Source organism: Acidobacteriota bacterium (assembly GCA_020845575.1).
Taxonomy (GTDB): Bacteria; Acidobacteriota; Vicinamibacteria; order Vicinamibacterales; family Vicinamibacteraceae; genus Luteitalea.
The window spans coordinates 1-57,671 of the sequence record JADLFL010000035.1 but is presented as its reverse complement, the minus strand read 5'-3'; the positions used below and the strand labels follow the sequence as shown (position 1 = coordinate 57,671).

Below are 57,671 nucleotides of genomic sequence, written 5' to 3'. Positions count from 1 at the left end.
GCACAGCGGTCCGGAAGCCGGCCGGCACACGTTCGATGCGAGAGTGAGCCGGCGCGATCTCGCGGAAACGTACCTGCCGCACTTCGAGCGGGCGGTTCGCGACGGCGGCGTGCTGTCCGTGATGACCGCCTACAACGCGGTCGACGGGGTGCCCGTCAGCGGCAGCCGCGCGCTGCTCGACGACCTGTTGCGCGCACGCTGGGGATTCGACGGATACGTGGTCACCGACTGTGGTGCCATCAACGACATGTGGAAACGGCACCGGTATTCAGCCGATGCGGCGGTGGCGTCCGCGCAGGCCGTCAGGGCCGGCACCGATCTCGAATGCGGAAGCGACTTCCGTCACCTCGCCGCAGCCGTGCAGCGCGGCCTGCTCACCGAGGCTGACATCGATCGCGCGCTCACGCGACTGTTCACGGCGCGGATGCGGCTCGGCCTGTTCGACCCCCCCGAGCGCGTGGCATACGCGCGGACCCCGTATGCACTGAACGATTCGACGGCGCACCGCGCGCTCAATCGCGACGTCGCGCGCAAGTCGCTCGTGCTCCTCGAGAACGACGGCGTGCTGCCCTTCGCGCCGACGCTGACGCGCCTGGCCGTCATCGGTCCCACCGCCGACGATCTCGACGCCCTGATCGGCAACTACAACGGCACGCCGTCGGCTCCGGTCACGATCCTCGCCGGGCTTCGGCAGGCCGCCGCGTCGCGCGGCATGACTGTCACGAGCGCGCGTGGGAGCGACATCACGCGCGGCACGTCCGAAGCCCGGCGCAAAGCGGTTGACGTAGCCGGGTCCAGCGATGCCGTGGTGATGGTCCTGGGCCTCACGGCCAGGCAGGAAGGCGAAGAGGGCGAGGACAAGAGCAATCCCGGCGGCGATCGCCGGGCGATCGAACTCCCCTCACCGCAGGTCCAGCTTTTCGACGAGGTCGCGGCACTCGGCAAGCCGATGATCGTGGTGATCACGGGAGGCAGTGCGCAGGCGATTCCCACGATCAAGGCGCGCGCCAACGCCATCCTCGTCGCGTGGTATCCGGGTGGTGAAGGCGGAGCCGCGGTGGCAGACGTCCTGTTCGGCGACGCCGACCCGGGAGGTCGCCTGCCCGTGACGTTCTACGCATCGACGGCCGACCTGCCGCCGTTCAGCGAGTACTCCATGCGCGAGCGGACGTACCGCTACTTCTCGGGCCAGCCGCTGTGGCCGTTCGGACACGGACGCAGCTACACGACATTCCGATACGACGATCTGCGCGTGGAGTCGACCCGCGAGGTGGGCGCGACACCCGTGCTCTCGGTCACTGTCACCAATACCGGCGCGCGTGCCGGTGACGATGTGGTGCTCGCCTTCGTGACACACGAGGGTGCAGGCGGGTCCGCGCCGCGCAGGGCGCTGGCGGCGTTCCGTCGCGTGACGCTCGAGGCCGGAGCATCCACTCGCGTGAACCTCCCACTGGACGCCGAACCGCTGACGCTCGTCGACGAGCAGGGAACGAGACGCCCGGCCGCAGGTCCGATCACCGTGACCCTCGGCGCGCTGTCGACCACCTTTCGTGGCACGGACGCGAGCGCGATGGAACGACGCAGGGGACTGAAGACGCCGTGAAGGCAGGGCAACGCATGCGTCACCCTGCGCGCGCGGGGACGGGTGCGGTGCGACGACAGACCGATCGTTTGCGCTGCCGCAAGGTATGGGCGCGGCAGACGCGTCATGCTCGGCGGCATGGCTACGCACCTGCACCTTCAGGCCGACCAGCTCTACCCCTTCGACGCACGTGGCATCGCCAAGCGATTTCGCCACGCTGCCATCTTCGGCGCGCTCGACGCACTCGTGCCAGGCGAGACGATGCGGTTCTGCAACGACCACGATCCGCTGCCGCTCCTGGCGCAGATCGAAGCCCGTTACGGTGACGCGGTCGGAATCGCGTACGTCCAGCGCGAGCCAGGTATGATCGTCATCGACTTCGAGAAGCTGGGCGCCTGATCGTCACCACCTGACATGACACTGCGCGCTGGAGACGAGATCCCCCTGTGGGAGCCGCTGTCTGCCGAGTCCCTGGCCGACCAGCGCGCCACGTACGATCGCGGGCGGGCGACATGCCCTGTCGCGCGTTCGCCGCGCGGCGTCACGCTCTTCCGGCATGCGGACGTCGCGGCAGCCGCCCTGGACCCGGGCACGTTCTCATCGGCTGTGTCCGGGTATCGTCAGGTGCCCAACAGTCTCGATCCGCCCGAGCATGCGGCGTTCCGCGCCGTCATCGACCCGTTCTTCACGTCGGAACGCATGCGCGAACTGGAACCGCGCGTGCGTGCGTGCGCCGAACGGATCGTGTCTGCCGTGCCGCGCGATGCCGTCGTGGACGCCGTGGTCGACATCGGCTATCCGTTCGCCGTCCACGCGCAGGTCGAGTGGCTCGGGTGGCACGGCGTCGAGGAGCGGCTGGTTGCGTGGATGGTGGAGAACCATGCGGCCACGCGGTCTGCCGACCGTTCGCAGACAGCCGCCGTCGCCGCCGCGTTCGACGAGATCGTCGCGGAGCAGGTGCGCGGTCGTCGCGCCCGTGGTGATGCGGCACCGGCGGACCCGACGACCGAACTGCTTCGCGTTCGTGTCGAGGACCGTCCGCTGAGCGACGCCGACGTCGTGTCGATCCTCCGGAACTGGACGGCTGGCGATCTCGGCTCCATCGCGGCCGCTCTTGGTGTCGTGATCCACTTCCTGGCGACGCATCCGGACGTCCAGGCGGAACTGCGCGCCGACGCCAGCGGCCTGGCGCCGGCGATCGACGAGATGCTCCGCATCGACGACCCGTTCCTCGTCAACCGTCGCCTCGTCACGCGTGACACCGATGTGGCGGGATTCCGGCTCGACGCGGGGACGCGCGTGTACCTGAACTGGACGTCGGCCAATCGTGACGAAGCGGTCTTCGACGATCCGGACGCGTATCGTCCTGCCGAGAATGCCGCGCACAACCTGGTGTACGGCGCTGGTGTACACGTGTGCCCTGGCCGTCCGCTCGCCACGCTCGAACTCGTGGCGGCGACAGACGCCCTGCTGCAGCACACGACGTCGATCGGGCTGGCCGACGATGTCGCCGCGGAGCGTGAGACGTATCCCGTCGGCGGATGGCGCCGACTGCCGATCCGACTCGTGTGAGGACTCGATACGTCGAGACTGCCGAAGGGAGAGGAAGCGGTCCCTACGGGCGCGGAGCGCGGTCGACGCGACGGATGCGCGTGATGGCGATCGGCGGGGTCAGCGTCTGTGTACCGGGTGCAACGGGCGCTGCCTGGATGCGGCGGACCACGTCCAGCCCACGCGTGACGCGGCCGAATGCGGCGAAGCCCTGGCCATCGGCGTTGCGGAGACCGCCGAAGTCGAGCGTCGGCTGGCTGCCGATCACGATGAAGAACTCGTCGGTCGCGGTGTCGGGCCCGCTGCGAGCCATCGACAACACACCATCGGTATGCGTGATGCCCGTGACGCGCGTCGGTTCCAGCATGATGGCGGGAAACGACTCGTCGCGCCGCGCGCGGTTCATCCGACCCTGCACCACTTCGATGGGGTAGTCCTTCCGCGATTCGGTGTCGGGACGCACGGTGCGGTGGAAGTCGCCCTGGTCGAACAGACCCGCATCGACATAGCGCAGGAAGTTGGCGGCCGTGATCGGCGCACGCACGAGATCGACCTCCGCGTCGATCGATCCCAGTGCCGTCTCGATGACGATGGGAACGGTGCCCGGCGTCGTGGATGACGGTGCCTGTGTCGACAGCGATAGCGCCGCCAGCGCGAAGACGAGGAGTGCGATCACCGCCGTAACCGTACCGCAGGTGAAGACACGTTGGCGAGCGTGCGGCCGGCACCATCCACGAGCCGTGGGCCTGCCGCATCGCGCCGCTGCAGGATGTCCGCCGAGCAGGGCCGCGTCCATGGCCCGTCCGGCGTGGGATGATTCTGGGGGCGAAGGGGGAGGCATGGCGTGATGACGGTGACGCATCCGGATATCGTGGCGCTCGAGCGCGCGCTCGAGGCGAACGAGGAGGAGGCGCGCGTCCTCGTCAGCGGCCTGACCGGGGAGCAGGGAACGTGGAATCCGGCGCCCGGGTCATGGAGCGTGGCCGAGTGTCTCGACCACATGGCCGCCGGCAACACCGCATACCTGACGGCGATGGAAGGCCCGGCGACGCGTGCACTGGCGAAGGGACGCCTCCGCCGTGGCCCGGCGGTCCCCGGCCTGTTCGGTGGCTGGGTCGTGCGGTCGATGGAGCCCGCGGCGAAATCGCCCATCACGGTTGGCGCGCCGCGCGCGATTCGCCCTCGGCCGGCCGTCTCGTTGCGCGATGGGTCGGATCGCTTCCTGACGTCCAACAGCGCCGTCCTCGCGTTCCTGCGCACGTATGCCGACCTCGATCTTGCCGGCGTGATGTACTGGAACCCGCTCTTCACGGGCCTGCGCTTCAGCCTGGCCACGGGCCTGCACGTCCTCGCCGCGCACGGCCGTCGTCACCTGCAGCAGGCCTGGCGCGTCAGGCGCGCCGGCGAGCAGTCGGGCGATCGCGCCTGGGTGTCGTAACGGAACTTCGCACGCGATCGCGCAACAGCGGATGCCATCATCGCGGGCGCGCCGCGTGCAGGCGCGCCAGCGCCTCGACGGCATCCTGCTCGGCCAGCGGCCACGCGCTGTAGCGCGGCAGGCACGCAGCCAGGCGCGCCCACTCCACATCCGTCGACTGGCGGGCGAGACGCGCGCGTGCGAGCTCGCACTCGGCTTCCGCGCGTCGCGGGTGCGACGCGTCGAGCCCGGTCATGCCTGTGAGCGCGTCGACGATGAGGGCTTCGGCGTCCGTGGTGCGGTCGGCATTCACGAGGAGATGGCCCAGCGTCACACGCGCCGTTCCCAGCGCCGCTCGCGCGCTGACGCGTGCGGTGTTGTCGGCGCCTGGCGCGGCGGCCATGCGTGACAGCGCGCCGACAGCACGCGAGGCTTCGCTGACGGCGTCTCCGGGGCGATCGAGTGCCGACAGGACACGCGCGCGCTGTGCGCGCATGCCCCACACGCCGGCGCGCAATTCCTCGTCGTCTCCGAGTGGATCGGCGATGGCGCGATCGAACCAGTTCAGGGCTTCGGCGTGACGGCGTTGCATGGTCAGCGCGCGGCCGATGCCTCGCGCGACATTGCGCGTGCGGAGATGACCATCGCCGAGCAGTCCACGATGGATCTCGAACGATTCCCGATAGTGCGCCTCCGCCTCGCGGTGCCGGCCGAGCCACTGCAGCGTCACGCCGGAGTTGTTGAGGAGATTCGCGACAACGAGGCTCTCGCGTCCGACGATCGATCGACCCAACTCCAGCGCCTCGGCCTGCAGCGCTGCCGCCTCGTCGTGCGCCCCGAGGCTGTCGAGCAACGTGGCATGATCGCCACGCAGACTGATCGCCGTCGGATGCCTCCGGAGGGCCGGTGTCCGGAAGACCGCCAGCGCGTCCGTGTAGTAGCGCCGCGCCTGGTCGGCCTCGCCACGCCTGTGATGGTGCGCGGCGAGTGACGCGAGTGCCTCGCCGACGAGTCGATCCGTTGCCGGCAGGAGCGCGCGCCGTATCTCCAGCGACTCGACGAGCAACGCACGGGACCGGACGAAATCGGTGGTCGCCACGGCTGGCGCCAGTGCCTGCAGTGCGGCAGCCGTCCGCAGATCGCGATCGCCGTATGCGGTGCGATGACGCGTCAGTGCCTCTTCGAGCAGCGCCGTGGCGCGCGCGGAATCGCCGGCGTGATGCCATGTCTCGCCGAGCGCGACGAGGACGTCGAGCGTCTCCGGCGAATCGGTGCCGCCGGCCGCGCGCAGCGACGTACCGGCGTCCTCCAGGGAACGCCGCGCGTCGGCGTACGCGCCGCGCGTCAGGTGGATCCGTCCGAACACGTACTGAAGGCGCGCCCTCACCTCAGGCGCGTCGCGCAGCGAGTCGAGGGCACGCACCTGGGCGCCGGCCAGGAACTCTCCCAGGGCCATGCGATGGCCGTCGGGCCGCACGGACGGGTTGGTGGTCTGGAACAGATCGACGAGGACGCCGACGACGTGATTGGCCGTGTCGCGTTCGTGTTGCGCCACGCGCCGTTGTTCGGCGAGCACGCGCGCCTGCCAGGCGGAGATGGCCGCGAACACGGCAAGGCTCACGACGATGGTGGTGGCAAGACCCACTGCCACGGGATTGCGCCGCACGAACGTCCTGACGCGATACCCGAGGGTGTCTGGCTGCGCGAGCACCGGCCGTCCCTCGAGATAGCGCGCGATCTCTTCGCCGAGTTGTCCGGCGGAGGCGTAGCGACGATCCGGGTCGTCCGCGATGGCTTTGCCGATGATGCGATCGAGATCGCGAGCCAGCGTCGTCGCCGGTGTGTGTCCCGGGCGCACGCCGGTCAACAACTCGTGCAGCAGGACGCCGAGCGCGTAGACGTCGGTGGCCGTCGTGACGGGATCGCCGCGGACCTGCTCAGGCGCCGCGTACGCGGGCGTCAGCGCGCGCATCTCCACGCGCGTGTCCGTTTCGCGCAATCCCCACGTCGACGGTTCCAGCAGCTTCGCGATGCCGAAGTCCATCAGTTTCACGTCGCCGTCGCGCGTGACGAGGATGTTGGACGGCTTGATGTCGCGATGCACGACGAGGGCGCGATGCGCGTGCTGCACGGCGTCGCACACGCGTCGGAACAACCGCAGGCGATCCGCTGCCGGTGCGCCGGAGTCCGTTGCCCAGCGCACGATCGGCACGCCGTCCACCAGTTCCATGACCAGGTACGGCGTGCCGTCCGGTGCGAAGCCACCATCGACCAGACCCGCGATGCACGGATGCTTCAGCGCCGCCAGCACCTGTCGTTCGATGCGGAAGCGCTCGACGGCAGATGGATTCCGAGCGCCGGACTGCAACAGCTTGACCGCGACTTCGAGATCGAACGCGCCGTCGCATCGGGCCGCGGCGTACACCACGCCCATGCCGCCTCGACCGATCGCACGTGCGACCCGCCACGGGCCAAGCCTCTGGCCCAGCCACGAGTCGGTGTCGCGCTCCTCACTCGACACCTCGTCTTGCACGAGCCGTTCGATCGACAGACGGGTGTCGTCAGTCGACGCGCGCAAGAGCGTCTCGACCTCCGCTCGCAGCGATGCATCCACCCCGGCGGCGTCGAGCGCCGCGGTGCGCGCGGAGTCCGGCAGGTCGCGCAACTGCGTGGACAGCTCTTCCAGTCGATCCCAGGACTCCGTGCTCACGACGTGGCAACCGCGATCAGGACCGCGTGTCGACGGCGGGGACGCCGATGACGTTGCGCAACCAGGCCAGCCCTGTCGTCCAACTGCGCTGTACGGTTTTCGGCGACAGGTTCAGTGCGTGTGCGGTTTCCTCGAGCGTGAGGCCGCCGAAGATCCGGCATTCGATGACCTGCCTGGCACGTGCGTTCCGGGCGTCGAGTGCGTCGAGCGCCGCGTCGATTGCGAGCACCTCCTCCATCTCGAGTGCGCTCAGGATCGGCACCTCCACATCGTCGAGCGACGCCACGTGTTGCGCGGCGCCTCGCTTGAGGCGCCGGTGGGCACGCGCGTGGTCGACGAGCACGCGCCGCATCGCCGCGCCCGCCACGAGCAGGAACGCCTGACGGTCGTGCGCCGCGATCTGCCGCTGCCGCAGGAGGCGAAGGTAGACCTCGTGGACGAGTGCTGTTGCCGACAGCGTGTGCGCCGCCGACTCACGGGCGAGCTGGCGTCGCGCCAGCGATCGCAGCTCGCCATACACGAGCGGCACGAGCCGATCCCTCGCACTCGTATCGCCCTCGCGCCATTCCGACAGACACCGTGTGACAGGGCCTTCCATGGGCGTGACCAGGTTCACGCGCGGTCGACGCGATCCCCAGTTGTGGAGGAAACGATGACAAGACGACCAACCGCACGCCTGCTGATGGTCATGGCTCTGCCGTGGCTCCTGGCGACGCCCGCCGCGGCAGAGCCGTTCGACCTGATCGGAGTGTCGTACGAGGTGAACACCGGCGTGCGTCTCATCTTCGGGTCGTCGGATCTCCGGGATGGCCTGCCGATCGCGTTTCCGATTCGCGAGTATCTCGCGGTCAGGCCCTATACCGCCCAGCCTGTCGTTCCCGGCTCCGGCGACAGGAACGAGAGCTACGTGGCGTACGCGGCGGGTAACCCCGACAGCGGATTCGGGTCGGCGTTGGCCGATGCCAGCACGCTCGAAGTGGGCATCGACAAGAACGTCGGCGCGCCCGGCGGATCCGTCGCACTCGCGCGGATGAGCATGACGATCAAGAACAGCCATGACGACCGCAGCCTCGATCTCATGCAGTTCTCGTTCGGGATCCCAGCCGGACACATCGAGATCACCGACTTCTCCGAGACCTTCGACGCGGTCTTCGGACGCGTGATTGCGTCGATCGACTACGTACTCAAGAGTCCGGCGGGCGGGTTCGGGGGCACGTGGGACGAGACGACGGGCTCGCTCCTCGACTACTACGTCCGTATGGACGGCGACTCAGGACTACCGCCGCCGCATCAGGTCCAGACGACGAGCAGCGGCCACGCGGATCTGACGACCACATTGGACGGCAACACTTTCCGGATGGACATCGGCGCGTACGCAGCAACGCTCGCGCTGCCGTCGATCCCGCCGTATGGCGAACTGACCGTCTACTACGACATGTACGCGTATGTCGGCGCGGCGCGCGCCGAGGTCCTGGCCGAGGCGTTCCTCGGCGACCCGATGACCCTCTCGTCGGACGGCTGGTTCAGGCTCACGTCGCTCGACGACGCCGGCTCGGACGACCAGACCACCGTTCCCGAACCGGGCGGGCTGTTGCTCGTCGCCTGCGGCATGCTCGGCGCCGCGCTTCTGCGTGCTACTGGCCGTCCGGCAGGACGGTCAACTGGATCGCGTTGCTCGCGTCAGCAGACCACGTGCGAGCAGTCGGCGACGTCCTTGCGGGGATGAAGTCGGCCGGTGACGCCAACTCGACGTCCAGGTCGAGCCGCTCCCTGGTTGCCGGGATCGCCTGCAGAACGGCATCCGCGTCATCGCTCTCCAGCCGGTGTTCCCCGCCCCGAGCGAGCCGACGCCGGTGATCCGAGTGGGCGCACGGCTGACCAACGGGCTGGAAGAGCCCGTGAAGCAATCGCGAGCGGGCGTGAAGGCGCGGGTCCTGTCGCCGGCCCGCGCCCGACGTCTGAGTTCCGGTGCCCGGTGCCCGGTCAGGACACGTCTGCTGGCACTGACACGCCGCGGCGCTCGGCCATCTCCTGACCGATCTGTTGCAGTGTCCGTTCGTCGAGGACGCGGGCGGCAACGGGAAACACTTCATCGTCCTCAACGGCGATGTGGGCTCGGTACAGTGCCTGCAACGCCGCCAGATGCTGACGCAGCGCTGCCGCTTCCGGCGCGGCGAGTCCGTCATCCTGCAGCCAGCGATGCACGAGCCCGTTCACGACGTCGTGGTGCGCGTCGGCCGTGTCGTGGTCGCGTTCGAGCCGCTGCACGAGTGACAGTGCCCTCCGGACGTCGGCATCACCGTTGGCGCGCAGACGCGGGAACAGGCTGTCCTCCTCGTCGGCCGTATGGTGCGGCGCTGCCTGCTCGAAGTACTTCACGGCCGCTTCGAGTGCGTGCCGGTGCTCGGCGTCGAGCCGACCACCGGACAGGCGCTGGTCGACGGTGACGAGCACCTGCAGGAAGTGCTCGATCCGCCGATGGCAGTCGCTCAGCAGCCCGAGCGGCTCGTCGAACCCGTGATGCGTCTGTCCCCCGATCTGGATGCGCACGTCCCGATTATGACGCACCGAGGGTGCGCCATTCAGGACCGCGACGATCGCCAATGGCTCACTGGCGTCGCCGATTGTGCCTGGAGTTCTTGCTTGATGCGCGTCATGGTGGTGGGCCCGTCCACGACTCGTCCAGTCCGAGCGTCGAGGCACCGGGCACCGGATTCCCGCGCGCCCCGGCGGGTTCTACCGGAGGGGCTTGAAGGACACGGTTTCCTGGACGGTGCCCTGGAGGTCGTGCACCTGCAGCGTGAGCTGTTGCGCGTCGGCGGCGCCGCCGATCCATGTGGCGCCCTCGAGCCTCGGACCGCCGCCGACGAGTTGGCCGTACGGGAATTCGGTGGTGGGAGGCAGCCACGCGCGGCGGTGCGTGTGGCCGGAGACGATGACCTGTGTCTTCCACGCCACGAGCGAGTCGTGCCACGCGGCGCGGCTGCGGCCGCTGTGGCGATCGAACCCCGTGGCGGCGTAGTCCTGCGGACCTTCATCGAGCCACCGCAGCGGGATGTGGCAGAACACCACGCGATACGGCGCGTCGCTGATGCCCGGCTGCCGAATCGTGTCGGCCAGCCAGGCCGCCTGTTCCCTGCGCAGCGCATCGAACGCGACGCGGCCGCCGAAACTGGGATGGTCGTCGGGCTTGTCTTCGCCCGTGTGCAGGCAGATCACCGCGACGGGTCCAGACCTGAAGGCGTAGAAGGGGCGCGCCGACGGCGTGGCGACGATGTCGGGCATCTCGAATGCGCGAGGTCCCCGCACGTCGTGATTGCCGAACGTGAGGAGCAGGGGCCGGCCTTCCGTGATGTCGCACTCTCCGGGGTGCAGCAGCGTCGGCACGAGGATGTCCGACGTCTTCCAGTCGTTGCACGTGTCGCCGTTCCAGACGAGGAAGTCGGCGGCGGGCGTCACCTCGTGAAGGCGCTTGATGGTCTCGTCGTGGATGTGGGTGTCGTTCCAGACGACGAACGACGTACGAGCCGCTGACGGATCCAGCGTCCGGAACGACTTCCACGCACTCGGGATCTCGGCCGTCTCTCCGGCGGCCCGCGTCACGGTGCGAAGCCGATACGTCGCGCCTGGCGTGAAGCCCTGCAGACGCACGCGCAGGACGTGTTCGCCCTGCGGGACGAAGCCGAACGACGTGGTGGCCGTGTTCCCGCGCGTGCCGTCGGCGGCCTCCCACTCGACGCGGCCCGTGCAGAGGCGGTTCACCGCCCAGATCGCCTCGACACCATCGGGACGCGGTGCCATCAGCACGAGCGGCGTACGAACGGGCGATGGCCCCTGCGTCGCGACCGCCGTAGCCTCGCGGCTGGTGCCCAGCACACCGACGAGCCCGGACGTGAGCGAATTGACGAAATGGCGGCGCTTCATCAGGGAGGGCTCCTCGGCAGTCAGCCTACCACCCCTGCACCGAGGCCTCCGTCAATGCGCGTTGACGTGGTACTGCATGGTCATGGCGATCTGCTCGGCTCGCCGCTTGGCTTCGGTGGCCATCGGCCCGGCGAACTCCTGGTCGACGGTCTGGTGGAAGAGCGTGATCCATCTGCCGAACTCGCGTTCGGCGAGCGGCGTCTTGCGCGAGAGCATGACGTGCGTCGCGAGCGGGTTGCCCTTGAACCCCGGCGTGCCGAAGAGCACCGCGTCCCAGAAGGCGTACATCTTGGGCAGGTGTTCGGCCCAGTCGACGTGCGCGACGTCATCGAAGATCGGGCCCAGCAGGTCGTCTCCCCGCACGAGTCCGTAGAACGTGTCGACGAGGCGTTCGATGTCCGGACGCGAAGTGATGTCTGTCATGCCGATTTCCTCCGGACGTGCAGCCGATGCACGCGCGCGGCCCACTGCGGCTCGCCGATCGCGTCGGCCACGGTCCACCTGTCGAGCACCTCGAAGAACGCGCTGGACGCGTTGCTCAATGCACGTTTGATGCCGCACGCCCGCGTGAGCGGGCATGCGCTCCCTGTCTCGAAGCACTCGACGAGCGCGAGCGTGCCTTCGGTGCGCCTGACGACGTCGCCGAGGCGAATGCGGTCCGGCGCCGCCGCGAGGCGGAACCCGCCGCGTCTGCCGCGCACCGTCCGCACGTACCCGAACCGCTGCAGCGCGTGGACGACCTTGACCATATGGTTGCGAGACACGCCGAACGCCGCGGCGACATCGGCCGTCACGCACTGCTGCTCGGGTTGCGATGCCGCATACACGAGGACGCGCAGGCTGTAGTCGGTGAACGCGTTAAGCTGCATACGCCATGCAAGTTTAAATCGGCAACCGGCAACCGGCAACCGGCAACCGGCAACCGGGAGGCCCAGGGGCCCGAGGTCGAAGGACGAAGAGGGAAGAGAGACAGAATGGGCGCGGGAGTCCCTGCCATGACGCGAACGGACACGCACGACCACCAACGACTCGAAGCCGTGAGGCAGGCCTGTCTCGAGGCAGCCATGGCTGCGTACGAAGACGCAGGGATTCGCGGACTGTGCGTCGAGGGGCGCTGGGAGTGCGCGCTCGACGCCATCCGCTCGGTGGACCTCGCGTCTGTCGTCACCGAACTCCCCTTGGCGATGAATGACGGGCCGGGACTAGCCTAGTGCATACCAGCTAATCTCTCGCCGCTTTGAAGCTAACCCCACCGGAATCGCCCGGCCGCTGTCACGGTTCGTGCCTGAGTGCCGTACATTCGATCGCTTGATTCGCTCGATCTTCCGCCCTGTCCTCAGGCCGTGGGGCCTGCTGCTCGTGACTATTGCCGTGTGCATCGGCCTCCACGTCCGCGCGAGTGCGGCGATGCAGGATGCCGGGCAAGGACCCGTGGTGCTGCGGATCCTCATCGTGGCGTCGGAGAGCGAGGCGCAGCGCGTGCTTGCACGGGCGAAGGCGGGCGAGGACTTCGCGACGCTGGCGCGCGAGCATTCTGTCGATCCGTCGGCCCCGGACGGCGGGCTGCTGGGTTCGATCGACCCGGCGCAGCTCCGCCCCGAATTGCGTGACGCGCTGCGCGGTGTCCGACCGGGACAGGTCACGTCGGTGGTGGCGGTGCCCGCCGGCTTCGCGCTCGTGCAGGTCGTGTCGCACGGCGCGGCAGTCGGCGCCAGACCCGACCCCACCAACCCCGGGCTGACGGCGTCGGGAAGCGTGAAGTACGTGCTGAACATCTCGGGCTTCGGCGAGGTGTTGACCGGGCAGGATGCCCTGCCGAAACCCGACGGGTGGAACACGCTCCCGGGCAGCATCTGCCAGGCGCGCCGCGACGCCGTTGACAGCCTCACACGCCGGTACGAACAACTGCTGGGGCCTGGTGGCGCGGCAGTGACCATGCCGCCGCCGCGCGTGCTGCAACTGCACTTCGGGCTCGGACAGACGTATGCGTACAGCGGGCGGATGGACGCGGTCATCGATCAGTTCTCGAAGGCGCTCGCGCTGGTGGTCACGCATGCGTCACCGTCGGATCCCACGGCCGTCCAGCTCGAAGAGGCGCTCGGCATCGCGTGGTTGCGGAAGGCGGAGATGGACAACAGCGTGCAGGAGCACGCCGACGATCGCTGCCTGCTGACGCCGCTGGGTCTCGCGCCGTATGCCGACACCACGGCCTCCCGCAAGGCGATCGAGCACTTCCTCCGCTACCTGTCGCACAGGCCCGACGAGCTCGAAGTGAAGTGGATGCTCAACATCGCCTACATGACGGTGGGGGGCTATCCGAAGGAAGTGCCGCCCGCGCACCTCATCCCGCCGTCCACGTTCGAATCCGCAGAAGACCTCGGTCGCTTCACCGACGTGGCGAGGGACGTGGGGCTGCACTCCGTGGCGACGTCAGGGTCGTCGCTCGTCGACGACTTCGACAACGATGGCCTGCTCGACTTCATCACCTCGAGCTCGGACCCCTGCGCGCAGATGAAGTCGTTCCGTCGGCTGCCCGACGGCACGTTCGCGGACGTCACCGCCGCGTCGGGGCTCACGGGGCAGCTCGGCGGCCTCAATGCGGTGCACGCCGACTACGACAACGACGGGTGCGTGGACATCCTGGTGTTGCGCGGAGGTTGGGACCGTCCGCAGCGCAAGTCGCTGCTGCGCAACGACTGCAAGGGCGGCTTCGCGGACGTCACGGTGGCCGCCGGCCTCGACGGGCCGATCACCGCGACGCAGGCGGCCGTGTGGACCGACATCGACAACGACGGGCTGCTCGACATCTTCGTCGGCCAGGAGGGCGGCGAGGCGCAGCTCCATCTGAACCAGGGCGACGGCACGTTCCGCGAGATCGGGAAGGCGGCGGGCCTGACGCACGTCGCGTTCACCAAGGGCGTGGTGGCGTTCGACTACGACAACGACGGCTGGCAGGACCTGTATGCGTCCAACCTCACCGGCGAGAGCTTCCTCTATCGCAACAACCGCGACCGCACGTTTACCGAAGTGGCGTTGGCCGCCGGTGTGCCCGGCTCGCTGAAGGCGTTCGCGTCGTGGGCGTTCGACTACGACAACGATGGCTGGCAGGACCTGTTCGTCACCAGCTACTACACGTCAGTCGTCGAGTCGGCGCGCACCTACCTCGGCCTGCCGCCGAACGGCACCACGCTGAAGCTCTATCGCAACAAGGGCGACGGCACCTTCGCCGACGTGTCGATGGCGGTCGGCCTCGGCAAGGTGTTCATGCCGATGGGCGCCAACTTCGGCGACATCGACAACGACGGCTGGCTCGACATCTATCTCGGGACCGGCAACCCGTCCTACGGCGCGCTCACGCCGAGCTCGCTGTTGCGCAACAAGGACGGCACGCGCTTCGTGGACGTGACGTTCTCGTCGGGGACCGGTGAACTGCACAAGGGTCACGGGGTGTCGTTCGCCGATCTCGACAACGATGGTGACCAGGACATCGTCTTCGAGGTGGGCGGCGCGGTGCCGGGCGACTCCCACGCCGTGCGCCTCTTCCGCAACCCCGGCCACGGCAACGACTGGCTGGCGTTGAAACTGGTGGGCGTCAAGAGCAACCGCAGCGCGATCGGCGCGCGGATCGCCGTGACGGCCGAGGGGCCCGCCGGCCAGCGCGTCATGCATCGCACGGTGACGACGGGCGGATCGTTCGGGGGCTCCCCGCTCCTGCAGCACATCGGACTCGGCAAGGCCGATCGCGTCGTGCGGGTGGACGTGTGGTGGCCGTCGACCAACACGCGTCAGCGCTTCACGAACCTGACCGCGAACCAGACGTTCGAGATCACGGAGTTCGAGCCCGTCGCCAAGCCGCTCGCGCGCGCTGTACTCCCACTCGGAAAGGTGACGTCCCGTGCCGCCACGCACGCGCACTAGAACGCTCGGCCTCCTCGCCGCCGCGTCCATCGCCTGGAGCGCCCCGGTTGTCGCACAGGACGAGGCAACCACGCGTCACCAGGTCGCCGGCATGGTGATCGAGGTCCACCCGACCCGTGAGCAGATGACTGTCTCGCACGAGGACATCGAGGGCGTGATGCCGGCGATGACGATGCCGTTCGAGGTGCGCGACAGCAAGGAACTCGATGGCGTGCACCCGGGCGCGCGCATCACGTTCACGCTCGTGATGGGGCCAGATTCCTCGCACGCCGAAGGCGTCCGCGTGCTCCAGTACCGCACGGCGGAGCAGGATCCGTTCACGGCCAACAGGCTCTCGGTGCTCTCCGAGATGGTCACCGGTCAGGCGCGCGGCGGCATCGCCGTCGGGACAGCGGTTCCGGACTTCCGGTTGATCGATCACACGCGGCGCGTGGTGAGGCTGTCCGATCTGCGGGGCCGCGTCGTGGCGGTCAACTTCATCTACACGAGCTGCACCCAGCCGCAGTTCTGCTTCCGAGTGGCCAATCAGTTCGGCGCCCAGCAGCGACGGTTCAGCACAGAGCTCGAGGACGACCTCGTCTTCCTGACGATCACGTTCGATCCCGTGCGCGACACGCCGGAAGTCCTGGCGGCGTACGCCAGGACGGCGCTGCGTGCGGCGACGGATGGCTGGCGCTTTCTCACGGGCGATCCCGCCGAGGTCCGCCGCGTGTGCGACACGTTCGGTGTCGACTACTTCCTCGACGAGGGATTCATGAACCACACCTCGCGAACCGCGGTGATCGATCGGCAGGGCGTACTCGTGGCCAACATCGAGGGAAACCAGTTCACGTCGCGCCAGCTCGGAGACCTGCTCCAGAGCGTGCTGCGCCGCTGACGCGTCAGGCGGCGTCGCGCGTGCCGCGGATCACGTGGCGACGGACCAGGCGGAGCGGGCGCCGCCACGTCAGCGACAGCGCCGACGGCGGCCACTCGCCGGGGCTGGCATCATCCGCGGCCGGCACACGCCACAACGCCCACGCGTGCCGGGCGACATCGATCCAGCCATCCCTGCTGCGGAAGTGATCGCCGAGCCAGTCGGCGAAGGGCGGCTTGAATCGTCCGCGTTCGATCCGCGTCACGACGGCACGCGCCGCGCGATCGGCACGCGCGCCGGGACGCCACGGCAACGGCGTGTCGAACAGGGCGTGACTGATCCCGAGTGCCGCTTCCACGGCCGTGACGCACCGCAACTCGCCGGCCAGCGTACGCGTGCGATCCCAGTCGACGTCGGCGCGCGTCGCGATGGCGGCGATGTCGGCGATCCACGACAGCCGTTCCCATCCATGGCAGAAGCCGTGGACCGCAAGGTGCGGAACGCTGTCTTCCCACGACGGCATGGCCACGTGGCAACTGCCGAGCCGCACCTCTCGACGGTCGTGCCACAACGCCTCGAAGGGGCGGCTGCGTCCCATCAAGGGACCAGTGAGTCGCGCGTGCAGTTCGACGACCCGGCCGCGTGCGTCGGTGAACGCGAACTCATGGTGCAGCCGGGCCCATCGCGTGAACTCGTCCGACCCGCCGTCCTGCCATGGGTGGCCCGGTACGAAACCGAGACCGCGCAGCACTCCGGCGATGGTGCCCGCGTGGACGGGTGAGACGAGCACGTCGAGATCGACGGAGTGGCGGCGCGCAAGGTCGCCGTACAGGGCCGTCGAGAGGGCGATGCCCTTGAGCACCATCAGCGGGATGCCGGCGTGCTCGGCCTCCTGCCGCAGGGTCGTCAGCAACGCCGCTTGTGCCAGTGCCCTGCTCACGGCGTCGGCCCGCAGGCGCGCGATCCGTTCGCGTACATCTGCTGGCCACCCGTCGGCGACTGCCACGTCGTGTCCCCACGACAACAACCCTTGCGTGTACAGCGTCCGCACGACGTGATCGTCTGCGGGGGCCGGGCCTCCACCTTCGCCCGACGTCGCGCCCCGCTCGTCGTCGGGGCTACGGCGGACAGGTGGCCGGCTCGCCACGTCGCCTGTTGCGAGCGCGACCAGCCGCCTGGCCATGCGATCAGCCACGCGGCACTCCCGCCGGGTGCAACGGCCGGTAGTCGCTCGACAACGCATCGAGCGACCGTCCGTCGATCTCGACCCACGCATGCGCGGCGAACCCCGCGGCGTCGTGACGGGCGCCGTAGCGAACCGTGGACGCCTGTCCCTGCCACGCCAACAGGATCTGCGTGGCAAGCGCGCGTGTGAGACAGGAGGCCGAAGGAATGAAGCGCGCGATGCGGTGGACGCGCCCGGCGACGTGCGTGGGCATCTCCCGTACGGCGCCGAACCGCCATGTGCGCCCACGCGTGACGAGGCGCTCGACGCGCGCGAAGGGCAGCGTCCACAGGCACACGCGAACCACGGCGACGACGGTCGCGGCGATCGCGAGGCGCCAGAGACGCGACAGCATGGTCAGTCCGCGTCGTGCTCGTCCAGGACGCGGACGAGTCCGAGGTCGATCAGGCGCGTCACGAGATCGCGCATGTCGCGTTCGCAGGTGGCATCGTCCACGTCGAACTCCGCCGTGACGCGCGCGCACAGCGCATCGAACGTCACGGGGACGGCGAGTGCCGCCCACGCGCTCGTGCCCGCCCCCTCGATGGTGAAGTACCGGCCCGCCACGGGATCCAGCAGAATGCTGGCCTCGTCGCCGACACTACTACCGAGCACGTCGGCGCGAGCCACCAATCGCGAGCCGGGGGTGAGCACGAGGTCCATCATGCCACGAGAGCCATCGACGCGCTTCCGTTTGCCATGCACGCGCGGCGTGGCCCACACTGCGACGTCATGACGATGATCGAACGCCGATACCGGCTCGGCGGAATGGTCGTGCGATCGCCATTCGAGTTGCCCGGCGTCCCCGCCGCCGATCCCGCTGCCGCCGCCGATCTCACCATCGTCGACCGCCGAGGTATGCCGCCGCCTGATGGCGACACCCACGAGGCCAGTTCCGATGGCCGGCGCGTCAGGGTCGTGGCTGCCGGCGCCGGGCGTTTCATCGTCGAGGACGGTGCATACGTGCTCGCCTGGCCTCAGGCCGACGTCGAGCCAGGGACATTGGCGCAGTGGCTGACAGGCCCCCTGCTGGCTGTTGCGGCGATGCAGCGCGGGCGTCTGGTCCTGCATGGGGCTGTCATCCGGATCGGTTCGGCAGCCGTCGTCGTGCTCGCCCACTCCGGCGTTGGCAAGTCCACCATGGCGACGGCGTGTGCCGGCCGCGGGCACGCCCTGCTCGCCGATGACATCGCCGTCGTGGACGCCGGGGACGGAGACCACCCGCGCGTGCATCCCCACGCGCCATTCGTGCGTCTGCACGAGCCGCCGGCGGGCGTCGAGGTCCGGGCGTCGTGGATGGCCGCAGACAAGCGTACCTATGCCTTGCCGGCTCTCGCGTCGGACCCGGCTCCGATAGCGGCGCTGGTGACGCTCGACGATGGGGACTTCGCGTGCGAGCGTCTCGACCCCGGTGCTGCCGCAATCGAGCTGGTGCGGTACTCGTTCTGCCGGCCGCTGCTCGTCGACATCCAGCGTGCCCGGCACCTGCGGCAGTGTGCGCACCTCGCGGCGCGTGTGCCCGTGTGGTCGCTTCGACGACCGCGTGAGTTGACCGTCATCCCCGCCGTCGTCGACGCGCTGGAGGGGATAGTCGCCGCGCCATGGCGTGCTACACTTGCGTCGGCATTACCTCAACAGGAGATTCGTCGTTGACTTCATGCACGCTCAAAACGACCGTTCCCGGGACGGAGAAGACGCCACGCAAGCCGTACCAGACGCCTCGTGTCGTCGATCACGGCGACCTGGCGCGGATGACGCAGCAGAGGCCCTCTGCCGCGTCCGAGTTCTAGTCAGCGCTCGTGCGTTTGCGTCACGCACACCCTCTCAGGCGTGACTCCCACTCCCTTCACCGTGCGAGGCGAAGTTCGTCGAGGCGAGTCGCGATGACCGTCATCGCATCGGCGACGGTCGCGTCGTTCGGGCCTCCACGCAGCGCGGCACCGACCTTGGCGGCGTCCTCCAGTGCCGTGATGGCGGCCGTTCGCCGTCCGATCCGGGCCAGCGCGTAGCCCTTGTCTCTCAGCACCACGAATCGCAGGTAGCGGTACGTGAGGACCTCCGGATCCTCGGCGAGGAGGCTGTCGACGTTCGAGGTGGCCCGCTCGAGGGCCGACAAGGCGTCGTCCATCCGTGCCGGCTGCGCGTTCGCGTACACGCGTCCGAGCCGCACGTGGACGTTCGCGAGGTCGTACAGCGCACGCCGATCCTTCGGATCCTCGGCGCGCGCCTGCTCGATGAGTGCGGCGGCTTTCGTGAACGCGGTGACGGCGCCATCGGTATCCCCGAGATTGTCGGGCCTGTATCCGAGCACGTCACCGAGCGTGCCGTAGCCGATGGCGAGCGCGCGACGGTATGCGGCGTTGTCGGGGTGCTCGTGCACCAACGCCTCACGGATCGTCGTGGATTCCCTGTAGTGCGTCGCGGCGTCGGTGAGCCTCCCCGCCCCGAGCTGCGCGGTACCGACGGCCAGGTGTGCCGCCGCGAGCGAGTTCCTGTGGAGGGAGTTCTGCGGCGCGGCCGCGACGAGGCGCTCCGCGAGCGCCATCGCATCGGTCCCGTCTCGTTCGGCGGCGCCGAAATCACGCCGTTCGAATGCGGCGCGGCCTCTGTTGGCCACGATGCTGCCCAGGACATCCATCGTGGCGATGTCGTCCGGACGGGCTGCCAGCAGCCGGCGCCCGATGGCGACGCCCTCGTCGAGATCGGCGATCGCGCCATCGACATCCCCACGTGCGCGTCTCACGACGCCGCGGAGATTCAGCAGCGACACCGTCTGTCTCGCCGCGTTTTCCTGTGACGCGAACGGCTGCAGCAGCGCGATGCCCGTGTCGTAACTTGCCAGCGCGCCTTCCGTGTTCCCGAGGTTCGGCCCTGTCGGCAGCCCCTGCGCGGAGCCGACCTTTTCGTACGCGCTCGCGAGCTCGACGGCCAGGGCCGCGTCGGTCCCGACGTCGGCGCGCAGGCTCTCGAGGTACGTGAGGGCCGTCTGCACGATCGCGTGGCGTGCTTCCGTGGATCCCGGCAGCATGGCGATACGGTCGTGGACGTCGGTGACGAACGTGTTGGCGAGCGCCCGCACCTGCTGGAAGCGACGATCGGCCTTGCGCCCTTCGTTCAGCGCCGATACGAGTCCGGCGACGGCGAGCGTCGCGGCGATGGCGACGGCCGTCACGGCAACGGCGTGGCGTGCCACGAACTTGCGCGCACGGTGCAGCGGACTCGCCATGCGTGCGCGAATCGGGCGGTTCGTGAGCACGCGCGTGATGTCGTCGCGCAACTCCGCCACGGAGCGGTAGCGCTCGTCGGGTGCATGACTCACGGCCGTGAGCGTGATGGTGTCGATGTCGCCTGCCACGCGCCTGGCCAGATCGCGCCGGCCGGCCGCGCGCAGACGTGCGCTCGGCGCGTCGAGTGCGGCCTCGGAGAGTGCGGCGACGAGGCTCGCGTCGGCTGTCGTCTCCGTACTCCGGGCACGCGACTCGCACACCAGTTCGTAGAGCACGAGGCCAAGCGAATAGACGTCGGTGCGGACCGTGATCGGCCATCCGCGCACTTGTTCGGGACTCACGTACGCCGGCGTCCACGCGGTGACCGCCGTGAGCGTGGCGTCTGCGGCGCGTCCGCCGAGCACCTTGGCGATGCCGAAGTCGAGGAGCTTGGGCACGCCGCCTGCCGTGACGAGGATGTTGGCCGGCTTGATGTCGCGATGCACCACGAGATGGTCGTGCGCGTATTCGACCGCGAGACACACGTCGATGAAGAGGCGCAGGCGCGCGTCGAGGTCGAGGCCGTGCCTGTTGCAATACGCAGTGATGGGCTCGCCGTCAACGAGCTCCATCGCGAAGTACGGCACGCCGTCTTCCGTGCCGCCGTCGAGCAGCCGCGCGATGTTGGGGTGTTCGAGACCGGCGAGGATCTGGCGCTCCGCGCGGAAGCGGGCGGCCGAGTCGTCGCCCCCGCGCCAGTCGGGAGCGACCTTGAGCGCCACGCGCTTGTCGAACGCCGCGTCGGCGCGTGCGGCCTCGAACACGAGACCCATGCCCCCGCGTCCGATCTCGCGCAGGACGACGTATGAGCCGACACGGCGTCCGATCCACGAACCGGGTGCGATGGCCGCGACGGCGTCGGCGGCACGCGCGATGGCGTCTCCGATGCGCGCGGGTGCGTGTTCGGCCGCGCCCAGCATGCGCCGCAGGATGCGCGCGAGGCTGGCATCGCCGGCCGCATGGCTTGCGATCGCGGCGTCCCGCTCGTCTGCCGGGACGTGTTCGAGAGCGAGGAACGCGCGCTCGACGCGTTCCCACAGCACCGGATCGAGCGGCGCGCCGGTATCAGTCCTGTTCGCCGTCATCGGCCATCGCCTGGCCGAGCCACGCTTCGGCCACCTTCTGATCCCGGCTCACAGTGGCCGGTGAGACGCCGAGCACGTCGGCGGCTTCCTCCACGTTCAGGCCGCCGAAGTAGCGCAGCTCGATGACCTGCGCCTGCCGTGCGTTGGCTGTCGCCAGCCGTGCGAGGGCGGCGTCGAGCGACAGCAGGTCCTCGAACGCCGGTGCATCCGTGCCGACGTCGGACGCACACGCCACGCGCATGTGGTCGCCCCCGCGTTTGTCGGCGCGGGTGGCGCGCGCATGGTCGATCAGGATCCGCCGCATCACCTGCGCCGCGAGCGCGTAGAACTGGCGCCGATGTTCGAATGAGGGGTTGCCCTGGCGCACCAGTCGCAGCCACGTCTCGTGGACGAGTGCCGTCGGCTGGAGCGTGTGGTCGTCGCGTTCCCGGCGCAGATATGCGCCTGCGTTGTGGCGCAACTCGCCGTAGACCAGCGGCATCAACTCGTCGAGAGCGTCGCGATCGCCGTCGCTCCAGCGCGCCAGCAGCGTCGTGACGTCTCCCGCCATGGCGGGAGTATAGCCCCGGCCTCACGAGCACCAGGCGCTCCAGTTGTCGTGACTACGGTTCGATCGGCAGATTCACGCGCAGGTCCCACGTCCAGGGCTTGCCCGGGCCGGTCCCCTTCAGTTGCGCCGTGACGGTCCCGCCAGGCTTCGCCGTGCCGCTCAACACCGCGAGGCCGCAGCCCCGCGCGTCTGCGTTGTTGCCGATCGCACCATCGACGGGGAAGTCGGCGCCGACGAAACAGAACGTGACGGACGCAATGGTCAGCGGTGCGCCGCGCTTCAGGTGCAGTACCAGCCTGCCGGGCGCCTCATCGGCCGCGTCTCGGCTCTTGCGCATCGCGGGCGTCGGCGTGCGATCGAAGAACGCGATCGTGATCCGATCGTCGCTGTCGTCGTACCTGTCGAACCAGGCGACGCCGGCCGTGTACGTGAGGCGCTCGGATCCCAGCGTCGCGGTGCCCCCCGTGACGTTCCTCTCCGCCGCCGCTGTTGCCGCCGCCTTCTGCGCGAAGGCCGCCCCTGAGTGCAGGGCAAGGATCGCCACCGCCAGCAGTCCCGCCGTCAGGATTCGTCGTGTGCGCATGTTGTCTCCATTCCCCTCATTCGCGGCATTCCGGCATCGCGGCATTCTCTCTACCCCACCAAGCGCGATCCTCCGGATTTCCTTTCACAGCCCGGCCCACACGAAACGCGTTTCAAGAAATGGTCCCGAATTCCGATTGTGCGGAGGCAGGAGTTCTGCGCGCCAATGACTGGCGTGTTCGGAAGACCCCAGCCTTTCGGAGTGGTTATGCGGAAATCGGTTGCCTTGCGCTGGCGTGTCGGACTGGTCCTGTCCGCCATCGTCGCATCGGGCGTTGGAAGTCTCGCCCTGTTCACCAATGGTGGGTTCGAGAACGGAAACCTGTCGAGTTGGACTGTCACCACGTTCCTGAACCCCAGTTTGACTGGCTCCGCACCGTATGGGGCCAGCAGCATCGTCAGGAACACGGGCGGTGCCAACAACACATTCGTGGTCGGGACGCTGGGAAGTGGTCCCTTCTCGGTTTCGGTCACCGAGACGAACAACCAGTTGAAGGTACCGCGGTTCGGCGACTTCGCCGCCGTCGTGAACTACGCGGGCAGCAGCAACAATGCGAACGCGTTGAAGCAATCGACGACGGTCCAGTCGTCTGACGTGGACAGCCTCGACGGCAAGGTCCACATCCGGCTCGCGTACGCGCCGGTGTTGGCCGACGGCTCACATGCCGGCCACCAGCAGGCATGGTTCTTCATCATCGTGCGCAACAAGTCGCGCGGGAACGCGGTGCTCTACGAGCGAATGTCGTATGCCGCCGAACCAGGCGTGCCGTGGAAGACCCACAGTGGTTACACCTTCACCGACTGGCAGATCGTGGACATCGCGCCGGGCAATGCGTCTCTCGCCGTGGGCGACGAGATCGAGCTCGAAGCCATCGCCTCGCGCTGCTCGCCGGGTGGCCACGCGGGATGGGTGTACGTCGACGCGTTCGGATCGCAAATTCCAGGTCCGAGCGTCATCGCGACCGCCCCAGCGCAGGTCAATCCCGGCGGCCAGATGACGTACCACCTGACGGCGCGCAACCAGGGGACCGGCGACCTGCAGAACGGCGTCGTGAAGTTCACGGTACCGCCGCAGACGACCTTCGTCTCCGTGAGCGATTCTCTCAACAGCTGCACGCAGTCGGCCGGCGTCGTCACGTGCAACATCGGGACGCTGCCCGTCGACCAGCTCCATCCGATCGACATCGTCGTCAACGTCAACGGCGGCGCCTCGGGCACCATCGCGGCAGGCAACTACAGCATCGAGGGTACCAACGAGCCCGCACTGCTCGGACCCGTGGTCAACACGAGCGTCACCAACAACACGCTCGTCGACCTGAAGGTCGACGTCGACAATGGTCAGACGGGTGTCATCTCCGGTCAGACCACGACCTACACGATCACGGCCAGCAACCTGAGCAACGTCGCCGTCAATGGGTCCACCGTGACGGCCACGCCGCCTGCCGGCCTCAGCAACGTCACATGGACGTGTGCCCTGTCAGGTGGCGGGGCGTGCCCTGTCGCCAGCGGAAACGGCGCGATCAGCCAGGTTGTCGATCTGGCGGCCAACAGCAGCGCCATCTACACGGTCACGGGGACCGTGACGGGCGCGTCAGGCACGCTCTCGATGCCCGCCAGCATCGCCGTCGGGGTGGGCGTCACGGACCTCGACCCATCCAACAACGCGGCGGCCGACAACGACGTGATCACGCCCAACAGCGCGCCTGTCGGCGTCACCGACACCTACACGGTGGCCGAGGACGGCGTACTCACCGTCAATGCGGGGCTTGGCGTACTCGCCAACGACACCGATGCTGACGTCAACCCCCTCACGGCCGTACAGGTGAGCGGGCCCACGCACGGCACGCTGTCATTCAACGCCGACGGCAGCTTCGTCTACACGCCGCCCGCGAACTACTTCGGCCCCGACTCGTTCACCTATCGCGCCAATGACGGCCTCGCGACCAGCGCCGTCACGACGGTGGACCTCACGGTGACGCCGGTGAACGACGCGCCCACTGTCGATCAGCCCACGAATCTGACGATGCACTGGAGCGATGGTCCGCAGACGATCACGCTGACGAGCCTGTCTCCAGGTCCAGGCGAATCGGAGCCGATCAGCATCACCGTCACGAGCAGCGTGCCTGGTACGGCGCAGACGAGCACCGTCACCTACGGTGGCGGCTCGACGGGCACGTTCACCATCACGCCGGTGCCCTACAAGCAGGGCCCGGTCACGGTGACGGTCGAGGTCTTCGATGGTCAGGTGACGACCACGCGGACGTTCGTGGTGAACGTCGTTCCGCCGCCGTTCTACGTGACGCACATCTATCCCGCGTCAGGCCCCGCAGAGGGTGGGACGCTCGTGAGCATCCACGGCGCCGGCTTCACGCTGCCGGGTACGCCTGGCGTGACGCCCACGGTGTTGGTGGGCGGCGTGCCGGCTCCGAAGGTCGTCGTGGAGTCCGACTCCATCGTCAGGTTCGTGACGCCGCCGCTGCCGGCCGGTCATCCGCTCGACGTGCAACTGGTCCTGCCCGGTGGCAACGGCACGCTCGTGAAGGCCTACACGCCGTACGAGCGTCCCGAGCCGACGCCGACCGAACCCACGGAGCCGACGCAGCCCGGTCAGCCGGAGCCGCCGGCACCCGATCCGACCAATCCGATGGATCCCTCGGCGCCGACCGTCGACTCCGACGGTGACGGCATCCCCGACGTGTGGGAGGAGTTCTACGGACTCGATCCGCACGATCCGAACGACGCCGCGAGTGACCCCGACGGCGACGGCAAGAGCAACTTCGAGGAGTTCGAAGCCAACACGCATCCGAATGGCCAGCACGGGATCTTCTTTGCCGAAGGTACCGCGCAGGATCCGTTCACGACGTGGCTGAACTTCTACAACCCCGCGCCGTTCGAGTCGGCCGTCCAGCTCACCTTCTATCTGGACGACGCGACCGTCGTGAAGCACCTGGTGAGGAGCCGCCCGCAGGGTCGCCTTACGGTGGATACGTCGATGATTGCCGGTCTGCAGAACCACGCGTTCGGCATCCGCGTGGAAGCCGACGAGGCCGTCGTGAGCAACCGCACGATGACGTGGAACCGCCGCGGCGAAGGCGCGACGGCGGAACGCGCGATGCCCCTCTCGCCCACGTGGTACTTCGCGGAAGGCACCACGCACGAAGGACTGCACACGTTCCTCCTGCTCACCAACCCGACCGAGGAGGACATCACGGCCGACGTCGAGTACCTCGTATCGGGGAACGGCTACTCCGTGATGCGCAGCTACTTCGTGCCGAAGCACTCGCGCCAGACGGTGTGGGTCAATCAGGAAGGACCTGAACTGCAGGATCAGGGCTTCGGAACGGTGGTGCGTGCGTCGGCGCCCCTCGTCGCCGAGCGCGCGACCTACATCATTCGCGACGGCAGGTTCGAAGCCGGCGAGACGTCCTTCGGATCGCCCGGGATCGGCACGGAGTGGTTCTTCGCCGAGGGCTCGGCAGGTCCGTTCTTCGACTCGTTCCTCCTCCTGGTCAACCCCTCGGACACGACGGCGGAGGTCGACGTACGGTATCTCCCCGACCATGGTGAAGGGGTGACGCGCACACACATCGTCGGGCCCAGGAGTCGTGTGACGGTCCCGCTCGACAAGGAGCACGACTGGGAGAGCTGGACGGGTCTCGGCATGCACGTGACGTCGAAGAACGATGTGCCGATCATCGCCGAGCGCGCGATGTGGTGGTCCACCAACGGGCAGCCCGGGTGGGAAGAGGGCCACGGCGGTACCGGTCTGCTCGCGCCAGCGCTCTCGTTCGCCATGGGCGACGGCGTGGCAGGCGGACCGCAGGGGGCCGCGACGTATCTGCTGGTCGCCAATCCGTCGGACGCCGACGCGATCGTGCGCGTGACCATCGCATTCGAGGATGGCACGCCCTCGGAGAGTCGCGAGTACATGGTCCCTGTCGGTCGCCGACAGACGCTGAACGTGGCGGGTGAGTTCCCGACCGCCAGAGACAGGCGATTCAGTGCGCGCGTGGACAGCCTCAATGCCACGCCGATCGTCGTCGAGGAGTCCATCTACTGGTCGCTCGGGACCGGAACCTGGAAGACCGGCGTCAGCCTGCCTGCCACGCGCCTGCAGTAGGGGCAACTCGCGACATCAGGATGGAGCGCACGGGCGTCAGCCCGTGCGCTCTCCGTTTCAGCGCGCCGGCACGACGCGCGTCGTGTACGCGACGCCATCGGGCGTCTCGCCGACAGACAGGTGTCCGACGACGGTGCGCGACGCCGGGTCGATGATCGCCACGCGCGTCTCGGCGCTGAGCGACTGGAAGGCGTACCGTCCGTCCGGCGTGATGGTGATGCCCTGCGGCGCGCCCGCGAGCGGAAGTGTCGCGATCTCCTTACGTGCGGCGCGGTCGATGAAGCGCACGATGTTCAGCGTGGGATCGGGCACGATCACCTGCTTCCCGTCAGGCGTGAACAGCATCCTGTACGGCCACTTCATGCCCGTCGTCGCTGTCGTCACGGCGCCCGTCTGCGGATCGAGCACGCTCACCTGACCCAGGCGATTGCTGCCGACCCAGACTTCCTTCCCATCGGGCGTGACGTCGATGGCTTCAGGCACGCCGGGTACCGGGTAGCTGCGCACCAGACGGTTCGTCGTCAGGTCGAGGCGCGTCACGCTGTCGTCGCGCATGTCGCCGGTGTAGCCGAACGCCCCGTCAGCCGTCACGCCGACCATGTGCGATCCGCCGGCATCGGTCGAGATCGCGTGACGCACCACACCCTCGACGATGTCCACGATCAGCACGGCGCGCGTCAGCTCGCACGTCACGGCTACCAGGCGATTGCCGGGCAGGCCAGCGATCCCGTGCGGCGCGCGATGCTCGCCGAGGTCGATCGTGCGCGCCACCTTCAGGCCGGGGACGTCGATCACCGTGAGCGTGCGCCGCTCGCCGCCGTAGTTGGTGATCGCAGCCAGCGCACCGTCGGTGGTGACGATGACCTCGTGCGGGTTGGTGCCCGTGGGCAGCGTGGCCAGCGTGCGCCCCGATGCGACGTCGACGACCGTCGCCGTGGACGGCGTCTTGTTGGTCACGACGAGCGTGCCCGTGAGTCCCGGGACCTGCGCGTGCACCGCCGGCAGGCCGGCGACCAGAAGAAGACCACTCAGCAGCGCCGCGCGCCTGCCGAGACGAAGCGAGGGGGAGAGGGACATGGGGGAAGTGTACCGGCAACCGGCAACCGGCAACCGGCAACCGGCAACCGGCAAACCGGCAACCGGTCAGCGGGCACCGGGCGTCGTGGCGAGCCAGGTTTCGTGGCTGGCCCACACCTTCGGCCAGAGCGTGACGGCGTCGGGCAGGTGCAGGTCGAATCTGTCGGCGAGGACCTGCACGAACTCGTCGGCATCGCGCAGCACGCGACTCGTCACGCCCGCGCGCGTGACGTCGCGCAGGGTGGCGCCGCGCAGCGTCACCAGGCCGTAGCCAACGAAGCGTTGGCACACTGTCGATCGGACGAACCCGGATTCGGGCGAGGTCTGCAGATCGTGGCACTTCGCGGCGAACGCGTCGAGCGCACGTGGCGTGCGCATGAAGTCGAAACCGTCGGCACCGCCGAACCGGTGGTTGTCGACGCGCCAGCGTTCCCCGGCGCGCGTGACGCCGAATCGCAGAAAGCCGCGGCGATAGCGGCCGGGTTCGAGTGGAAGCGGCGTCAGGAACCCGTCGCCGAAGCCCACGTCGACGATCCACTCCTGACCGAGTGTGACCAGCAGCACGAGATGGTTGCCCTCGGCCTGCTCGCCGCGTGTGGCGCGGCCCACGGCACCCGCGAGGTAGTGTACCCGGAAGCCGAGCGTCTCGAGCACGCGCCCGAACACGCCGTTCATCTCGTAGCACCAGCCGCCGCGCCGCCGGTCGATCAGCTTCTCGAACATCGCTTCGGGATCGAGCACGATCGGTACGCCGAAGTGGATGTCGAGATTCTCGTAAGGGATCGCCAACAGATGGGCGCGATGCAGTGCGCGCAGCGTCGAGAGCGTCGGCGCGATCGAACCCGCATGGCCAACCCGAGCCAGATAGCGGCGCACCTGTGCGTCGGACAACGGAGGCAGCGTGGACATGGCCGAACTGCCGTAAGCGCCCTACCGTACCCGTTCGGCCGAGAAGCGGACGCGCGTGAAGAGCTCGGGGACGTGCGAGTCCCATACGCCGTGCGGGCTCCACGCCCAGCCGCCGGGGTCACGCGCGGGGGCGGCTTCCTTGTACGTGTTGAAGCGCGAGAAGTCCATCGCCCAGACGTCGCCGTCGCGCGGTGGTAGCGAGCGGCCGTCTGGCATCGCGAGGGGTTCGAGCGACTTCCACGGGATCCGCAGTTCCACCGACCAGCCGCGATCCCTGTCCGAGTTGTCGTTGATCGTGCCGTCGACGTGGACGGCCGTGACAAGGCCGGGCATGTCCCAGTTCCAGTAGCCGATCCGGCGGCCGCGCGGATGGTTCTTCAGGCCCACGCCGTTGAACGGCCGCACGCCGTCGCGCGCGCGATCGAACTCGGGCCGCGCGGCATATCCGCTCGACGCATACTGCTGCTCCCACACGAAGAACACTTCGTAGATCGTGCCGAACGCGTTGATCTCGAACTCGTAGTACGCGTCGCGTCCCGCGATGAAGAGCTCGACGTCGTTGTCCTTGTAGATCGGCGCGTCGCGTTCGGTGAGCGTTGCCGCGACGAAGGGCTCCTCGATCCAGTACCCGACGTACAGGTGCGTGTCGTCCCACAACACGGCGGCGCGCGTGTCGTGGACCCCCGGGCGTCCGGCGAGCAGATCGGAGAATCGCGGCGACCGCTCGGCGTGCTGCCAGTCGGCCTCGTCGAGGCGTCCGTCCATCACGATCGGACCAGTGGCGCGCTTCGCCGTGTACTGCGCGATGCGGCCCTGCGGCCACGGGAACGCCCACTCCTGACCCGACGCAAGGACGCCGCCGCACATCACCAGCACCGCCGCGAGCACGCCATGCCGGCGACGCATCACACGGCGTCCGAGCCGCTCGAGAACCGGAACTCCCTGATGCGCGCGGCGGGACACACCAGCGACAACCCCGACGCGCCGATGCCTTCGCCGCTCACGACGCGTTCCGGTGCCGTCATCGCGTCGACGTTGCTCAGGGCTACGATCGGGCTCTCGTTCCAGCGCATGTTCTTGACCGGGCGCGTCACCTTGCCGTCCTCGATGAGGAACAGGCCGTCGCGCGTGAGTCCCGTGAGCAGGAGCGTCTGCGGATCGAGCGGGCGGATGTACCAGAACCGCGTCACGAGCAGTCCGCGGCGCGTGCCCGCGATCAGATCGCTGACGGTCTCGGTGCCGCCGTCCATGATCAGGTTCGACGGCGACGCGGTGGGCGCCTTGCCCATCTTCTCCGCCCAGAACCGCGTGTACATCAGGTTCTGGAGCACGCCCTTCTCCACCCACACGCGCTTCTCGGTGGGCAGCCCCTCGCCATCGAAACTCATCGTCGGGGCGAGCGGGTGCGACGGGTCGGTGTGGATGCGCACGTTCTCGCCGACGATGGTGTCGCCGATCCTGTTGCCGCCGCCACGCCTGGCGAACGCGCTGCGCCCTTCGTCTGCCTGCCGCGCGGCGGCGGAGAAGAACATGTACGCCACCATGTCGGCGACGGCGGCGGGCTCGAGCACGACGGTGTAGACGCCAGGCTCGATGCCCGTCGGATTGCGCGCCGTGGCGGCCTTGCTGATGGCCGTCTCGGCGAGCACGTCGGGGCGCAGGAGCGACAACTGGTTGTACGCCCTCGAGGCCCATCCCGAGCCTGACCCATCGGGCAGGCGCGCGGTGAGGTTGTAGGCGGCAGCGGTGTACTTGTCGTAGGCGAAGAGGCCGGCGGAGTTGGCCACGGTGCGTATCGCCGCCTGCGTCTCGACGAAGCCCGCTGTGACCACGTCCTTCTTCTTCGCGAGATCGATCGCCGTCGCGACAGACGATGCGCGCCAGTCCGGCGTGGCAGACGCCGTATCGTCGAAGTACGCGGAGGAGGAGGCGTACTGCTGCGGCCCGAGGAGCGGCATCGCCTCGGGGTTCTCCGGCGAGGCCTTCGCGATTTCCTCGGCGTTGCGCAGCGCCGTCTGCAGGCTGGCATCGTCGAAGCGCGCGGTGGTCACCGTGCCCGACCGTTTGCCGAAGCGCGCGGTGATGGCCAGGCCCACGTCGGCGGTGGCGCCTGCCGTGGACACGGAGTTGCGCGCGAACCGCACGCTGGCGCGTTCGCTGCCGTCGATGGCGACCGTCGTGTGCTCGGCCTTGCTCAGTGCGAGCGTGCGGTCGACGAGTGCCTTCGCCTGTTCTCTCGTCCAGATCATGGTTACTGTCCGGTGTTGAGGATGTTGACGCCCGAGAAACGCGCGATCGGACAGCCGTGGCTGACCGAGTTGATCTGCACGGGCTGGCCCTTGCCATCGCTGAACGCGCCGTTGAGCGCGTACGTCGACGGACCGCCGAGCATGTCGCACGCCTTCCAGAACTCCGGCGTGTTGGCCTGGTACGCGAGGTCGCGCAACTGCGTCGTGATGCGGCCGTTCTTCACTTCCCAGAACGTCTGGCCGCTGAACTGGAAGTTGTAGCGCTGGTGGTCGATGCTGAAGCTCGAATCGCCCTTCACGTACACGCCGTCGTCGGTGGCGGCGATGATGTCTGCCTCGCTCACATCCTTGGTCCCCGGTTCGAGCGAGACGTTGGGCATGCGCTGGAAGGGCACCGAACCCCAGCTGTCGGCGTAGCTGCAGCCGTGCGACGTCTTCTGGCCGATGAGGTGCGCCTGATCGCGCGTCGTCTGGTAGTCGACGAACGTGCCGTCCTTCACCAGGTGCCACCGCGACGTCTTGACGCCGTCATCGTCGTAGCCGCAGGTGGCCATGCCGTGTTCCTGCGTCTTGTCGGCCACGAGGTTCACGATCTTCGCGCCGAACTGGAACGTGCCGAGCTTGTCGGTGGTGAGGAAGCTCGTGCCCGCGAAGTTGGCTTCGTAGCCGAGCGCGCGATCGAGCTCGGTGGGATGGCCGACAGACTCGTGGATCGTGAGCCAGAGGTTCGACGGGTGCAGGATGAGCGTCTTCGATCCGACGGGCGCGGGCTTGGCCTTGTGCGTCGCCACGGCTTCTTCGGCCGCCACGCGCGCCTCCGCGAGCAGCGGGTACGACTCCACGTACTCGTAGCCCATGCCCATCGGCGACGTGAGCGCCCGCCGCGAGTAGAACTTGCCGCTCGCCTTGTCGACGGCCGTGACGCTGAACGAGGGATACGACCGGATCAGCGACTGCTCGATGTGCGAACCCTCGCTCGACGCGAAGTACTTCTGCTCGTTCACGAACTGCATGGATGCCGCCACGAAGCTGGCGCCGGGCACCTTCAACGCTTCTTCGTGGATCTGCAGCAGCAGGTCCAGCTTCGATTGCAGCGGCACGTCGAAGGGGCTCTTCTTGACCGGCGTATTCCAGGTCGTGTCGTACTTCTCGACGGGTGCGAGCCGCACGGGGTCCGCGTTGATCGCGCGGTTGGCCTTCGCGATGGCCACCGCCTGCGCCGCCACGCGCGCGATCTCGTCCCGGCTCACCACGCTGCTGCTGGCAAAGCCCCACGTCCCGTCGACGATGAGGCGGATGCCGAAGCCGTAGTCGTCGGTGTTGACGATGTTCTGCACGCGCCTGTCACGCGTGAAGATGAACTGGTTCCTGTAGCGGTTGATGCGGATGTCGGCGTACGACGCGCCGAGCGATGTGGCCGTGGCCAGCGCCGCGTCGGCCAGATTGCGGAGCTCGCTGGCGCCCTGCCCGAAGAGCACCTCCGGCGACACCGCCGACGCCGCTCCCAGCGCCACCATTGACTGCACGAACTGACGACGATCGATCATCGGCGTTCCTCGATGGACAAGCGTCCTGCTGGAGTACGCGGCGATCCTACAGCAGGGACGAGAATGCCGCGACGGTCGGGCTCTCCGAGCCCGGCCGTCCACGATGCCATAATCCGCATCATGTCCAGACACGCGATCGTCGCGCTCGCCCTTGTCGCGGCATGCCTCGGCCTGTCCGCGCGTGCTCAGCAGCAGTCGTCACAAGCCCGCCAGACGCCCATTCGCGCGCTCTACGTCACGGGCGGCGGGTTCCACGACTTCGTGAAGCAGGAAGCCGTCCTGCCTCCCGGCATCTCGCAGCGCGCCAACGTCACGTGGACGATCGATCACACCGCCGGAAAGTCGACGGAAACGCTCATCGATCGCCACAAGGACACGGCCTGGACCAACGACGTCGACGTCGTCCTCTACAACATGTCGTTCTCGCACGTGGTCGACGTGCCGTGGATCGAGCGCCTCGCGGCCGCGCATCGCGACAGCGGCGTGGGCGCTGTGATCCTCCACGGCGGCGTGCACAGCTATCGCCGCTCGACGACGCGCGCGTGGAGCGAGCTGATGGGCGCGTTCAGCCTGCGTCACGACTCGCAGCGCCCGCTCACGATCGAGGTCATCGATCCCTCGCACCCGCTCATGCGTGGTGTGCCGAGCCCGTGGACGATCCCGTCGGAGGAGCTCTACGAGCTCGAACGCACGTGGCCGACGATGACGCCGCTGGCGCAGGCATACAGCGTCGAGTCGAAGAAGACGTACCCGGTGATCTGGACCAACACACACGGCAAGGCGCGCGTGTTCGTCACCTCGCTCGGTCACCACACCGAGACGATGGATCAGCCAGCCTACCTGGACCTCGTGACGCGCGCGGTGGTCTGGGCGGCAAAGTAACAGTAGTGCCGGGAATGCCGAATGCCGAATGCTGAATGTCGGTGCCCGGTGCCCGGTGCCCGGTGCCCGGTTGAACGTACTATTCCCCCATGCGTTTGATAGACAAACCCGGCCTCGCGCCGATCCGGCCGTTGCTCGACGACCCGTCGGTCACCGAGATCATGATCAACGGGCCGCAACAGGTGTTCGTGGAGCGCGAGGGCCGCATGCAGGAGGTGCCGTCGGTGTTCGCGACGCCGGCACAACTCGACCTGCTCGTGGACAACCTCGTCGTGGCGTCGGGGCGCGGCGTGAGCGCGCGGACGCCGATGGCCGACTTCCGCATGGAAGACGGCTCGCGCGTCAATGTCTGCATCGCCCCCGTGTCGCTGCAGGGATCCGCGGTCACGATCCGCAAGTTCACGCACGCGGTGCGCACGCTGCGCGACCTCATCGACCGCGGCACGCTCACATGGGGGATGGCCGAGTTCCTCTCGTGCGCCGTCCGCGCCCGCCTCAACATCGTGTTCGCCGGGGGCACGGGGTCGGGCAAGACGACCACGCTCGGCATCCTCGCCAACGAGATCCGCGGCGGCGAGCGCGTGGTGGTGATCGAAGACACGGCGGAGCTCGACCTCGCCGTGCGGCACTGCGTGCGCCTCGAAGCGCGGCGCGCCAATGCCGAAGGTGCCGGAGCGATCTCGCTCGGCGACCTCCTCCGCAACAGCCTCCGCATGCGGCCCACCCGCATCATCGTCGGCGAGATCCGCGGCGAGGAAGCGTTCGAGATGGTGCACGCGATGACGAGCGGGCACGACGGATCGATGGCTGTCCTGCACGCGAGCACGCCCGCACATGCGATCGCACGACTGGAGCTGATGCTGCTCTCGAAAGGCCTCGAGATGCCCCTCTGGGCCATCCAGCGACAGATCAGCAACAGCGTCGATCTCGTGTTGCAGCATCACATCATGCAGGACGGCGTCCGCCGGATTACGGACATCACCGAAGTCAGCCGCGTCGAGGACGGGCAGGTGGTGCTGGAGCCGCTGTTCACGTATCGCCTCGACGGCTACGACAAGGACGGCCGAGCGGTCGGCGAGTTCGTCGCGAGCGGCCGGAGGCCGAAGTTCTTCGACAAGCTGAAGCTCGTTGCCGGTTCCAGCACCGACGCGATACTCGCCGGCCGCGACGAGTGACGCCCCGAAGCCCTCCGCGTTGCCGTCAATCGACGACGTGGAGCGTGGTGGAGACCTGGTCTTTCGTGCGGTAGCGGCACTCGACCTCGATCCGCAGACGATGCGTGCCGGGTACCGGTCGCGGCGAGTGAAGCGTGAGGATTGTCGTCCGGGAGTCACCGGGCGCGAGATCGAACAGTGTGTCCTTGCTCGACGCGTTCGTGTACCCATCCGCCGACGTATAGTCGGCCTTGCCCGCCCGGCACTGCAGCGCCGTGACCGTGCCCTGGTTGGCGATGACGACCGAGATCTCACCGGTGCCGTTGCGCATCTCCGCCGGCTCGAGCGAGACGATGCGGACCGACGTGCCCGTTACCATGCCCTCCCAGCGGAACAACAGTCCGCTGTCGCCCAGGTAGTAACCGCACAGTCCCAGCATCGTGAACGGTCCCATGATGCCGAGGACGAGCACGACGAAGTCGGCGATGGCCACACCCACCCGGGCAGTGACAGGTGCGTCGGGATCGCCCTCGTAGAGGCCGGCGGTGTTGTTGGCCATGATCAGGCCTGCCGCATCGTCCTGGCCGTACGATTCGGCCACCGTCGTGCCGAGTGCCCGTCCGATGCGCTGCATGATCCTGTCGCGCAGGAACTGCATGAAGATGAAGGCCCAGATGAGATAGCCGAAGAACGCCGCGGCGCCCACCATCTCGACGAGCCCTACCTGATCCATGGGTGGTAGATTGCCATGCCTATGGCGATCTCCGCTTGACGAGGACGTCGTGCCTTCGTCCGGACGGCGAGCGCACTGCTCGACGCCTGAGCGTCAGGCAACGACGGGGAGATGCCTTACCACGCGCCGAGAGACGTACGACGGCGGCGGTTCTCGGTCGATGTCGCGATTGAGTCGCGCCTCGGCATCGGGCATAGTGCGGCGGGATGGCGACGCGCCTGCTCATCGTCGACGACGATGTCGAGCTGACCGGCATGCTGAGCGAACTGCTCGGGCAGGAGGGGTTCGAGATCGACACGCTCGCGAGCGGGGCCGACGCGGCGGCACGCGCGGCCACCGGCGGATACCAGCTCGTGATCCTCGACGTGATGCTGCCAGGCGAGAACGGCTTCGACGTGTTGCGCGCGCTGCGGCGGACGTCGCGCGTGCCGGTGATCCTGCTCACCGCACGCGGTGCCGACATCGATCGCATCGTCGGACTCGAGATCGGTGCCGACGACTACGTCCCCAAGCCGTTCAATCCCCGCGAGCTGACGGCGCGCATCCGCGCCGTGCTCCGGCGCGTCGAGACCCCGTTTGTCGGTCACGATCGCGAGACCCTGGCGGTCGATGACGTCGTCCTCGACCCAGCGGCGCGTACGGTGGATCGCAATGGGGAACTCGTCGACCTGACGGCCGTGGAGTTCGACATCCTGCGCGCGCTCCTCGCCGACGCGGGCCAGACCGTGACGCGCGAGGCCATCGCCGAGCACGTCCTCGGCCGCCGGTTCGAGCCGTTCGATCGCAGCGTCGACATGCACATCAGCCGTCTGCGGCGGAAGCTCGGCCCGCGCGCCGGCGGCGACGAACGCATCAAGACGATCCGCGGCATCGGCTACATCTACACGGTATCGGCGAGAGGACGGTGACTCCATGCGCGGCATCGCCCTCACGATCTTCCTGAGCTTCTGGCTGATCTTCGCCGTCCTCATCGCCGCGTTCGCCGTCCTGCCGAACGAGGGGTCGAGCGTGCGCTTCGCCGACCATCTGCACCAGCACGGGCTGGTCGCCGCGGGTCTCTTCGAGCGTGAAGGGAAGGAGGCGTGCGACGCGTACATGGCAGTGCTCGCCGAGCGCGGTCGCATGGCGATGTCTCTCGTCGACGCATCGGGGCAGCTCGTATGTGGAGACGCGGCCGCGACCCATGCCACGCGCCGCGTCGTCACTGACGGTGCAGGCGCGTCGTTCACCGCCGCCGGCACCGCGCTCGACGGCTTCAGGGATCTGCGACTGCGCCCGTCGTTCCCCTACACCGCGGTGGTGCTGGCCATTCTCGTCTCCGGCATCGTGTGCTTCCTGGTGGCGCGGTCCCTTGCGCGTCCCATTCGCGACGTGCGCGACGCCAGCCATCGTCTCGCGGCCGGCGACCTGCAGGCGCGTGCCAGCGCAGCCACGTCCGTGCGGCACGACGAGATCGGCGACCTCGGCCGCGACTTCAACGCGATGGCCGGGCGCATCGAAGCCCTGGTGACCGCGCAGAACCAGCTTCTCTCGGACATCTCGCACGAGCTCCGATCGCCGCTCGCGCGCCTGCACGTCGCGCTGGAACTGGCACGCCGAAAGGCGGGGTCGGCCGCCGAGACCGATCTCGCGCGGATCGAGACGGAAGCCGATCGCATGAACGACCTGATCGGTCGCGTGCTGTCGCTCGCGCGGGCGGAGCACGACGAGACGGCTGAAGCGGCCGCGCGCCTCGACCTGGCCGCCCTGGTGCGCGACGTTGCCGCGGATGCGGATTTCGAGGCGTCGCAGCAGGACAAGGCCGTGGACGTCGTCGTGTCGGCCCATCCGACGGTGAACGGGCGCGCGACGCTCATCGCCAGCGCCGTGGACAACGTGCTGCGCAACGCGGTTCGACACACGCCCGCCGGCACGCGCGTGCAGGTGGCGATCGATGAGGCCGACGACGCGGCCACGATCAGCATCCGCGATCACGGGCCCGGCGTACCGGCGACTGACATCGAACGCATCTTCACGCCGTTTCACCGTGTCGGCATCGATCGCAGCCAGTCGTCCGGCGGCGTGGGGCTCGGACTGGCGATCGCGCGCCGTGCGATTGCGCTCCACGAGGGGACGATCGCGGCCGAGAACGCGGCCGGCGGCGGCCTGCGCGTGACGATCCGTCTGCCGCGCTGACATTTCTTTACACAACCGCGACACGTCGTGACGGGCATCGTGTGCGCGCCATCGTCCAACCGATCAGGACATGGCGATGGCACACATCCACGCTCGACTCTCTCTGATCATCCTCACCGGCCTGACGGCGGGCTGTGTGGCACGGGCCGGTGTGCCGGTCACGGCGGCGCCGGCGCAGTCGTCTGCCTGGACATCGACGGCACACGGCGTCGTCACGACGAGCGCCGAGGACCTCTCGCAGTGGTGGACCCACCTCGGCGACGAGACGCTCACGTCCCTCATCGAACGCGCGCTCCACGAGAGCCCGACGGTACAGCTTGCGCAGGCGCGGTTGCGGCAGTCACGCGCGCAGCAGGCCCAGGCTGCCGCTGACCTGTGGCCGACGGTCTCGGCCTCGGGATCGGCCAGCGGGCGGCGCAGCGCGAACCGTGTGTTCTCGCCGGATGGATCGCAGACAGTCACCAACAACGTACTCACGGGGTCGTATGGCGCCAGCCTGGATGCCAGTTGGGAACCCGATGTCTTCGGCGGCACGCGTCGCGGCATCGATGCCGCGCGCGCCGATCTCGCGGCGACGGTGGCCGACCTGCAGGCCACGCATGTATCGCTGGCAGCCGAAGTCGCACTGAGCTACGCAGAGCTGCGGACCCTGCAGGCCAGGCTGGAGATCGCGCGGCGCAACGAAGCCAGCCAGGCAGAGACACTCGAACTCACGGGCTTTCGTGCGCAGGCCGGTCTGGTGGGCAGCATCGACGTGGAGCAGGCGCGAACGAACGTCGAACAGACACGCGCGCAGATCCCCGCGCTTGAAGCGGGCATCACGCAGGCGACCTATCGCCTTGCGACGTTGACGGGTGCCGCCGCAGGCACGCTGACCGAGTCGCTGCGCCGGTCAGCGCCGCTGCCGTCCGTGCCTGCAGAAATCGCCGTGGGCATTCCGGCAGACACGCTGAGGCAGCGTCCCGACGTACGCGCGGCGGAATTGCGCATCGTGGCGGAGACCGCCCGTCTCGCGCAGGCCAGTCTTCGGCGCCACCCGCGGTTCTCGTTGTCCGGCACGCTCGGCGTCGAGGTGCTCACCGGCGCGATGACGGGTGGCACGACCACCGTGGCGTCGATGGCTGCCGGCCTCGCGCAGACGCTGTTGGACGGCGGGCGCATCCGCCAGCAGATCGCGATTCAGAACGCCGTACAGGAACAGGCGGTCGTGAACTACGAGAGCACCGTGCTCACGGCGCTCGAAGACGTGGAGTCGGCGCTCGTGTCGTTCGAGTCCACGCGGCAGCGCCTGCAGTCGTTGCGGGCGGCCACAACGGCGGCCGAGAACGCGGTGCTCCTGGCGCGCAGCCAGTACAGCGCCGGATTGACCGACTTCCAGACCGTGCTGAACACGGAACGCTCTGTGCTCACGCTGCAGGAAAGCGTGGCGCAGGGCGAAGGTGAACGCCTCAACGCCGTGATTCAGCTCTACAAGGCCATGGGCGGCGGCTGGTCGCTCGAGGCGACGACCGCGACACTCGCGGAGAAGGCCACATCATGAAGACGACGACACAGTCCCGGGCCGACCTTTCGGCCATTCTCGCCAACGACACCGGATCGCGTCGCCTGACGCGCCTCGTCACCTGGGTCGTCGTCGCGTGCCTCGTCGGCGGTGGCGTGTGGATCTGGCAGAGTCGCGCACAGCAGGCAGCCGCGGCGGCGGCATCCACCCGATACGTCACCGAAGCAGCCACGCGCGGCCGTCTCGACGTGAAGGTGGCCGCGACAGGTAACCTGCAGCCGACCAATACCGTCGAGGTGGGCAGCGAGCTGTCAGGCCTGGTCGAGTCGGTGTTCGTCGACGACAACCAGACGGTGAAGAAGGGACAGGAACTGGCCCGGCTCGACACCGAGCGCCTGCGCGACCAGATCACGCGATCGCAGGCGACGCTGGCGTCGGCGCAGGCACGCCTGGCGCAGTCGGAGGCCACGGTGAAGGAAGCCTCCGCCGCACTCGACCGCTTTCGCGAAGTCTCGCGACTGTCGGGCGGCAGGGTACCGTCGAAGGCCGAGATGGAGAGCGCGGAAGCCACGCTCGCGCGAGCCGAGGCCGACCGTGCCAGTACGGCGGCGACCGTCACCGAGGCCAGGGCGGCGTTGAGTTCCGATCAGATCAATCTTTCGAAGGCGTCGATCCGGTCGCCCATCAACGGCGTCGTGCTGAAGCGATCGGTCGAACCCGGACAGACCGTGGCGGCATCGCTCCAGGTGGCCACGCTGTTCACCATTGCCGAGGACCTCCGCAAGATGGAGCTCGAGGTGGACGTGGACGAGGCGGATGTCGGCCGCGTGGCCGATGGTCAGGCGGCGACGTTCAGCGTCGACGCGTATCCGGACCGCACGTACACGGCCACCGTGACGCGCGTGGCCTACGGCGCCACGACGACCACCGACGTCGTGTCGTATGCGACGGTGCTGGTGGTCGAGAACGACGATCTCAGCCTCAGACCCGGCATGACGGCATCGGCGGACATCGCCACGGCATCCGTCGAGAACGCGCTGCTCGGGCCCAACGCCGCCCTGCGCTTCACGCCGCCAGCCACGGCCGCGGCGAGTCGTGGATTCAGCATCATGCCTCGTCCCCCGCAGCAGACGCCGCGACAGACGGAGGCGACGCCCACTGACGGCTCGCGCGCGCTCTGGGTGCTGCGCGACGGACAGGCGGTGAGCGTGTCGGTTACCGTCGGGCAGAGCGATGGGCGCCACACGGCAGTCACGTCTGGCGAACTGGCGGATGGAGATCAGGTGATCACCGAATACGTCGCGGGGACGCAGTCATGACCCTCACGCTCGAACGCGAGTCGATGGCGCCTGCGGCAGCTGCGCCATCGCCGGCCCCTGTCATCGAGCCACGCGACGTCATCATCGACATCGCCGACGTCACCAAGACCTATGGCGAAGGGTCGTCGGCGTTCCAGGCGTTGCGCGGTGTCAGCTTCTCCATCCGCCGGGGCGAGTTCGTCGCGATCACCGGGCCCAGCGGATCGGGCAAGTCCACGATGATGAACGTCCTCGGCTGCCTCGACACACCCTCGTCCGGGCACTACCGCTTCCGTGACGTGCAGGTGGACCGCCTGTCGCGCAACCAGCGGGCGCTGTTGCGCCGGCACTGCTTCGGATTCGTGTTCCAGGGCTTCAATCTGCTGGCGCGCACCACGGCGCTCGAGAACGTGGAACTGCCGATGCTGTATCGCGGCGTCGGCAGCCGCGAACGCAACCGGCGCGCCATGGAGGCGCTCGAACTCGTGGGCCTCACGCGGTGGGCGACGCACACGCCGGGTGAACTGTCCGGTGGCCAGCAGCAGCGCGTGGCGATCGCGCGCGCGCTCGTCACCGACCCCGACGTGCTGCTGGCCGATGAGCCGACGGGCAACCTCGACACGCAGCGCAGCCGCGAAATCATGGATCTGATCACGTCGCTCAATCGCGGTCGCGGGATCACGGTGCTGATGGTCACGCACGAGCCGGACATCGCCGCGCATGCCGACCGCACGATCCACTTCGTTGACGGCCTCATCGATCGCGACACACGGAAGGAGCCGGTGCACTGATGCTGCTCAACACGATCCTGCTCGCCCTGCGCGGACTCGCCCGCACCAAGTTGCGGTCGGTCCTCACCATGCTCGGCCACGGGATCGGCGTGACGGCGGTGGTCACGATGGTGACGCTCGGCAACGGCACCACGCAGTCGGTCTCCGCGCAGATCGCGAGCCTGGGGAGCAACCTGCTCATCGTGATGCCTGGGCAGCGAGGCGGGCCGGGATCGGCCGGGTCGTCAGCGCCCCTCTTCAAGGTCGCCGACGCCAGGGCGATCGAGGATCAGGTCAGCGGCCTGCGTGCGGTTGCGCCGAGCGCGAGCCAGTCGACGACGGTCGTGGCCATGGCGCGCAACTGGACGACGTCGGTGACAGGCACCACGTCCGGCTACTTCACCGCCGCCAACTGGACGATCGCGTCAGGCCGTGTCTTCTCCGAAGCCGAGGAGCGATCGGGGGCAGCCGTGTGCGTCATCGGCGAGACGGTGCGGAACAAGCTGTTCGGCGCCGCCAATCCCGTCGGCAGCGTCATCCGCGTGAAGCAGTTCACGTGCGACGTCATCGGGCTGCTGGCCTCGAAGGGCCAGGCGTCGATGGGGCGCGACCAGGACGACACGGTGGTGATCCCGCTGCGGACGCTCCAGCGTCGCGTGACAGGCAACCAGAACGTGAGCCAACTGACCGTCGCCGCGCGCGACGGTGCGTCCACCGATCGCGTCAAGGCCTCGATCGAAGAACTGATGCGCGAACGGCGGCGGATCACGGCGGGCGAGAACGACGACTTCAACGTGCTCGACACGCGCGAAATCGCCCAGACGATGACGGGAACGACCAGGTTGCTCACGATGCTGCTCGGCGCCGTGGCCGGCGTGAGCCTGCTGGTGGGCGGCATCGGCATCATGAACATCATGCTCGTGTCGGTCACCGAGCGCACGCGCGAGATCGGCACGCGCCTGGCGATCGGGGCCCTCGAGCGGGAAGTGCTGTCGCAGTTCCTCATCGAGGCGGTGACGCTGTCGTCGCTCGGCGGCGTCATCGGTCTGGCGCTGGCCACCATCGCGTCAATCGTGCTGTCGGGCGCGATGATGGTGCCGTTCGTGTTCGACACGCGCATCAACGTGATCGCCTTTGCGTTCTCGGCGGGCCTGGGTGTGCTGTTCGGCTACCTGCCGGCCAGGCGCGCGGCGCAGCTCGATCCCATCGAGGCCCTCCGCCACGAGTAGCCCCAGCGTCAACGTGCGCGCGGCTCCCGTGGCAGCACGCGCCGCAGGTGGGGCTCCAGGCCGTCGGCCATGCGCTCGAAGCCGAGTTCAGTCGGATGGCTGTCGTCCACGGTGCCGTCGCCGTCGGTGCCGAGCAGCGTTGCGCTCGACACGACGGTGATGAACCTGTCACCGGCCTTGCGTCGCGCGTCGTGGATGCGCCTGAGCGATGCATTGGACGAGGCGATGTCGGCGGCCTTCTGCGGGCGGAAGCGGCTGTTCGGATAGAGCAGGTGCTCGACGAGCACGATGGGCGTGTGCGGCCTCGCGGCGCGGATCGTCTCGATGAGCGCCGGCATGCGCTCGACGACCTGCTCGGGCGTCATGTTGGGGAGCGAGTCCAGCACGTACACCGCCGGATCGAGTTCGGTGAGCAGGCGCGCCATCTCGGGCTCCGCCTTGCCGTTGCCGGAGAATCCCAGGTTGATCACCGGGACGCCGAGCCGTCTGCCGAGGATCGCGGTGTACACCATGCCGGGCCGGCTGGCGCAGCAGCCCTGCGTGATCGACGTGCCATAGACGACGAGCGGGCGGGACGAGGCGCGCGGCTCGAAGCGGAAGGCGGCCTCCTCGGGCACGCCGATCTCGAGCTGCGACACGCCGTTGTACAGCGGCAGGTAGACGAGGAACTCGCGAGACACGGCCGCCATGCCCGTGATGACCTCCGCGTCGTTGGTCGGCGACTGCGTGGGCCGCGCGCCTCCCACGAATCGCCACGCCCCGCCATCTTTCGCGTACACGTCGAGGCCGCTCACGCCGGTGGCCGGCATGTGCGGCAGCGCGAGTCGATCGAGCGTGACGGTCCACCTGATGCGGATGCGCGTGGCGTCGCTCGTGAAGCGCAGGCTCAGCCCCGCGGAGTGTCTCGACAGGTCCCACACCGGCTGCCTGACCACACCCTCGGCCCGCGCGGGCAGCCTGTCGAAGGGCCGCGCCGTCTCGCGCCAGCCCTGCCCGTCGAGCAGATCCTGCGTCACGGCGTGCCACCGCACCGGCTGCGGCGCGTCGGCGGCCGGCTGCGCACCGACGGCGAGCGGCATCAGGGTCAGGAGCAACAGGCAGAGTCGAATGGCCATGGGGGATGGTAATGCCGCGATGTCGGGAATGCCGCGATGTCGGGTCCTCCATATGAGCTGCCGGATTCATCCGGCAGTCAGTCCCGGTTGCCGGTTGCCGGTTGCCGGTTGCCGGTTGCCGGTTGCCGGTTGCCGGTTGCCGGATATCGTGCGTCCGCCGCGGCATCGGCGTTGATCCTCATGTGAACGGCGTACGTGGACTGCTCGTGGGGCTCGTAGTGTGCGCATCGCTCTCGGGATGCACCCTCGTCGACAAACTCTCGGGCGAAGGCGAAGCCAAGCGCATCAGGCGCGTCGGGCAGACGGCGGAAGCCCTCGTTCTCGAGATTCGCGACACGGGCATGACGCTCAACGACGACCCCATCGTCGCGTTCCGGCTCGAGGTGCGGCCCGTGTCGGGCGAGCCCTACGAAGTCGAGACCCGCGGCCGCATCGGCCGTCTCGACATCCCGCAAATCCAGCCCGGCGCTGTCCTCCCGGTCGCCATAGACCCCGCCGACCCCACCAAGGTCGCCCTGCGCATCTACAGAGACCGGTAGGGGAATGCCGAATGCCGAATGCCGAATGCCGAATGCCGGATCGGGCAAGGTAGGGTCGGCATTCAGAACCCGACTTGCCGCCACATGCCGTCCCGACATTCTTCATTCAGCATTCGTCATTCGCCTTTGACAATGTCCAGATGTTGACATCCACCCCGCTTCTGCTACTAGATATTGCGTTCACGGTCGCCGATCGATCAGATCGGGCGAAAGAGGGAATCCGGTGCGCTGCCTGCGGGCGGCAAGGCCGGAGCTGACTCCGCAACTGTGAGCGGCGAGCCATCCGCGCGTGCGAGTGCCACTGGTGCCATGAGCACCGGGAAGGCCAGGCGGCGTGGCGACGACCCGCAAGCCAGGAGACCTGCCGTGGGCGTTCACGTTTCTCGGGCGGGGATCCCCGAGGCCGCTGTGCGACGTGTCCGGGCACTCACCGGAACCGTGTCGTGGCGTCCTCCTGTCGTCTCCGTATCGGGACCAGGAGGCAGGCCCGGATGTCCGCTACGCTCGTCGCTGCACACGATTCCCTCACACCCCCATCGCCGCCGCCTCCGGGCACGCTGCGCGTCATCAAGCGGTCCGGCGCCGTCGCCGAGTGGGATCCCGGCAAGATCCGGGCGGCCATCGCCAAAGCCTTTCTCGCTGTCGAAGGTCCAGGCGCTACGGGATCGCCGCGCCTGCACGAAATCCTCGAGACGCTGACGGCCTCCGTTTGTGACGCGCTCACCCGCCGCGCCGGCAAGTCGCGTGCGCTGCACATCGAGGACGTCCAGGACCAGGTCGAGCTCGCGTTGATGCGTGCCGAGCACCGCAAGGTCGCGCGTGCATACGTGCTCTATCGCGAGGCGCGCGCGGAGGCGCGTCGCGCGGAACAGCCGACGCCGGCGCCGGCGCCCGTCCTGCACGTGCGTCTCGCCGATGGCACGCAGGCGCCGCTCGACGTCGACGCGTGGCGCACGCAGATCGCCCGTGCGTGCGACGGCCTGACGGGCGTCTCGGTGGATCGCCTCTTGGCCGACGCCCGGCGGAACATCTACGACGGCATCGCGGAACACGAGTTGCAACTCGCGACGATCATGGCGGCGCGCGTCCTCATCGACGTCGATCCGGCATATGCGTACGTGGCGGCGCGACTGCTGCTCGACGACTTCACCCGCGACGCGGTCCGCTTCGTGCTCGGCGACGTTCCCGCCGTGATGGACGCCGACGCGTACGCGCGCTATTTCCCGGCGTTCGTCGAACGGGGCATCGCACTGGACCTGCTCGATCCCGCGCTCGCGACCTTCGATCTGCCGCGGCTCGCGTCGGCGCTCGATCCGTCACGCGACAGGCAGTTCCAGTTCCTCGGCCTCCAGACGCTGCACGACCGCTACGTGCTGCACAGCGACGGCGTGCGCTTCGAGCTGCCGCAGGCGTTCTTCATGCGCGTGGCGATGGGGCTTGCGCTGCGAGAAGACGACAGGGACGCGCGCGCGATCGAGTTCTACGACCTGCTCTCGTCGTTCGACTTCATGTGCTCGACGCCCACGCTCTTCAACGCGGGCACGCGCCGGCCGCAGCTCTCGTCGTGCTTCCTCACGACGGTGCCCGACGATCTCGATGGCATCTTCAGCGCGCTGCGCGACAACGCGCTGCTCTCCAAGTACGCGGGCGGGCTCGGCAACGACTGGACGCGCGTACGCGGCCTCGGCGCCCGCATCAAGGGCACCAACGGCGACTCGCAGGGCATCGTGCCCTTCCTGAAGGTGGCCAACGATACGGCGATTGCCGTGAACCAGGGCGGCAAGCGCGCCGGTGCGGTATGCGCGTATCTCGAGCCGTGGCACATCGACGTCGAGGAATTCCTCGAACTGCGCAAGAACACTGGCGACGAGCGCCGCCGCACGCATGACATGCACACGGCGCTGTGGATTCCCGATCTCTTCATGCAGCGCGTGGAGGCCGACGCCCACTGGACGCTGCTGTCGCCCGACGAGTGGCCGTCGCTGCACGACGCGTGGGGCCAGGCGTTCGCCGATGCGTACGCACAGGCGGAAGCCGCCGTCGACCGCGGCGAGGTGCGCGTGTGCAGGCGCGTGCGCGCCGTCGATCTCTGGCGCCGGATGCTGACGATGCTGTTCGAGACGGGACATCCGTGGATCACGTTCAAGGACGCGTGCAACGCGCGCTCTCCGCAGCAGCACGACGGCGTCGTGCACTCCTCGAACCTGTGTACCGAAATCACGCTCAACACGACCGACGATGAGGTCGCCGTGTGCAACCTCGGGTCGATCAATCTCGCCGCGCACGTGACGTCAGGCGGGCTGGACACCGCCAGACTGCGCCGCACCGTGCACACGGCCGTCCGCATGCTCGACAACGTGATCGACATCAACTACTACACGATTCCTCAGGCGCGCCGCTCGAACCGGCGGCATCGTCCGGTGGGCCTCGGCGTGATGGGATTCCAGGACGCGCTGCACCGCATGCGCGTGCCGTATGCGTCAGACGATGCCATCACGTTCGCCGACGCGAGCATGGAACACGTGGCGTACCACGCGATCGAGGCGTCGACGCATCTCGCGGCCGAACGCGGCCGGTACGAAACGTTCGAGGGCTCGCTCTGGAGTCGCGGCGTCCTGCCGTGCGATTCGATCGCGATCCTGGGTGAGGCGCGGGGCGAGGACATCGCCGTCGACACGACGAGCCGTCTCGACTGGGCGCCGCTGCGCGCGCGCGTCATGGACGTCGGCATGCGCAACTCCAACGTGATGGCGATCGCGCCGACGGCAACCATTGCCAACATCTGCGGCGTGAGCCAGTCGATCGAGCCGACGTTCCAGAACCTCTACGTGAAGGCCAACATGTCCGGCAACTTCACCGTCGTCAATCCGTACCTGGTGGAAGACCTGAAGGCCGCCGGGTTGTGGGACGAGGTGATGGTGAACGACCTGAAGTACTACGACGGCAGCCTCGAAGCCATCGACCGGATTCCGGCCGACCTGCGAGCGCTCTACGCCACGGCGTTCGAGATCGATCCCGCGTGGCTCATCGCCGCCGCGGCGCGTCGGCAGAAGTGGATCGACCAGGCGCAGTCGCTGAACCTCTACGTCGATCGCCCCGATGGTCCGAAGCTCGACGCGATGTACCGCCTCGCGTGGCGCAGCGGCCTCAAGACCACCTACTACCTGCGATCGCGTGCGGCGACGCACGTCGAGCGGAGCACGCTGAAGGGGCCAGACGCGCGTCTGAACGCCGTAGCCGCACCATCTGCGGGCGTCGTGAGCGCCTGCGCGATCGACAACCCCGATTGCGAGGCCTGCCAGTGACAGCCGTGACGACAACCCATCTTTCCACCACGACGGGCCTCGGCGAAATCGATCGCTCTGGCGCGCGTCCGCGCGTCGACGACAAGGCGATGATCAACTGCCGCGCCGACGTGAACCAGTTGCTGCCGCTCAAGTACCGCTGGGCGTGGGAGCGCTATCTCTCCGCGTGCAACAACCACTGGATGCCGACCGAGGTGTCCATGCAGGCCGACATCGCGCTGTGGAAGTCGCTCACGGGCCTGTCCGACGATGAGCGGCGGATGGTGAAGCGGAACCTCGGATTCTTCGCGGCGTCGGAGTCGCTGGTCGCCAACAACATCGTGCTCGCGATCTACAGGCACCTCACCAACCCGGAGTGCCGGCAGTACCTGCTGCGTCAGGCGTTCGAGGAAGCGATCCACACGCACACGTTCCAGTACATCTGCGAGAGCCTCGGCCTCGACGAGGGCGAGCTGTTCAACATGTACAGGGAAGTGCCCTCGATCACCGACAAGGCGTCGTGGGCGCTCCGCTACACGCAGAACCTGTCCGATCCGCAGTTCTCCACCGGCACGCCCGATGCCGACAGGGCGTTCCTGCGCGACCTCGTGGCGTTCTACGTCGTGTTCGAGGGGATGTGGTTCTACACGGGCTTTGCGCAGATCCTCTCGCTCGGCCGGCGCAACAAGATGGTGGGCATCGCGGAGCAGTACCAGTACATCCTGCGCGACGAGTCGCTGCACCTGAACTTCGGCATCGACGTCATCAACCAGATCAAGGTCGAGAACCCGCACCTGTGGACGCCGGACCTGCAGGACGAGGTGCGCAGCATGCTGCACGACGCGTGCGCGCTCGAAGTGGCGTATGGGCGCGACACCATGCCGCGCGGTCTGCTCGGCCTCAACGCCGACCTCTGCGCGCAGTACATGCACGTGATCACGAACCGCCGTTGCGCACAGCTCGGTCTGGCCCCCGTGTTCCCGTCTGCGCAGGAGAACCCGTTCCCGTGGATGTCGGAAGCGATGGACCTCAAGAAGGAGAAGAACTTCTTCGAGACCCGCGTCACCGAGTACCAGACGGGATCGGCGTTGAAGTGGTGACAGCGGGCGTATCATGCGCTACAGATGAGTCAGGATGGCGTCCTCGAGTTGCTGCAGGAGTGGCAAGGCGGTAGTCATGATGCCTACGACAGGTTGATCCCGCTGGTGTACGGCGAACTGCACCGCGTGGCGCGCGGGCATCTCCAGCGGGAGGCACAGGGGCACTCGCTGCAGCCCACGCTGCTCGTCCACGAGGCCTACCTGCGGCTCGCCGGTGCGCAGGTCGACTGGCGTACGCGCACGCATTTCGTGAGCGTGGCGGCCACCGTGATGCGGCGCATCCTCGTCGAGCACGCGCGCACACGCCGCACGCAGAAGCGCGGCGGGGCCGACCAGCGGGTCACCCTGACAGACGGGATCGCCGGAGAGACGGCGAGGTCGGTCGATCTGCTGTGTCTCGACGAGGCGCTCGAACGCCTGAAGGCCATCGACGCGCGGCAGGCCGAGGCGCTCGATCTGTGCTACTTCGGCGGCCTCACGCACGCCGAGATCGGTGCCGCGCTGGGCGTGTCGGACGCGACAGTCGATCGCGACCTGCGCCACGGCCGCGCGTGGCTGCGCCGCCAGTTGTCCCAGTCCTGACGGTTACGGCAATCGCGCGTATTCCTGGCGGGCGGCCACGATGACGGGGAGGTCGGCGTCGGCGTCCTTCCATGTCGTGAAGAACTGGTCGTACGCGCGGCGGGCGCCCTCGTTGTCGCCGGCCAGTCGTCGCGCTCTCGCGATCCCCAGGCGTGACAAGGGCGCCAGTGGGAACCACAACGCGCGGCCGGGCTGGTCGACAATCCTGGCAAACGCCGCCTCTGCATCAGCGGCCTCTCCGGCCTGCAGCAGCGCCAACCCCCGCACGTAGGTCGGCCAGGATTCGGCGGCGCCGTCGTAGCGGGCCGCGTCGTGCAACGCGGCAATCGCCTCGATCGGCCGTCGTCGTGCGAGCGCCGTCGCGCCGTCGATCGCCGGGAGCCACCCGTGAGTGAGGACGGTGCTGTCTGGCTGCGCGCGACGCAGCGACCGAATGACAGGATCGAGATCGGTGCGGCCGCACAACGCCAGCGCGAGTACCACGCTGGCGCGCACGTCGGAGACGTCGTAGCCCAGTACCACAGGGGCGCTCCGCCGGGTGGTCCGGCAATCGCCGACCAGCGCGCCCGTGAGTGCCTCGTAGCGCGCGGCATACGCCACGAGGCCGGGCATGCGGCGCCGCGCGAAACCCGCCGAGGCGAGCTGCGTCGCCGATCGCGCGGTAGCCCACTGTCCCTGAAGGGCGGCTGCGAGCGCGGGCATGTTGGACGCCCATGACGCGCTGCTCGACGCCCACGCCATCTGCCGCTGCATGCCCTCGGTGTCACCGGTGTAGTAGGCGATCCGCCACAGGAACGCGTGGTACTCCGGCGCGTCGAGACCGCGCGCCATCGCCTCGTGGTAGACGTCGCGCGCCTCGACGAAGCGCCCGAGCGCGAAGAGCGAACCGGCGAGGTTGGAGTAGGCAGCAGCCACGTCTGGATTGAGGCGAACGGCCTCGCGACCCGATTGCACACCCTCGGCGTACTGCCCGAGGGTGTAGTGCAGGTGCGCGAGCACGTGGTGCGGACGCCAGTCGGCCGGATAGGCGGCCTTCCACTGCCCGGCTGTCGCGGACGCGCGATCGAGCGCGCCTGAGACACTCGAGTGGTATTCGGTCTCGATGTTGAAGCGTTCCTGGCCAGTGGTGCGCGTCCTGAGCTCGTAGGCCCGCGTGGCAGACGCCGCGACCACATCGTGCGCGTACATCTCGTTGGCCTGCTCGCGTGCGAGCGCCTGGTAGGCCAGCGCGAACTCGGGATCGATCTGCACCGCGCGCTCGTAGAGCGCCGCCGCCACGCCGTAGTCACCGCTCGCCGACCGCTCGGCCCCCAGCGTGTAGGCCTTGAGTGCGTCGAGCGACGCCGTCGTGGCCTGCGCGGTGGGCACGTTGAACCGGCCGATCGACTGCTGCGACTCCCCCAGCGTCTGGCGCAGTCGTGCGGCGGCGTCGCCGAGCGCACCAAGGACGGCATCGCGATCGCGGACCTCGACGCGCTCGCGTGCGACGACATCGCCGCTGTCGGTGCGGGTGACTCGCAGCGTGACGACCAGTCCGTCGCGCGTCGACTCGATCGCTCCCGAAATCCACGCGGCAAGCCCGCGTCGTTGCGCGACTTCCGCGGCCACCGGCGCCGTGAGGCGGGTGCCCGGCGCGCGCGTCATCTGCCGCAGCGTCTCGTCCACGCTCGACGGCGGCAGGACGCGCAGGAACGGCGTCTGCTGGAGCTGCACGATGAGACTCTCGCGCAGCGTGCCGTCGAACGTGGCGTCGCCCGTCGCGTTGGAGAAATCTGCCACGAGGACGGAGAGGCTCGTCGGGCCGCTGACCGGGCGAACCACGGGCGGCGTCGCCGCCGCGCGTCGCACCGTCGCCTCGAAGGGCCACCCCGTGTGCGTGCCCGATGCGACGGCGGCGCCGACCAGTACCGTTGCCGCGAGCGCGGCAACAGCCATGTGACCTCGTCGACGCACAGGCCGCGCGTGCGTGGAGGCGACCACCCGCAGGTCGTCGGCAAGCGTTGCGGCGTCCGCGTAGCGCGCGTCGCGCACTTTGGCGAGGGCGCGCGCCAACACGCGCGACAGATCGGACGGCAGGCCGGGCACGATCTCTTCTGGCGGCGCTGGCTCGCGCGTGACGATCGCATCGGCCGTCCGTGCGGCTGTCGGTTCGTCGAACGGTAATCGCCCAGTGACGGCTTCGTAGAGGACCACGCCGAGCGAGAAGAGGTCCGTGCGGTGGTCGAGCGGTTCGCCGCGCACCTGCTCCGGACTCATGTACGGTACGGTGCCCGCGAATCCACCTGGCGCGCGCGCGCCATCGTCGCGTGTGTCAACGGTGCGCACGGCTGTCGCCAGCCCGAAGTCGAGCAGCTTGATGCCGTGTGCCGTCCACATGATGTTGGACGGCTTCAGGTCGCGATGGACCACGCCGATCGCGTGGGCAGCGTGCAGCGCCGCGGCGGCCTGGATGCCGAGCGTCAGCACGTCGGCCAGCGGAAGCGGGCCTGCGGCGAGACGCGACGCCAGCGTCTCGCCTTCGATGAGCTCCATCGCGATGAAGGGGCGCCCGTCGGGACCATCGCCGACGTCGTGGACGATGCAGACGTGCGGGTGATTGATGGCCGCCGCCGCGTGCGCTTCGTCGCGCAGCCTCCTGCGGGCCGTTGCATCGGTGGTCACGTGGCCTCGCGGCACCTTGAGCGCGACGCGCCGGCCGAGCGCGGCGTCTTCGGCAAGGAACACGTCGCCCATGCCGCCTCCGCCGAGACGCGCAACGATGCGGTAGCGATCGGAGGTTGGCGGAAACGCGTCGGCGCTGGCGCTCGAGGAAACGCCCACGATGTCGCCGGCGGCGTCGGCCACCAGCCGCGCGATGGCGTCATCGTCAGGGCTGTCGTGCAGCAGGAGCGACACGACCTCGCCGCGCAGAGCGGCGTCGCCTCCACACAGCGCGGCGAGCGCGACATCGCGATCCGCCGCCGGCAGGACGACGACGGCATCGAAGACCTCCCGCGCGCGTGCCCAGCGCGCGGCGGCGTCCGCTTCGAGGCCTGTCACGGCGTGTGATCCGTCGCGTGCGTCATGAAGATGAGGGGATTGTCGGCCGATTCTCGCATGCCCTCTCGAGTCCCTTACCGTTCACTGGAGAATCTTCGATGAAGCGTCTGCTCCTGCCCGTCCTCGTCCTGTGTGCTGCCTGCACGTCGCCGGCACCGCCCGCCGACAGCGCCGCCCAGGCCCCTGCCGCCGCCACGATCACCACGACGTCGTCGTCGCCCGAAGCGGTGGCGCAGCTCCGGAAGGGGGAGCAGCTCCTCGACAACCTGCGCGTGGCCGAGGCGTCCGAGGCGTTCGCGCAGGCGTTGGCGCTGGACTCGAACTTCGTCCTGGCGCACGCGTATCACGGCTACACGGTGCCCGGTGCCAACGGCACTACGGAGCTCGAAGCCGCGGCCGCGGCCGCGGCCGGTCTGCCGGCGGCCGAGCGCGCGCTCGTGGAGGGCATCGCGGCCGCGCGGACCGGCGACGTCGCGAAGGCGAGCGCCGCGTACGCGCGCGTCACCGAACTGGCCCCCGGCGACTGGCGCGGGCATTTCATTCGCGGGCAGCAGTTGCTCGAGTCGTCGAAGTACGCCGAGGCCGTCGAGTCGCTGAAAAAGGCCACGGCACTCAATCCCGAAGCGGGCGGCGCGCAGAACAGCCTCGGATACGCCGCGCTCCGGCAGGGTGACGCCGACGGTGCCGTCGCCGCGTTCGAACAGTACGCGCGCATCCTGCCCACCGAGCCGAACGCGCAGGATTCGCTCGGCGAGGCCCTGCTCTCTGCCGGGCGCTTTGCCGACGCCGAAGCGGCGTTCGGAAAGGCCCTGGCCCTGTCGCCGGGCTTCTGGGCCTCGCATGAAGGCATCGCGTACGCGAAGTTCTACGCGGGCGACGTCGCCGGCGCACGCAATGCGTTGGCGGAGGCTCGGGCCGGCGCGCCGCGCCCGAGCGACAAGCTTGGCGTCGACGCCACGCTGGCGGCCATCGCGATGGCCCAGCACGACACGCGTGGTGCGCTCGCGATGCTCGACACTGCGGAGAAGGCCAGCCTCGCGGACACCACGAATGTGGCGTTCGTCCCGATCCGTCGTGCGCTGGTGCTGAGCGACGCCGGGCGCCATCGCGACGCGCTGGTCCCTGTCGCTGCCGCGCTCGCCACGGTCAGCGCCAAGACGCTTCCGCCCGGCCCGACGCGCGGCCTCGAGCGTCAGGCCCTCGTGGCACGCGCGATGGCCGAGAGCGGATTGCGCGACGTCGCCGCGCTGACCAAGACGTCGTCGGCACTCGACGCGCTCGCTGCGGCGAACCCGGACATCGCGTCGGTGCAGTCGAGCATGCACTTCGGACGGGCGCTACTCGCGGTGGCCAGCGGCGATGCGGCAGGAGCGCGGCAGCACTTCGCCGGGTGCTCGAGCGAGGACGACCTGTGCAAGTGGCAGGCTCTCGTGGCCATGCAGACGGCGGGCGATACGGCAGGCGTCGCGCTCGCGCGCGAACAGCTGCTGAAGCAGTACCTCCGCGATCCGATGCACCTCGTCATACGTTCGCGACTCTCGTCTTCGTCAGAGGCCAAGGCGCCATGACGCCAGCACGGCATCCGGTGGACCTGAGCGTGGGGCAGTTCCGCGACGCATGGCGCGTGATGTGCCGTGCGTCTCCCACGCACAGGTTCGAGACGACGACGAACGTGACGTACGTGTTCAGTGGCGTCCCCGTCGCGTTCTTCAACGTCGCCATCGTCACAACGCCGTCTGTGACGGCGGCGTTGCTCCGCGCGTCGGGGGAGGAGGCGATGGCGTGGGCCGATGGCTCCGGCGTGCCGTGGCTGTTGGTCGTCACGCACCAGGCGATCGAGTCCGGCGTCGATGCGCAGGCCGTCCTCGCCGGCTGCGGGCTGACGCCGCTCCTACCGCTGACGGGCATGCGTGCCGATCGTGTGGTGCCCGCTGACGCGCCCGGCGGCCTCGCGCTCTCGGTGCCGCTGGACGAACCGGGATGCGGCGCGCTCGTGGACGTCAACTCCGCGGCATACGGGATGGATCTGGCCGCGGCCAAGTCGCTGCTCGGCGCGCCGGCCTTCTGGAACGGGCACGTGCCCGCGCTCGGATGTGCCGACGATGGAGCGGCGGTGACGAGTGCGGCGGTGCTGCTGGTGGAGGGGCATCGGTACGTGGCGATGGTTGCCACGCATCCGGAGCACCAGCGCCGGGGCTACGCCGCCGCGGCGATGCGGCACGCGCTCGACATCGCAGCGGACCGGCACGGCGAACTGCCGACGGTCCTGCACGCCACCGACGCTGGCCGGCCCGTCTACGAGCGCATGGGATACACGCCCATCGCCACCCACACGTGCTACATCGCCTCGACGTTCCTCGCCGGGCACTGATCAGCGCTGTTGATCGACAGAGATTCTGGTGAGGAGCTTCTTTTCCAGGTACGTGGCGATCGCCTGGTTCACGCGGAGCTGGTTGGCGTAGCGCAGGAAATGGTGCGTATCGTCGACGACCACCAGCTCTTCGGTCTCGACGCCCGCGGCGCGCAGGCGCTGGAGCAGATCGACGGTCTGGCTGAAGCGGACGTTGCGGTCGTCGTCGGCGTGGATGAGCAGCACCGGTGATCGCCACGTCGTGACGCTCGCGACCGGTGAGCTCTCCCACGCGGTTCGCGCAAGGGCCTCGACCACCGACGCAGGACGCTCGTAGCGCCAGGCGCCCGCGCCGATGCGGCCGCCGCCGTCGCTCGTGAAGTCGTGCACGCCATGGATGTCGACGCCCGCCGCGAAAACCGACGAGTCGCGACCGAGCGCGAGCGCGGTGAGATACCCGCCATACGATCCGCCATAGACGCCGATGCGCGTGGCATCGACGTCCGCGCGCGCGCGCAGCCATTCACCGGCGGCCTTGATGTCGAGGTATTCCGACGCGCCCGCGACACCGGCCTTCGGCGGACGATGGAAGTCGAAGCCGTAACCGATGCCTAACCTGTAATTCACCGACAGCACGATGAAGCCGCGACTGGCAAGGTACTGGTTGAGCGCGTACGCGTTCCAGTAGTAGTCTCCGTAGTGCCAGCCGAGCAGCATCTGCCGCATCGGGCCACCGTGGATGTAGACGATGGCCGGGCGTTTCGCCGTGCCGGCGCCCGCCGGCGTGAACAGCTGTCCGTGGACGCGGCCGCCATCGCTCGCCGTGAACGTGACAGGCGTTGGCACGACGAGTTGCCGGGCGGGGAAGGTGGCCGGCACCGCCGACGCACCGATGACGATGCGTCCCGCGCCGTTCGGGCGCACGGCGGGATCGACCGTGTCGAAAGCGAACGGCACGGGCGCCTGCTGCGAATCGCCACCAATCGCGGCAACGCGTCCCGTGGCGAGGACGACGGGCGACCACTCGAGTCCGTTGCCTGGTGTCAGGACTTCCGGTGCGGCCCGATCGACCGGCACGCGCACGACGTGACGACGGTCGATGTCGCCGGCTGTCGTGCCGAGATTGCCTGCGTAGAGCGCGTGACGACCGTCTGGTGCGATCGTGACGTGCTCCGCCATGTGATCGCCCGGCGTGAGCAGCAGCGGCGCGTCGGTGCCGCTCGCCGTCATCGAGTAGAGGTGCGGCCAGCCGTCCTGATACGACAGGAACACGAGACGTCCCGTGCCGGTCCAGTGCAGGTTCGTTCCGCCGTGCGTGAATGGCACCGTGTCGCGCGGTTCCGTTCCGCTTGCCCAGCGCTGTTGTGCGTGACCTGCCGAGACGTCGGCGATCCAGATGCTCCATGGCGTGGGCGCCGGTTCGAGCGACGAGGGTGGCGGACCTCCCGCGCCAGGCCGGCGGACGAACGCGATCGACGACCCGTCGGGCGACCACCGCGGCGAGCCATCGCGACTCGTCGTCGGCGCGAGATAGCGGACCGGCGTCGACGCGTTCGTGTACACCGCGATGAACGCGTGATCGCCACGGCTCGATACGAACGCGAGGCGTGATCCATCAGGCGAGAACCTGGCGTCGCCTGCCGCGCCGCGCTGGTCGAAGAGTTTCGTGGCGGGGGTACCGCCACCGATCGGGACCGACCACAACTGACGCGCGCGTTCGAAGACCACGACGTCGGAGCGTGGCGAGAGCACGGGGTTCACACCTTCGCCGAGGGCGATCGGTGCGCCGCCGCCGAAGGGCACGGCCCAGATGCCCACTGCCGCTGGCGTCGTCGCGCCCGTCGGGTTGACGGGAGCGGCATCGTCCCAGTTGGAGCCGAAGTCGCCGCCGCGCTGGTAGACGACCCACGCCCCATCAGCCGAAATCTGCAGCGCGTTCAGCTCCTGCCCATCGTCGGTCTCGTACGCGGTGAGCTGACGCGCCACGAAGGCGGGCCCTTCGGCCACCCACACGTTGCGCCGGCCCTGTGCGTTGAGCGTCCACGCGATGCGCTCGCCCGTGGCCGACGCCGTGAGGGTGGTGGGGAACGGCGCGCTCGTCACCGCCTCGATGGTGAACGCCGCCGTCTGCGCGCCGGAGGGCACCGCACACGCGAGGACAACGCCGATGACGACAATCCGAAGGAGGCGCATCACCCGAGCGTACTCTGCCAGCCGAGTGCCGGCGCGACGTAGCGCGCGAACGACTCGACGATGCGCAGATTGAACGCGACACCGAGCTGCGACGGGATCGTGAGCATGAGCGTGTCCGCGCTCCGGATCGCGGCATCCGCCTTCAGTTGATCGATGAGTTGGTCGGGCTCGGCGGCATATGTCCTGCCGAACGTCGAGCGGAAGCCGTCGATGTAGCCCACGCTGTCGCGTTCGGAACTGCGGCCGAAGTAGTGATGGTCCTCCGCCGTCGTGAGCGGGAAGATCGAGCGGCTCACCGACACGCGAGGTTCGCCCGCGTGTCCGGCAGTGCGCCACGCCGCGCGGAAGGCGTCGATCTGCTCGGCCTGCAACTGATCAAACGGGATGCCGCGGTCCTCGACCAGGAGCGTCGACGACATGAGGTTGACGCCGATGCGCCCCGCCCATTCCGCGGACTCGCGCGCGCCGGCACCCCACCAGACGCGCGATCGCAGTCCTGGAGAATAGGGCTCGACGCGCTGCAGCCCGGTGCCCGCCGACGGGTCGCCGAACGGACTCTGCGGGTCGCGCTGCGCCATCCCCTCGCCGGCAATCGCGCGCATGAACGTCGCGAAGTGGTCGCGCGCCAGGTCGGCCCCGCGTGGATCCTCGGAGCCCGCGTAGCCGAATGCCTCGTACCCGCGCACCACGGTCTCGGGAGAGCCACGACTCACGCCGAGCGCGAGTCGTCCGCCGCTGATGAGATCGACGGCCGCCGCTTCTTCGGCCAGGTAGAGCGGGTTCTCGTACCGCATGTCGATGACGCCCGTGCCGACTTCGATGCGCTGCGTGCGCGCCGCGATGGCCGCCAGCAAGGGCATCGGCGACGACTGCTGCTGCGCGAAGTGATGCACGCGGAAGTAGATGCCGTTGACGCCGAGGGCGTCCATGCCTTCGGCGAGTTCGATGGCCTGCAGCATCGAGTCCGCCGCGGAGAGGGGGCGAGTGCGGCCGAGCGAGCCGTAGTGACCGAACGAGAGGGTTCCGAAGCGTTGCACGGTGGCCTCAACGGTACGACAGGCCCGTCATGCCGACAACGATGCAGAGGAGAGGGTCGCCGCCAGTCCGGGGGGCGGACCGGCGGCGGGCCGCGGGGACGAGGGGACGAGGAGACGCGGAG

The 57,671-nt window shown here is 68.7% G+C and carries 47 protein-coding genes and 1 riboswitch (1 of these 48 running past the window's edge); of the genes, 24 read left to right on the top strand and 23 right to left on the bottom strand.

The window, feature by feature from the left end:
* From IT182_09815 to IT182_09805, 3 genes are all read left to right on the top strand, one after another.
* On the top strand, nt 1–1,603 hold the 3' portion of the coding sequence (locus IT182_09815) for a glycoside hydrolase family 3 C-terminal domain-containing protein (GenBank protein MCC6163632.1). The gene continues 545 nt to the left of window position 1, outside the view; the window shows 1,603 of its 2,148 coding nt (coding positions 546–2,148); the start codon falls outside the window, past its left edge; the stop codon is at nt 1,601–1,603.
* Between the two features lie 117 nt (nt 1,604–1,720).
* Nucleotides 1,721–1,981 carry a DUF2249 domain-containing protein gene (locus IT182_09810; GenBank protein MCC6163631.1) on the top strand — a complete coding sequence of 87 codons (261 nt, stop codon included), beginning with the start codon at nt 1,721–1,723 and terminating at the stop codon, nt 1,979–1,981.
* Nucleotides 1,982–1,996: 15 nt separating this feature from the next.
* Entirely contained in the window at nt 1,997–3,154 is a 1,158-nt protein-coding gene (locus IT182_09805; GenBank protein MCC6163630.1) for a cytochrome P450, read from the top strand.
* Nucleotides 3,155–3,197: 43 nt separating this feature from the next.
* On the opposite strand, the gene IT182_09800 is transcribed toward IT182_09805, so the two are convergent.
* On the bottom strand, nt 3,198–3,929 hold the full coding sequence (locus tag IT182_09800) for a peptidylprolyl isomerase (GenBank protein MCC6163629.1): 732 nt from the start codon (nt 3,927–3,929) through the stop codon (nt 3,198–3,200).
* A 57-nt stretch (nt 3,930–3,986) separates the two neighbouring features.
* Between IT182_09800 and IT182_09795 the strand changes: the two genes are divergently transcribed.
* The gene (locus IT182_09795; protein ID MCC6163628.1) at nt 3,987–4,571 is read left to right on the top strand and encodes a DinB family protein; all 585 of its coding nucleotides are present in this window, start codon (nt 3,987–3,989) and stop codon (nt 4,569–4,571) included.
* Between the two features lie 37 nt (nt 4,572–4,608).
* On the opposite strand, the gene IT182_09790 is transcribed toward IT182_09795, so the two are convergent.
* Together IT182_09790 and IT182_09785 are read right to left on the bottom strand one after the other, a co-directional pair.
* On the bottom strand, nt 4,609–7,260 hold the full coding sequence (locus tag IT182_09790) for a serine/threonine protein kinase (GenBank protein MCC6163627.1): 2,652 nt from the start codon (nt 7,258–7,260) through the stop codon (nt 4,609–4,611).
* Between the two features lie 16 nt (nt 7,261–7,276).
* The gene (locus tag IT182_09785) at nt 7,277–7,876 is read right to left on the bottom strand and encodes a sigma-70 family RNA polymerase sigma factor (protein MCC6163626.1); all 600 of its coding nucleotides are present in this window, start codon (nt 7,874–7,876) and stop codon (nt 7,277–7,279) included.
* A 36-nt stretch (nt 7,877–7,912) separates the two neighbouring features.
* Here IT182_09785 and IT182_09780 point away from each other — a divergent pair, with 36 nt between their 5' ends.
* Nucleotides 7,913–8,986, top strand: coding sequence for a hypothetical protein (locus IT182_09780; GenBank protein ID MCC6163625.1), 1,074 nt, complete (start codon nt 7,913–7,915; stop codon nt 8,984–8,986).
* 257 nt (nt 8,987–9,243) lie between these two features.
* Here the strand turns inward: IT182_09780 and IT182_09775 are convergent, their stop codons facing one another.
* From IT182_09775 to IT182_09760, 4 genes are all read right to left on the bottom strand, one after another.
* On the bottom strand, nt 9,244–9,810 hold the full coding sequence (locus tag IT182_09775) for a hemerythrin domain-containing protein (protein MCC6163624.1): 567 nt from the start codon (nt 9,808–9,810) through the stop codon (nt 9,244–9,246).
* Nucleotides 9,811–9,996: 186 nt separating this feature from the next.
* Nucleotides 9,997–11,184 (bottom strand): metallophosphoesterase, encoded by a 1,188-nt coding sequence (locus IT182_09770; GenBank protein ID MCC6163623.1) that lies wholly within the window; start codon nt 11,182–11,184, stop codon nt 9,997–9,999.
* 51 nt (nt 11,185–11,235) lie between these two features.
* Nucleotides 11,236–11,607, bottom strand: coding sequence for a group III truncated hemoglobin (locus IT182_09765; protein ID MCC6163622.1), 372 nt, complete (start codon nt 11,605–11,607; stop codon nt 11,236–11,238).
* Nucleotides 11,604–12,053 (bottom strand): Rrf2 family transcriptional regulator, encoded by a 450-nt coding sequence (locus tag IT182_09760; protein ID MCC6163621.1) that lies wholly within the window; start codon nt 12,051–12,053, stop codon nt 11,604–11,606. Before IT182_09760 ends, IT182_09765 begins: the two co-directional genes overlap by 4 nt.
* Nucleotides 12,054–12,179: 126 nt before the next feature.
* On the opposite strand from IT182_09760, the gene IT182_09755 reads away from it, so the two are divergent.
* The 3 genes from IT182_09755 (at nt 12,180) to IT182_09745 (ending at nt 15,979) form a co-directional block, all read left to right on the top strand.
* Nucleotides 12,180–12,395, top strand: coding sequence for an acetyltransferase (locus IT182_09755; protein ID MCC6163620.1), 216 nt, complete (start codon nt 12,180–12,182; stop codon nt 12,393–12,395).
* A gap of 97 nt (nt 12,396–12,492) precedes the next feature.
* Nucleotides 12,493–15,102: a VCBS repeat-containing protein gene (locus tag IT182_09750; GenBank protein ID MCC6163619.1), complete on the top strand. Its 2,610-nt coding sequence runs from the start codon at nt 12,493–12,495 to the stop codon at nt 15,100–15,102.
* Nucleotides 15,080–15,979, top strand: coding sequence for an SCO family protein (locus IT182_09745; protein MCC6163618.1), 900 nt, complete (start codon nt 15,080–15,082; stop codon nt 15,977–15,979). The genes IT182_09750 and IT182_09745 overlap by 23 nt, the downstream gene beginning before the upstream one ends.
* Nucleotides 15,980–15,983: 4 nt before the next feature.
* Here IT182_09745 and IT182_09740 read toward each other — a convergent pair whose 3' ends face one another.
* Genes IT182_09740 through IT182_09730 form a run of 3 tightly spaced genes read right to left on the bottom strand, consistent with a single transcriptional unit; the run spans nt 15,984 to nt 17,837 of the window.
* Entirely contained in the window at nt 15,984–17,153 is a 1,170-nt protein-coding gene (locus tag IT182_09740) for a nucleotidyltransferase family protein (protein MCC6163617.1), read from the bottom strand.
* Nucleotides 17,146–17,538 carry a lasso peptide biosynthesis B2 protein gene (locus IT182_09735; GenBank protein ID MCC6163616.1) on the bottom strand — a complete coding sequence of 131 codons (393 nt, stop codon included), beginning with the start codon at nt 17,536–17,538 and terminating at the stop codon, nt 17,146–17,148. Before IT182_09735 ends, IT182_09740 begins: the two co-directional genes overlap by 8 nt.
* A 2-nt stretch (nt 17,539–17,540) precedes the next feature.
* Nucleotides 17,541–17,837: a PqqD family protein gene (locus IT182_09730; GenBank protein MCC6163615.1), complete on the bottom strand. Its 297-nt coding sequence runs from the start codon at nt 17,835–17,837 to the stop codon at nt 17,541–17,543.
* A gap of 78 nt (nt 17,838–17,915) precedes the next feature.
* Between IT182_09730 and IT182_09725 the strand changes: the two genes are divergently transcribed.
* Entirely contained in the window at nt 17,916–18,836 is a 921-nt protein-coding gene (locus IT182_09725; protein MCC6163614.1) for a hypothetical protein, read from the top strand.
* 193 nt (nt 18,837–19,029) lie between these two features.
* On the opposite strand, the gene IT182_09720 is transcribed toward IT182_09725, so the two are convergent.
* The 3 genes from IT182_09720 to IT182_09710 are packed head-to-tail and all read right to left on the bottom strand — an operon-like array spanning nt 19,030 to nt 22,667.
* Complete coding sequence (locus IT182_09720) at nt 19,030–21,534, bottom strand: protein kinase (GenBank protein MCC6163613.1); 2,505 nt, start codon at nt 21,532–21,534, stop codon at nt 19,030–19,032.
* On the bottom strand, nt 21,515–22,084 hold the full coding sequence (locus IT182_09715) for a sigma-70 family RNA polymerase sigma factor (GenBank protein ID MCC6163612.1): 570 nt from the start codon (nt 22,082–22,084) through the stop codon (nt 21,515–21,517). Before IT182_09715 ends, IT182_09720 begins: the two co-directional genes overlap by 20 nt.
* 52 nt (nt 22,085–22,136) lie before the next feature.
* Complete coding sequence (locus IT182_09710; protein MCC6163611.1) at nt 22,137–22,667, bottom strand: hypothetical protein; 531 nt, start codon at nt 22,665–22,667, stop codon at nt 22,137–22,139.
* Nucleotides 22,668–22,892: 225 nt separating this feature from the next.
* Here IT182_09710 and IT182_09705 point away from each other — a divergent pair, with 225 nt between their 5' ends.
* Nucleotides 22,893–26,786 carry a cadherin-like domain-containing protein gene (locus IT182_09705; protein ID MCC6163610.1) on the top strand — a complete coding sequence of 1,298 codons (3,894 nt, stop codon included), beginning with the start codon at nt 22,893–22,895 and terminating at the stop codon, nt 26,784–26,786.
* Nucleotides 26,787–26,843: 57 nt separating this feature from the next.
* On the opposite strand, the gene IT182_09700 is transcribed toward IT182_09705, so the two are convergent.
* The 5 genes from IT182_09700 to IT182_09680 form a co-directional block, all read right to left on the bottom strand.
* Nucleotides 26,844–27,863 carry a hypothetical protein gene (locus IT182_09700; protein MCC6163609.1) on the bottom strand — a complete coding sequence of 340 codons (1,020 nt, stop codon included), beginning with the start codon at nt 27,861–27,863 and terminating at the stop codon, nt 26,844–26,846.
* 66 nt (nt 27,864–27,929) lie between these two features.
* Nucleotides 27,930–28,772, bottom strand: a complete 843-nt coding sequence (locus tag IT182_09695) for an arylamine N-acetyltransferase (GenBank protein ID MCC6163608.1) — start codon at nt 28,770–28,772, stop codon at nt 27,930–27,932.
* Between the two features lie 21 nt (nt 28,773–28,793).
* A complete protein-coding gene (locus tag IT182_09690) occupies nt 28,794–29,639 on the bottom strand; it encodes a carbohydrate-binding family 9-like protein (GenBank protein MCC6163607.1) in 846 nt (281 codons plus the stop codon).
* A gap of 38 nt (nt 29,640–29,677) precedes the next feature.
* The gene (locus IT182_09685) at nt 29,678–31,021 is read right to left on the bottom strand and encodes a TldD/PmbA family protein (GenBank protein MCC6163606.1); all 1,344 of its coding nucleotides are present in this window, start codon (nt 31,019–31,021) and stop codon (nt 29,678–29,680) included.
* A gap of 2 nt (nt 31,022–31,023) precedes the next feature.
* The gene (locus IT182_09680; protein ID MCC6163605.1) at nt 31,024–32,565 is read right to left on the bottom strand and encodes a TldD/PmbA family protein; all 1,542 of its coding nucleotides are present in this window, start codon (nt 32,563–32,565) and stop codon (nt 31,024–31,026) included.
* Nucleotides 32,566–32,688: 123 nt separating this feature from the next.
* On the opposite strand from IT182_09680, the gene IT182_09675 reads away from it, so the two are divergent.
* Nucleotides 32,689–33,450: a ThuA domain-containing protein gene (locus tag IT182_09675; protein MCC6163604.1), complete on the top strand. Its 762-nt coding sequence runs from the start codon at nt 32,689–32,691 to the stop codon at nt 33,448–33,450.
* Nucleotides 33,451–33,539: 89 nt separating this feature from the next.
* Entirely contained in the window at nt 33,540–34,625 is a 1,086-nt protein-coding gene (locus IT182_09670) for a CpaF family protein (protein ID MCC6163603.1), read from the top strand.
* A 25-nt stretch (nt 34,626–34,650) separates the two neighbouring features.
* On the opposite strand, the gene IT182_09665 is transcribed toward IT182_09670, so the two are convergent.
* A complete protein-coding gene (locus IT182_09665) occupies nt 34,651–35,337 on the bottom strand; it encodes a hypothetical protein (protein ID MCC6163602.1) in 687 nt (228 codons plus the stop codon).
* A 206-nt stretch (nt 35,338–35,543) separates the two neighbouring features.
* On the opposite strand from IT182_09665, the gene IT182_09660 reads away from it, so the two are divergent.
* The 6 genes from IT182_09660 to IT182_09635 all read left to right on the top strand — a co-directional run bounded on the left by IT182_09660 (nt 35,544) and on the right by IT182_09635 (nt 42,310).
* Entirely contained in the window at nt 35,544–36,245 is a 702-nt protein-coding gene (locus IT182_09660) for a response regulator transcription factor (GenBank protein MCC6163601.1), read from the top strand.
* Between the two features lie 4 nt (nt 36,246–36,249).
* On the top strand, nt 36,250–37,512 hold the full coding sequence (locus IT182_09655; GenBank protein ID MCC6163600.1) for a HAMP domain-containing protein: 1,263 nt from the start codon (nt 36,250–36,252) through the stop codon (nt 37,510–37,512).
* A gap of 76 nt (nt 37,513–37,588) precedes the next feature.
* On the top strand, nt 37,589–39,052 hold the full coding sequence (locus tag IT182_09650) for an efflux transporter outer membrane subunit (GenBank protein ID MCC6163599.1): 1,464 nt from the start codon (nt 37,589–37,591) through the stop codon (nt 39,050–39,052).
* On the top strand, nt 39,049–40,332 hold the full coding sequence (locus tag IT182_09645; protein ID MCC6163598.1) for an efflux RND transporter periplasmic adaptor subunit: 1,284 nt from the start codon (nt 39,049–39,051) through the stop codon (nt 40,330–40,332). The genes IT182_09650 and IT182_09645 overlap by 4 nt, the downstream gene beginning before the upstream one ends.
* 23 nt (nt 40,333–40,355) lie before the next feature.
* On the top strand, nt 40,356–41,102 hold the full coding sequence (locus tag IT182_09640; GenBank protein ID MCC6163597.1) for an ABC transporter ATP-binding protein: 747 nt from the start codon (nt 40,356–40,358) through the stop codon (nt 41,100–41,102).
* Nucleotides 41,102–42,310 carry an ABC transporter permease gene (locus tag IT182_09635; GenBank protein ID MCC6163596.1) on the top strand — a complete coding sequence of 403 codons (1,209 nt, stop codon included), beginning with the start codon at nt 41,102–41,104 and terminating at the stop codon, nt 42,308–42,310. Before IT182_09640 ends, IT182_09635 begins: the two co-directional genes overlap by 1 nt.
* An 8-nt stretch (nt 42,311–42,318) precedes the next feature.
* Here IT182_09635 and IT182_09630 read toward each other — a convergent pair whose 3' ends face one another.
* Nucleotides 42,319–43,425, bottom strand: a complete 1,107-nt coding sequence (locus IT182_09630) for an SGNH/GDSL hydrolase family protein (GenBank protein MCC6163595.1) — start codon at nt 43,423–43,425, stop codon at nt 42,319–42,321.
* Between the two features lie 182 nt (nt 43,426–43,607).
* Between IT182_09630 and IT182_09625 the strand changes: the two genes are divergently transcribed.
* The 4 genes from IT182_09625 (at nt 43,608) to IT182_09610 (ending at nt 48,930) form a co-directional block, all read left to right on the top strand.
* Nucleotides 43,608–43,964: a hypothetical protein gene (locus tag IT182_09625; GenBank protein ID MCC6163594.1), complete on the top strand. Its 357-nt coding sequence runs from the start codon at nt 43,608–43,610 to the stop codon at nt 43,962–43,964.
* Between the two features lie 166 nt (nt 43,965–44,130).
* Nucleotides 44,131–44,348: riboswitch (cobalamin riboswitch) on the top strand.
* 107 nt (nt 44,349–44,455) lie between these two features.
* Nucleotides 44,456–47,269: a ribonucleoside-diphosphate reductase subunit alpha gene (locus IT182_09620; protein MCC6163593.1), complete on the top strand. Its 2,814-nt coding sequence runs from the start codon at nt 44,456–44,458 to the stop codon at nt 47,267–47,269.
* A complete protein-coding gene (locus IT182_09615; protein MCC6163592.1) occupies nt 47,251–48,348 on the top strand; it encodes a ribonucleotide-diphosphate reductase subunit beta in 1,098 nt (365 codons plus the stop codon). Before IT182_09620 ends, IT182_09615 begins: the two co-directional genes overlap by 19 nt.
* A gap of 24 nt (nt 48,349–48,372) precedes the next feature.
* Nucleotides 48,373–48,930, top strand: a complete 558-nt coding sequence (locus IT182_09610; protein MCC6163591.1) for a sigma-70 family RNA polymerase sigma factor — start codon at nt 48,373–48,375, stop codon at nt 48,928–48,930.
* Between the two features lie 3 nt (nt 48,931–48,933).
* Here IT182_09610 and IT182_09605 read toward each other — a convergent pair whose 3' ends face one another.
* Nucleotides 48,934–51,969 (bottom strand): protein kinase, encoded by a 3,036-nt coding sequence (locus IT182_09605; protein MCC6163590.1) that lies wholly within the window; start codon nt 51,967–51,969, stop codon nt 48,934–48,936.
* A gap of 98 nt (nt 51,970–52,067) precedes the next feature.
* On the opposite strand from IT182_09605, the gene IT182_09600 reads away from it, so the two are divergent.
* Entirely contained in the window at nt 52,068–53,537 is a 1,470-nt protein-coding gene (locus tag IT182_09600) for a tetratricopeptide repeat protein (GenBank protein ID MCC6163589.1), read from the top strand.
* On the top strand, nt 53,534–54,340 hold the full coding sequence (locus tag IT182_09595) for a GNAT family N-acetyltransferase (GenBank protein MCC6163588.1): 807 nt from the start codon (nt 53,534–53,536) through the stop codon (nt 54,338–54,340). Before IT182_09600 ends, IT182_09595 begins: the two co-directional genes overlap by 4 nt.
* Here the strand turns inward: IT182_09595 and IT182_09590 are convergent, their stop codons facing one another.
* Nucleotides 54,341–56,512, bottom strand: a complete 2,172-nt coding sequence (locus tag IT182_09590) for a S9 family peptidase (GenBank protein MCC6163587.1) — start codon at nt 56,510–56,512, stop codon at nt 54,341–54,343. It abuts the gene before it with no gap.
* Nucleotides 56,512–57,549, bottom strand: a complete 1,038-nt coding sequence (locus tag IT182_09585; protein ID MCC6163586.1) for an LLM class flavin-dependent oxidoreductase — start codon at nt 57,547–57,549, stop codon at nt 56,512–56,514. Before IT182_09585 ends, IT182_09590 begins: the two co-directional genes overlap by 1 nt.
* Between the last annotated feature and the right edge of the window lie 122 nt (nt 57,550–57,671).

Bases quoted from the DNA above. Each gene is read 5' to 3' on its own strand.
- IT182_09810 (MCC6163631.1), top strand. From the start codon at position 1,721: ATGGCTACGCACCTGCACCTTCAGGCCGACCAGCTCTACCCCTTCGAC.
- IT182_09805 (MCC6163630.1), top strand. From the start codon at position 1,997: ATGACACTGCGCGCTGGAGACGAGATCCCCCTGTGGGAGCCGCTGTCT.
- IT182_09800 (MCC6163629.1), bottom strand. From the start codon at position 3,929: ATGGACGCGGCCCTGCTCGGCGGACATCCTGCAGCGGCGCGATGCGGC.
- IT182_09780 (MCC6163625.1), top strand. From the start codon at position 7,913: ATGACAAGACGACCAACCGCACGCCTGCTGATGGTCATGGCTCTGCCG.
- IT182_09770 (MCC6163623.1), bottom strand. From the start codon at position 11,184: ATGAAGCGCCGCCATTTCGTCAATTCGCTCACGTCCGGGCTCGTCGGT.
- IT182_09765 (MCC6163622.1), bottom strand. From the start codon at position 11,607: ATGACAGACATCACTTCGCGTCCGGACATCGAACGCCTCGTCGACACG.
- IT182_09760 (MCC6163621.1), bottom strand. From the start codon at position 12,053: ATGCAGCTTAACGCGTTCACCGACTACAGCCTGCGCGTCCTCGTGTAT.
- IT182_09755 (MCC6163620.1), top strand. From the start codon at position 12,180: ATGACGCGAACGGACACGCACGACCACCAACGACTCGAAGCCGTGAGG.
- IT182_09735 (MCC6163616.1), bottom strand. From the start codon at position 17,538: ATGCTGTCGCGTCTCTGGCGCCTCGCGATCGCCGCGACCGTCGTCGCC.
- IT182_09725 (MCC6163614.1), top strand. From the start codon at position 17,916: ATGACGATGATCGAACGCCGATACCGGCTCGGCGGAATGGTCGTGCGA.
- IT182_09720 (MCC6163613.1), bottom strand. From the start codon at position 21,534: ATGACGGCGAACAGGACTGATACCGGCGCGCCGCTCGATCCGGTGCTG.
- IT182_09715 (MCC6163612.1), bottom strand. From the start codon at position 22,084: ATGGCGGGAGACGTCACGACGCTGCTGGCGCGCTGGAGCGACGGCGAT.
- IT182_09710 (MCC6163611.1), bottom strand. From the start codon at position 22,667: ATGCGCACACGACGAATCCTGACGGCGGGACTGCTGGCGGTGGCGATC.
- IT182_09700 (MCC6163609.1), bottom strand. From the start codon at position 27,863: ATGTCCCTCTCCCCCTCGCTTCGTCTCGGCAGGCGCGCGGCGCTGCTG.
- IT182_09695 (MCC6163608.1), bottom strand. From the start codon at position 28,772: ATGTCCACGCTGCCTCCGTTGTCCGACGCACAGGTGCGCCGCTATCTG.
- IT182_09690 (MCC6163607.1), bottom strand. From the start codon at position 29,639: ATGTGCGGCGGCGTCCTTGCGTCGGGTCAGGAGTGGGCGTTCCCGTGG.
- IT182_09685 (MCC6163606.1), bottom strand. From the start codon at position 31,021: ATGATCTGGACGAGAGAACAGGCGAAGGCACTCGTCGACCGCACGCTC.
- IT182_09675 (MCC6163604.1), top strand. From the start codon at position 32,689: ATGTCCAGACACGCGATCGTCGCGCTCGCCCTTGTCGCGGCATGCCTC.
- IT182_09670 (MCC6163603.1), top strand. From the start codon at position 33,540: ATGCGTTTGATAGACAAACCCGGCCTCGCGCCGATCCGGCCGTTGCTC.
- IT182_09665 (MCC6163602.1), bottom strand. From the start codon at position 35,337: ATGGATCAGGTAGGGCTCGTCGAGATGGTGGGCGCCGCGGCGTTCTTC.
- IT182_09660 (MCC6163601.1), top strand. From the start codon at position 35,544: ATGGCGACGCGCCTGCTCATCGTCGACGACGATGTCGAGCTGACCGGC.
- IT182_09655 (MCC6163600.1), top strand. From the start codon at position 36,250: ATGCGCGGCATCGCCCTCACGATCTTCCTGAGCTTCTGGCTGATCTTC.
- IT182_09650 (MCC6163599.1), top strand. From the start codon at position 37,589: ATGGCACACATCCACGCTCGACTCTCTCTGATCATCCTCACCGGCCTG.
- IT182_09645 (MCC6163598.1), top strand. From the start codon at position 39,049: ATGAAGACGACGACACAGTCCCGGGCCGACCTTTCGGCCATTCTCGCC.
- IT182_09640 (MCC6163597.1), top strand. From the start codon at position 40,356: ATGGCGCCTGCGGCAGCTGCGCCATCGCCGGCCCCTGTCATCGAGCCA.
- IT182_09635 (MCC6163596.1), top strand. From the start codon at position 41,102: ATGCTGCTCAACACGATCCTGCTCGCCCTGCGCGGACTCGCCCGCACC.
- IT182_09630 (MCC6163595.1), bottom strand. From the start codon at position 43,425: ATGGCCATTCGACTCTGCCTGTTGCTCCTGACCCTGATGCCGCTCGCC.
- IT182_09620 (MCC6163593.1), top strand. From the start codon at position 44,456: ATGTCCGCTACGCTCGTCGCTGCACACGATTCCCTCACACCCCCATCG.
- IT182_09610 (MCC6163591.1), top strand. From the start codon at position 48,373: ATGAGTCAGGATGGCGTCCTCGAGTTGCTGCAGGAGTGGCAAGGCGGT.
- IT182_09600 (MCC6163589.1), top strand. From the start codon at position 52,068: ATGAAGCGTCTGCTCCTGCCCGTCCTCGTCCTGTGTGCTGCCTGCACG.
- IT182_09595 (MCC6163588.1), top strand. From the start codon at position 53,534: ATGACGCCAGCACGGCATCCGGTGGACCTGAGCGTGGGGCAGTTCCGC.
- IT182_09590 (MCC6163587.1), bottom strand. From the start codon at position 56,512: ATGCGCCTCCTTCGGATTGTCGTCATCGGCGTTGTCCTCGCGTGTGCG.